The organism is Leeuwenhoekiella polynyae, from assembly GCF_004104075.1.
GTDB lineage: Bacteria > Bacteroidota > Bacteroidia > Flavobacteriales > Flavobacteriaceae > Leeuwenhoekiella > Leeuwenhoekiella polynyae.
The window spans coordinates 1-44,655 of sequence record NZ_QOVK01000029.1 but is presented as its reverse complement, the minus strand read 5'-3'; the positions used below and the strand labels follow the sequence as shown (position 1 = coordinate 44,655).

Here is a 44,655-nt window from a genome sequence, read left to right as displayed (position 1 = left end):
GGCTACGTCGTTAAAGCTTGAGCCTCAAACTAAAATTCAAAAGATCATATGTGATGCTGACCTGGCTCATTTAGGCCAGATTTCCTTTAAAGAAAAAAATGCAAAACTTAGACAAGAGTGGATTTTGCTGGAGGCGTTAGATCCTACAGATCGAGAGTGGGTTCTTCTTAATATTGAATTCTTAGAAAGTCACAGCTATTTTACCCAGACAGCTAAAAAATTATTTTCGAAGCAAAAAAAGATCAATCTTGATGATTTGCACCAATTAAAAAATGAACTAAAAGCTAAATTATAAATACAATATTAGATTAAATAATTTGTGAAAAATCCTCTACCGTTATTTTATAAACTATTAATTCTAACTTTCAGGTGTTGCGGGATCTAAAAGATGTATGTCCTGCAGTTTTGGTAGAGTTGGGGTTTATAAAAGATATCCGTTAATACCTATAAAATGAATATCTTACCCCTAATTATAACGTGATCAACTGATGAAAACCTTAGTCTTTATTTTGAGCGTTGTGCTATTAACAGTAGTACCTTAAATCAGTACGGATAACGTGTATATCTGTAAGGGTAAAAGCAGTAAGAAATACCACTTGAAAAAGAAATGCAGAGGATTGAGTAACTGCTCTACGGATATCAGCGAAGTAAGCCTAGAAGCAGCTAAAAAGTTGGGACGCGGACTTTGTGGATGGGAGGATTAAAGGATTTCAAATTCGTTTATCCTCAACATTCTTATCAAAAGCAATCAGGTTGAACAACTCCCGCATCCTACTGCGTACACGCACTCCATATTTATCTTCTAATTCTGTAGCATTTAGATTGGTGGTGATGTGGGTTTTTATTTTGTGTTTTAAAAAGAGTTCATAGCGGTTACAAAGTATTTCCCCCATCACATTACAATCCTTACCATAATGCCGGCCGATGGCTTCGGTACCTAGATCATCAAAACAATAGAAATGGCCATCGCCGTGTTCCTGAATGACTTTATACCCAAGATGGTTAAAAGCAAAGGTGATGTTTCTACAGGGAATGACTTCATAGGGGCGTTGATGGGGAATCATGTATCTTATGAGCTTCATTAAGCTGGTTTTACCACAACCTACGGGACCCGAAAGAATCAATCCTTTTTTGGGGTCCAGATGCATCGCCTCGCAATTGGTTTTATCGGCAATAAAATAGTTACAAAGCTTAAACAGTAAAGGGTGATCTGATTCATAAATTTTAAAATGAGGTCCGAAAAGTAATTTCCCTTTAGCATCCAGATACACGAGCATTTTCTGAAAATCATAGATCATTTTCTTGCCTTGCATCCTGCCTAATGGGTAGGTGATGCCACCTTCAATAATTTCACAAGGGTTCGCCATAATTCTTAGAATTTGAAACCTTCAACGGATCGTCAAAAGAGCGCTTGGTGCTTCTTTTTTTTCTTTCATCAGCTTTTTTGCTATTCAGCATCCAATGCTTAGCGATAGCTTCCCAATCTTTAATTTCCTCCCCATTGCTGGCTAGCCAATCGTTTTGGTCGTAATGCAATAAAAAAGCTGCAGCTTCCTGCTCTGGGAAATTTTTAGATTTAAAAAATTGAAAGACCTCCTTGGCATGTTTAGGTTTGTTTTTTAATGTTTTATATAACGATTCACTGCTTGGTGCATAACTAAGCTACCGGTTTGTGTAGTAGTTTGTGCACTACCCGGTGCAGAAGTTGGTGCAAAAATGAACATCTTGATTTCGCTCCCTTTAAACGGATTATGGGAAGGGGTGTATTTAAGATACTTCCACTTATGCAAATCATTCATGCATTTTTGGTACGTGCGATTAGAACCTATCTTAGACATCCTGCAGAGTTCTTCCCGGTTGACATAAAACTGTGGAGCGAATCTGCTCACATTCCAAAACTGAAAGGCAGCCATATACAAGCTGATATGCGAGGTGTTCAAACGATTGTCTGAATACACCTTTTGAAAGACGGTATTGAGGTGTTTGATATAATTCATACAAAACTATTAATGGATGCGGTTATCTTCCATTACTTGTTGGATTTCCTGAGCATCGTAGTAGATGATACCACCTACTTTAGTAAAAGGAAGGGTACCATTAATGCGTAGGTTTTGTAGGGTTCCCGGACTCACCTGAAGCCATTCCATAACTTCGGAGGATTTGAGGTATTTCTTGGGTTTGGCCTCAGCCTGGATCTGAAGCAGTTTTTTTAAGTCTTCAAGCAATTCTAACTTGAACTCATAGAGGTCGTCTGTGGTAATCAGTGTTGCTGGCATAATACAGTGTTTTAAATAGAAAGGGGCTATCGAGGTTCGTTCATTTTAGTTGATAGCCCCTATCTGGGTTTGACTTTCGTTCTACGAATTTGATGGGTTTTAATTGGAATTATTCACAAGAGCTTTCGTAGTGGGAGAAAATTTAACAGGCTTCAAAAAACATACAGGTTGATGTGTTTTGCGTGCTTTTGATCCCGTAAGAAGGCCGGATTTAATAGGTAATAAACCCTAGCACGTGTAGCAGCTTGTTTTCGTAGTTACGAAGAGGTGGGATTTTTATTGGCGCCGCCAAAGGGTATAAAACCCCGTCCCGATAGCTCGGGATGCCTCGAAATTAAAAACTTGTTTCCAACCTATGACTCACAGCTTGACCCGAGCTCGTTTAATAGATGCTATTCGTCGTCTTTATTCATCTTGGCTTCTAGAGCCACGATTAAGGCTTCAAGGTATTTGGCTCGGGTACTTTTTCGGGCTTTGATCTCTGAGTAGGTTTTGTAGTTGTTATCCAATTTGATATTAAAGAAGTCTTCAAATGCGTGTGTGATCGTGCTGATCTCTGCGGTACCGTGATTTAAATCACCTGCAGCAAACAGGGCATAGATCAATTCAACCAAAGCGGTTTTAGAACCCGACCATAATAGAATGGGGTGTTTATGAGTGGAAAACGTTTCAACAGTACCGGGTTTCAAAGATTCTATGGCTTCCCGGATGTAGTGGATCAGGCGGTACATCGCTTGTATTTTAGCCCAAAGCATATCGTGCGAACTCGAAAACTCCGGATACTGGTAGTAATTTATTGTAGGGGTAAAGGGGAAGTTTTTACGATGATTGCGGGTAAACAGCTGATGATCCATATACGAATGCCCCTGTTCCATATACTGTACAAAATCATTGTTCCGGTAAAAGAACTTATTGATTTTACGCAGTTCCTTTTCAAAAAAATGAATCTGAAAACGCTTTCCGGCTTTCGGTTTTCTGGATTCGCAAGAACGCATTTCCGAGAAGTAAATCAGGTAACTCATCGGGCATGGTTTGATGTTTTTAAAAAAGTTGATCTCTTCGGGGACGGTTTCAAAGTCTTCCTGTTCTACGATTTCTTTCAACTTAGAAAGTGAATCGTTAGCGATCTCTATCCCGGCATTGGCTTTTTTAAGGGGATCCATCAGCTCCAGGACCTGCGTATGGAGCAGCTGGTGAAAATGTTGTATTTCGGTGGTAAACATCACGTTATTAACTAGGCGGGTTAATAAATAATGAGGGAGTAGAACTTTCAACTGGGGTAGTGGATTAGTTGGCAATCAATCACGTCTTACTTGAATGGCTCCTTGCATTTAGTTGCTGGTTCTCATCATTTCTAAGTGTTCTAATAAAAAATTATCGTCGGTCTGCACAAAGGCTTGTTTGGGAATAACTGTAGCCCCTAGTTTTCGCTTTTCAAAATTCGCACTAATCCCAAAATCGATCTGTTTCATATTCAGCTTCCGGGCTCTTAGGATGGTTTGGTACAACAACTGTCTATAGGTTTGAAACTCTTCCAGATATTGGTAATCCATACCTATGAGACTGGGAACATACGTACCTGAATAATTTTTATAGCAAAACATCACACCTAATAGGCAGTCCTCAGCTTTGGACGTGAGGACTAGGAATTCCCATTTGGAATGCATACGCATCTCTTCAAATACCTCAAAGGGATAGGTGAAGGTGTTTAAATTGCAAAAATCGGGCATAGTATACCACCTTCGCCGGGTTAAAGTGAACCACCCAAATCGGGTCAAAGTGAGCCGCCTTCGCCGGGCCAAAGTGAACCACTAAAAAGTCGATTCTATTTGTAAAAAGTCAAATGTCTTTTTTTGCTAAAAAGACGATGGCCAATAAACAAATAGATATGCGAAAAGTAAAACAGATATTCAAGCTCTACAGCGAGGGCGTAAGCAAGCGGCAGATAAGTTCAAGGTTAGGTCTGTCACGCAATACCATTAGCAAATACATTGCTTTTTTCAAGCGCTACCAGCTTACAGATTATGAGGTGTCTTCAATGACTCTGGAAGAGCTGCATAAACTATTCAAATCAGATCAAAAACCCAAAAGCGAGCAGCTATTAACATTAGAAAAGTACTTCCCTTATTTTGATAAGGAACTACGTAAAACAGGGGTTACCAGACAACTTCTTTGGCAGGAATATTACGCGAAACATCCTGATGGCTTTAAGATATCACAGTTCAAATATTGGTATAACGAATGGACTAAAGAAGTCTCACCTGTTATGCACTTTACCCATAAAGCGGGTGATAAACTCTTTATTGATTACACAGGCAAGAAACTTACCATTGTAGACCGTCATACGGGAGAGTTACAAAATCTAGAAGTGTTTGTATGTGTACTGGGCAGTAGCCAATATACCTATGTAGAAGCCAGTGCGAGCCAGAAGAAGGAAGATTTTATACAGAGCGTAGAGAACGCACTCTGGTTTTATGGTGGTGTACCGCAGGCTTTAGTGCCTGACAACCTCAGGTCGGCAGTTACCCAAAGCAGTCGTTACGAACCCAAAGTCAACGAAACTTTTGCTGACTTTGCCGAGTACTACGAAACTGCCGTATTGCCCACCAGAGCGTATAAACCCAGAGATAAAGCGATAGTTGAGAATGCCGTACGTATTATTTATACACGGGTTTTTGCCCCATTACGTCATCAAACCTTCCATAGCATACCCGAGATCAATGTGGCCATAGCCGCGCTGTTGGAAACCCATAATAAAATGTCATTTAGGGGAAGGGAGTACTCCCGGTATTCTTTGTTCGAAGAAGTAGAAAAGCAAGAGTTAAAGCCCCTGCCTTCAAAAAGGTACGAGGTCAAATCCTACGCAAATGGAACGGTACATAAGAACAGCCATATCTACTTTAGTAAAGATAAACACTATTACAGCGTACCCTATAGACATATAGGAAAGCGGATTAAGATCATCTACTCTGACAGCCTGGTCGAAATATTCTATAAACTTGAACGATTAGCAGCGCACCCTAGGGAAAGGAAGAAATATGCCTACACCACCATTAAGGAGCACATGCCCTCGCACCACCGCTTTATAAGCGAATGGAGCAGCGAAAAGTTCATTGCCTGGGCTGAGCATATTGGTATGAACTGTAAAGAATATATAATTAAGATACTTGACAAGAAACAACATCCCGAGCAATCCTATAAATCTTGTCTGGGTGTTTTACACCTGACTAAAAAAGTAGGTAATGCACGGTTGGAAAATGCCTGTAAAAGAGCCTTAGACTACGGGGCATACAATTATAATATTATCGAACGCATTCTTAAAAATGGATGGGACTCTTTAGATGAGGATACCGAATCAGAAATAGACATACCCAATCACCCTAACATCAGGGGCGGTCATTATTACAAATAAAACAGAAACATTAAAACTACACAGATGAATACACAAACATTAGAACAGATGAAACAACTAAGGCTGCACGGAATGCTCAGAGCCTTCAATACCAGCCTGTCCTCCCAGAGTATCGACTACACCAATGACGAGCTGATCGCTTACCTGATACAATCGGAGTGGGACGACAGGCACAACCGTAAGATAGAGCGTTTAACCAGATCGGCCAGGTTTAGGTATAGCGCCCTAATGGAGAACATTGATTATGACCCATCCAGGAAGATCAATAAAAACCAGATACAGCGTTTTGCCAACTGTGATTTTGTAGCGCAGAATGATAACATACTCATTACAGGAAGCACGGGCGCAGGCAAGAGCTATATGGCATCAGCCATCGGCCATCAGGCTTGTTCCTTAGGGTACAAGGTACTGTACTTCAACACTACTAAACTATTTACGATGCTCAAAACATCAAAAGCAGATGGCTCTTATGCCAGGCAAATTGATAGAATTGAAAAGCAAGATCTGCTTATTCTTGACGACTTCGGTCTTAAAGGTCTGGACAACATAAACAGACACTCTTTTATGGAGATAATCGAAGACAGACACGGAAAAAAGTCAACTATAATCGCCTCTCAATTACCTGTCGAGGCCTGGCACGACATTATAGGAGAGCAAACCATTGCCGATGCTATTTTAGACCGTCTGGTACACACCGCCCATAGGATCGATATCAAAGGAGAATCTATGAGAAAAAAACTGAAAAATAAAGAGTAAATTTAACAACAAAGGAATCGACTTCCAGTACTTAGTTTGCTATGCTCACTTTCATCCGGCGAACGTGGTTCACTTTGACCGGCTCATCCAGCTTCTGTTCAGCTTGTAACTTTTTAAAAGTAGTAAGATTTGACGTTTGCATCAGTAATCCTCCAATTTCACCATCACGATACCATGGCTTGACTTGCCACCTCAGGTAAAATGGGTTTCCATTCCTATCAAAAAACTCATCTTCCTCAGCCTGATGAGTTTCGCCTTGAAGACATTTTTTATGAATCTCCTTCCAGCGATTGGGAATCTCAAATAGATCGTAATGATTCTTTCCCTCAATATCTTCAGGCAGATTATAGTCAATTATCCATTCTTTAGAAGCTGCAAGATAATTAAGGTCTGTATCAAACATTGCTATTGCACCAGGGGCTTGATCAATAAACGTTCGCTTTATTTCTGCATCAACCTTAGCTTTTGTAATTTCTTTATGATAACCAGTCATCCATTCTGGCATACCGTTCTTCCAGCTTACAACCTGTCCCTGATCTCTGATCCAAACATAACTTCCATCCTTATGTAGCATGCGGACTTCACTTTCATAAAATTTACTTTTTCCTTTAATGTGATCATCAAGTAATTTTTGAGATTTCTGAAAATCTTCAGGATGGCAAAGCTCCTCCCAGAGTTTTTCTGAATGAGTTATCTCATTAGAATTATAGCCTAAAACCTTGGCCCATTCTTCGCTAAAAATCACTTCTTTGGTTATAATATTCCATTCCCAAAGTCCAATAGCGGTTCCTTTGATAATGTGTGCGTAGCGCTGTTCATTCATTATTTTATAGTTGTTTACATAGCAAAAGCAAAATAGAAAAAAGGGCTCATAATTTTTGATTATGAATGTTAAGCTCTTAAAATAATATTCACATATTATAAATTTTATTAAAAATCATAAAAATTCATACAAGTGAAATTTTCAACAATATAAGGTAGAGTTGAGTTACTATAGGTTGACTTTAAAATAAGGGATTGGAAGCAGATGAATCTTTTTTGATCATACAGTTATTAGTTTTCTTGCTACCTGTGTATTTAATTTATCTTATTAAGAGTCACTATTAACAATCTAAGATTCATAATAACCAGTTTAAAGTAATCATTAATGGACTTTTATATATAGTCACCTAATTTATTGTTAGGATTATATCCGTTAAAATGGAATTATTCCATATTTTTGAAATATGGAACGATCTATTTTACATCTCGATCTGGACACTTTTTTTGTATCAGTAGAACGACTTTTAAGTCCGGAATTACTCAAAAAACCAGTACTAGTAGGGGGAACCGGGGGAAGGGGTGTGGTTGCCGCTTGTAGTTATGAGACACGCAAGTTTGGAGTGCATTCCGGGATGTCCATGAAATTAGCACGTCAGCTGTGTCCCGAAGCGATCTGTATTAAAGGCAACTCGAGCACCTATATGAAGTACTCAGATCTGATTACTGAGATCATCAATGAGTCGGTTCCCATCTTTGAGAAAACCAGTGTTGATGAGTTTTACGTAGACCTGACCGGGATGGACCGTTTTTTTGGTAATTATGCTTTTGCGACAGAGCTGCGCCAGCGTATTATAAAAGAATCTGGCCTTCCCATATCCTTCGGACTTTCTCCAAATAAGACCGTGAGTAAAGTGGCTACCGGTGAGGCCAAACCCAATAACCAAATGCGGGTAGACGCGGGATTTGAAAAGCTTTTTTTAGCCCCCCTATCCATTCGCAAAATTCCCAGTGTTGGGAAGGTTACCGGTCAGAAACTGATTGCTATGGGCGTTGAACGTATTAAAACCATACAGCAAATGCCTGTAGAGATGCTTATAGCGGTTCTGGGTAAAAATGGTCAAAAGATATGGCAAAGAGCCCAAGGTATTGATGATAGCCTGGTTAAGCCCTATTCGGAGCGTAAATCTATCTCTAGTGAAAGAACATTCAATCTAGATACCATAGATGTGGTTAGGCTTAAAAATACGATTACGACTATGGTTGATACCTTGTGTTTCCAACTGCGACAAGCCAATAAAATGATCGGTTGTGTCTCGATTAAAATTCGGTATTCTGATTTTCAGACCCATACCAAACAGTGTAAGATTCCGTATACCAGCGCAGAGCATATTATCCTCCCGGTAGTAGAAGTGCTTTTTAAGTCACTCTATCAGCGGCGTATTCTGGTACGCCTTATCGGGATTCACTTCAGTGATATCGTTTCAGGTCATTACCAGATCGATCTGTTTGATGATAATGAAAAGGAACTTAACCTGTATAAAGCTATGGATCATTTGAGAAAGCGCTTTGGTGCCTCCAGTGTGATGCGGGCTTCTACATTAGACGTAAAGACCATTCGTTCTGCTCACAATCCTTTTGATGGCAGTCCGCCGCTACTGTTGGCACATCGTAAAGCATAATCTGTAAAACTAAATTCCCCAAACGGTGTATCTCAATTGCCATACTTACTTTTCCCTGCGCTACGGCACGTTCTCAGAAACGGAGCTCATCAACCTTGCCCTGATAAATAACGTAAAACACCTAGCCTTAACCGATATCAATTCGACCAGTGCTGCCATGCAGTTTATTAGGGAAGCAGGTGAAACAGGACTTCACGTGACGGTAGGAGTTGATGTACGCAATATGCCAAAGCAGCTTTACATTCTATTGGCTAAAACGAACATCGGTTTTCAGAAGCTCAATAGCTTTCTGAGTGCACATTTACACCAAAAAAAGGAGTTTCCTTTGACTGCCCCGCCTCTGAAAGACTGTTTTGTGATCTATCCCTTTGAACAGGCATTGTTTTTAGATAAGGAATCTTTTGCTGAGTATGAATACATCGGCATTTCGATAAGGGATTTAAATCGACTTCCGTTTAATAAACTCAAACAACTTAAAGATCGCCTGATTATACTACAGCCCGTTACGTTTCGAAGTAAAAAAGATTTTAATGCACACCGCTTACTGCGAGCCATAGATCTAAATGTTTTATTGAGCCAGTTACCTCAGGAACAGGAAGGCGACCTAGAGCATCAGATGCTGCATCTAAACGAATTGGAGAAAGCTTTTAAAGAATATCCCCATATAATTGAAAATACGCAAAAGTTGATTACTGCTTGCAAAGTGCGTTTTAAATATGGTACTGAACGCGAGAACCAGAATCAGCAAACGTATTTGGGCAGCGTACTAGAGGATAAAGCATATTTGAGAGCCTTATGTATCGAACGCTTAAGCAGTCGCTATCCACAGCTTAATGAAGTGATTACAGAGCGTCTGGAACGGGAGCTTAAGGCCATACAGGACTTAGGGTTTACGGGGTATTTCTTGATCAATTATGATATTGTAAGCTATGCACGATCTAAAGACTATCCCTATATAGGCAGGGGATCGGGGGCTAATAGTTTGGTGGCGTATATTCTGGGGATCACCAATGTAGATCCCATTGAACTGGATCTTTATTTTGAGCGGTTTATCAACGTCTACCGCAGTTCACCTCCAGACTTTGATATTGACTTTTCGTGGAAGGACCGTGATGATGTGACCCGATATATCTTTGAGCGTTTTCCTAATTGTGCCTTAATGGGTACTTATGTAACCTTTCAATACAAAGCGGTGGTGAGGGAGTTGAGTAAGGTTTTTGGTATTCCAAAACACGAGACTGATGCCTTTTTAAAAGGAGATACTAAGGGGAACAAAAATTATGAAACGTACCTTCAACTGGTTCAAAAATATGGAGAATTGATTCACGGTTTTCCCAATTACCTTTCAGTGCATTCTGGTGGAATTCTCATTACCCACAAACCAGTTCATTATTACGGGGGAACCTTTTTGCCCCCTAAAGGTTTTGCTACGGTACAGTTTGATATGAATATCGCGGAAGCGGTAGGCATCTATAAGTTTGATATCCTGGCGCAGCGGGGACTCTCTAAAATCAAGGATGCTTTAGCTCTTATCGCTCAAAATCAGCCGGAGGCTAAGGTTCTTGATATAGATCAAGTCTATCAGTTTAAGAAGGATACACAACTCAATAATCTTTTAGCAACTGGTGATTGTATGGGTGTGTTTTATGTGGAAAGTCCGGCGATGCGCGGACTTATGACCAAGCTACGGACTCATAGTTATATCGGTCTGGTGGCAGCTAGCTCCATCATACGTCCCGGGGTGGGGAATGGTGGTATGAAAGAAGAGTTTATCAAACGCGAGCGTTTCCCCGAAACCAGAACAGAAGCCCATCCGGTATTAGCCGAAATCCTGCACGAAACCCATGGCATTATGGTCTATCAGGAAGACGTGCTGAAGGTTGCGCACTATTTTGCGGGTTTAAGCCTGGCTGAAGCTGATGTGCTGCGACGGGGAATGAGTGGTAAAGGCCGGTCAAAGACGCAGTTTGCGGAATTAGAAGATAAATTTTTAAAGAACTGCAGGGGGAAAGGCTATCCGGAAGCCGTTATTCAAAGCGTTTGGGATCAGATAAAAGCTTTTGCCGGCTATGCTTTCGCAAAGGGGCATTCTGCTTCTTACGCAGTAGAAAGCTACCAGAGCTTGTATTTAAAACACTACTTTCCGCTTGAATTTATGACCGCAGTACTCAACAATGGGGGTGGTTTTTATCGGGTTGAAGATTATTTAAATGAAATTCGTAAATGTGGCGGTCAGCTCGAACTTCCCTGCATCAATACCAGTGATCATCCCAATCGCATCATCGGAACCAAGATTTATTTAGGCCTAGGGATGATTAAGGACTTAGAAGTGCGTGGGATAGAAAAACTGCTTACCCAGCGCCAGTTGTATGGGAGGTTTACCGATCTGGAAAATTTTGTGGAACGGGTTCCCTTAGGTCTGGAACAGCTGGTGCTGCTGATACGCATCGGGGCCTTGCGCTTTACGGGAAAGGACAAAAAGGAACTGCTTTGGAAAGCCCACCTGATGACAAAACCTAAAACCTCCTATGATGCTCCTAGGTTGTTCAGTGCAAAACCTGTTGCGTATCGGTTACCCGATTTTAAATCAACAGGTATCGAAGATGCCTACGACGAGATTGAACTCTTAGAATTTCCCCTGTGTTCGCGTTTTGACTTATTGGAAGCTGAACTTCCTAAAAGTATATTGGTACGCCAACTCAAGAATCATATCGGTCAAACGATAAGTATCTGCGGAGTGATGGTCACGGCAAAACGGGTTCCGCTCGATGGGGGACGAACCATGTTTTTTGGTACTTTTTTGGATCGGGAAGGTGTTTTCTTTGATACGGTACATTTCCCCGATTCGGTAGCCCATTCGTTTATGAGTGGTAAAGAAGTCTATCAGGTCATCGGTAAAATGACTCAGGATTATGAATTTTGCAGCATCATCGTAGATCGGATGATTCGGCTTCCCAGAAAGACAGATCCGAGGTTTTCTGATGCAATTGATTTTAAGAGAGTGGTGGGGTAAAAAAGTATTTCAAATTATCATCAAGCTTTACCTAAATAAATTTCTCAAAGTGCCTTCGGGTTGGGTTAAGTGTTTAGCTGACTTAAAAGAAGTTTAAAATATGTAGCCTATGCAAATAAGCAAAGAGGGAGAGTTATCTATTTTTTAGTTGATTAAAATTTAGTATAAAACCAGAAGAGAATACTTTTACTCTAGAATAGAAGTATCAAAGTATTTAAATTAGTTCTTTAATAAAAAACTAGCAGCATAATCACTCAATTTAAAGTCCCGTTTTTTTTTGCAAGTCCACCCTCCTTGATGTGATTATGGACTTTTATAAACGAATTTGCTACAGATAAACCGGAACTAAAGTTCCGGTTATCCCAGAAAAATTAAGAGGATAATGGGTATATTTATCGGGATATAACGAGTTACCTACAATAGAAGAAAAACAGAACAGAATGACAAAATTTAGAGTTTTAACAATAATGATTTTCGCAACTATTCTGATCAGTTGCAACTCTGAAAAATCGAAAAACAATCTCGAGAAGGAGAACATAAATCAAACCGAAATAGGATTGGATACTCTTACGAAACACTTAAAACCATTCAAATCAGAATTACCAACAATTGGACTTTTGATGTATAACGGAGTTTTACAAAGTGAAGTAATTGCAACTTCAGATGTTTTTGCAAAACCAAATGAAAACGGAAAACAAATTTTTAACGTAATCACAATTGCAGAAACTGAAAATCCAATCACAACCGAAGAAGGAATGCATTTCGTTCCCGATTATACTTTTAAGAATTGCCCCAAATTAACAGCTCTTTTTGTACCAAGTGCTTATGATATGTACGCACAAGTTCACAACGAAAATATCGTAAACTTCATTAAAGATAAAAATAAAGAAACTGATTATGTTGTGAGTAATTGTGCTGGAGCTCAGTTAATCGGAAAATCTGGAATCGCAGATGGACATAAAATCGTCACTTGGATTGGTGGTGGAGTACAGCTACAAAAAGACTATCCGAATTTAAAAGTACAGAATGATAGTTTGATAACTTTTGTTGAGGACGGAAAATTTCTTTCCTCAAATGGAAATCTGGCAAGTTATATTTCGGCATTGAATTTAGTAGAAAAAATGACCAGTCCTGAGCATAGAAAATTTGTAGAAAGTTATCTGTATCTTGACCGTCTTCAAAATTGGAAATCTAAGTAGTTCTAATCGGGGAAGCCAACAAGTGATGGTATAACATGATGCCTGCAGTATCAAAAGAATAAAAAATGAAAAACATTGTTGATAATCAGGAGCTTGAATTAGTCTATAAAAAAGGAAATGGAGCTTGGACATACCATATCGTCATACCAAATACAGCTGATATAGATGGAACTTGGGGTTCGCTAAAAGTTTCTGGATTGCTTGATGATTACGAGTTGAAAGAAATGAATTTGGCACCAAGGAAGGAAGAAGATAAAATGATTTCAATAAACGAAGAAATCAGAGATGCAATCGGTAAAAGTGGTGGTGATTTAGTTACCGTTACTTTATACCTGCATACACACGACAGAATTGATACTAATTCTGAAATTCTCAAATGTTTTGATGATGCAGGCGTACTGGATTCTTTCAAATCAATGAATGAAGATGAACAAGATGAAATTATAACTGATATCACTTCAAAAAGAACAGAGGTTAAACAAATTGAGCAAATAAATCACTATATCAATCAGTTGCTTAATCAAAACAACTAAACGGGTGATGCCGAAGAAGAATCTTGAAAAAATTATTGAATACTATGTAGAGTATCAGTATTTGCTGAAACCGGTAACGAACAGGATAACAAGGGATTGAGCAGTATGGATTTCAAAAGTTTTGGTTCAGTTATGCTTTCCGCAATGACACATACAAAGCGGGTAGCGAAAGCCAATAACGCTATATACAAGAAAAAACACAACATCAAAGGAAGTAATCGCTTTGATAAATAACGAATTATCAGAAATGGTAAGACCTGTTGTCTGCGATCCCGCTATTTTGTAACTAATAGTAGAAATTTCTTTAATACTGTAATTCATATCGTATCAAAAGTGTTGATATCCGTAAATTTTGAGTAAATATGGTTATATTTTATGTTGATGTAAGTGGACGGTTATTGTAAAAGAAGATCCAGCAATAAAATAACATTTTAAAAATAAAATAGATAATGTTTACGGTAGAACAAATTGAAGTAGCGCATAGTAAAATAAAATCAGGAGCTGGATTTCCTAATACCTAAAAGATATTAAGGAAATTGGAGTTACCGCTTTTGAAACTTGGGTTTTTGACAGTCATACAAATTATTTTGGCATTAATGATTTTCAAGTAAAATCCAAACCCAAATATGATAATTTGAAAATTGCTTTAAATAGTGACAAAGATAAATTCAGTCAATATTTAAAAATTCACCAACAAGGAGAAACAGACTATTTTACGTTCTGTAAGCATTGCGCTGAAACAGGAATTGAAAAATGGATTGTCGATCTTGATAAGATGACTTGTAGCTATTATGATACAGCTAAAAATGAAATATTAATTGAAAATATACCTACTGTTTAAAAACAACAACGCTTCTGATCTAGCCAGTATTTTTACTAGTGGCGCGTAAGGAAGCAAAAACCAAAACTTAAAAACTCTTAATACTTTGGAGAGCTACTCTTAATTAGTATGTAATTAGGATTTGAATGTCAAGCTACCTATAAAGCAATAAGTTTCATAAGATCTTCTTTATAAACGCTACCTATTGGAATGTGAGTGTTGTTTGTCAAATAAATTTTATTTCCTACAAGCTTTAAATTTTTGGAAATTTTTATGCCATAAGTATGTTGTCTTTTAAGAATCATAAAACAAATGTATAATGTCTCTCGTTTTTTGATGAAATCAAATCTATAAACACCTTTATTTTAACGTTAAACCGGTTTATTTTACTAGTTTGGTGTTGGGGGTATTCTTCGGTCGTTTAAAGAGATTAGTTGTAGATGTTCCTACAAAACACTTCTTTATGGGAATACTCCAAATTCACTAAATGGATAACGATCAGGTTTAATTTAAGCTATAATTTTCTGAATGAAGTTAAATACTTTCAATTCACTTAAAAGTAGAAATTACAGACTCTATTTTATAGGTCAAGCTACCTCTCTTATAGGTACTTGGATGCAAAAGACAGCCGTAAGCTGGGTGGTTTATACGATTACCCAATCAAAAGTGATGTTGGGTATTTCTGTTTTTGCAACACTTTTTCCCACTGCTGTTTTTTCATTATTAGGAGGTGCCGTTGCAGATCGTTATAATAGATATAAAGTGCTATTAATTACCCAAATACTTGCTATGCTTCAGGCAGTATTACTTACTTTGTCATTAGTTTTTTTTGATAAAAGTGCAGTCTGGATAATTATTGGTTTGAGTCTGATACTAGGTATAATCAATGGTTTTGACTCCCCTGCCAGACAGTCTTTAATCCGAGAATTAGTGGTAAATAAAGCAGACTTATCTAATGCTTTAGCTTTAAATTCTTCCATGGTGAATCTATCTAAACTAGTGGGACCCACTTTAGCCGGTTTTATATTAGAACGTTTTGGAAATCAAGTGTGTTTCGGAATCAACGCGGCAAGTTTTAGTATAGTTATAGGATGCTTAATGATTATGAAACTAAAAGCCTATCAACCTGTTATAAAAAAAGACAAAAATTTGATCTTCGAATTTAAAGAAGCTTTTTTAAATATATCTCAAAATAAAACAATTAGCTCTGTTATCATTTTTACAGGTTTAATAGGTTTTTTTGTGTTACCCTTTACGACCCTAACACCAGTTTTTGCCCAAGATATTTTTTTAGGAAATGCTACTACATTAGGTTATATAGATGGTAGCATAGGTTTAGGTGCTTTTACAGGTGCTATTTATTTAGCATCGCTATCAGCAGGAACAGACCTAAGAAAAACCTTACTATTCAATACGTTTATTTTTGGGGTAGGGCTTATTGTATTTTCATATTTAAACGCTCTTATTCCTGCGCTAATTTTTCTTTGTATCGGAGCATTTGGTATGATGTCGGTACGTACCGTTAGTAATACTATAATTCAATTGAATGTAGAAGAAGCATTGAGAGGGAGGGTTATAAGCCTTTTTTTAATGACGCTTACCGCCACGATACCTTTAGGAAGTCTTATTGTAAGTTACTGTTCTACCCATTATGGAGCGCAGAGAACGGTAAGAATTGAAGGGATAATTGCTGTTATAATTTCTCTTTTATATCTAAGGTATCTTAAAAAAGAACGAATAAAAGAAGAAGAATTAAATACGTTAAAAAATACCACAAACCCTGCAGCTGTCTAGATTGAAAATAGCTGCCACCTTAATTTTTATGAAGTTTTCCTTTTAATTTTTGAAGGATTGAGACCGAAGTATTTTTTGAACGTAGAAGAGAAGTGAGTTAAACTTTGATAACCTAGCATATTAGAAATTTCATTGATTGAAAATTTTTCAAGTAACAGATGGAATTACTACATTAGACTGGACAGAGAGTTGAGTGAATATTATTTCTAAACGAAATAGTACACCTTAGAGTTTAAAGAGAAAACAGTAGAATTAAGTTATGCCAAAGTCAGCGTAGCTGAGGTTTGTGAGGATCTGGATATTCTATCTCCTGCTTTTTACTTTTGGCGTAAAGAGAAAAAGAATTAGGTCAGAAATAGTTTTTCCAAATTTTGTTTGATGGAATTTTATTAATAATTAACTTTAAAACTTACGAGGCTTTAAACTGCTTCAAATAGTTCTATACAAATTGTGAGTTAATCGTGAGTTCGAAAAAAGAACTTTGTGTCAAGACATATAAAGACTGGGGTTGTTCGATGTTAATAGCGTTCTGCCACCCCGACGAAATAGGTATTTAACATATATTGTTTAATATCTAAATCTATGAAAACCAGTAAAATACATTTTTACTGGTTTTTTTATGTCCAATTGTAGGCATATTTAATGGTGCCTTATTTTTTAGGAAAGAATTTTTAGGTATTGCCAGATCTAAAAGATGTCTATCCGGCAGTTTAGGGAAAATACGGATCTCAAGAACTGGAAAGGAAAACTTAAGTAATAAATACTATTTTTGAAAAATTCCTAATCCATAATGCGTATAGAAGCTCCTAAACGATTTGATAGAATTATAGCTATTCTCATTCAACTACAGTCTAAACGGATCATTAAAGCCCAAGAATTAGCAGATCGTTTCGATGTAAGTCTTCGTACTATTTATCGTGATATTCGAACACTGGAAGCTTCAGGAGTTCCCATTTCAAGTGAGGCCGGTATAGGCTATTCTATTGTAGAAGGATATCGCTTACCGCCAATTATGTTCACACGGGAAGAGGCCGGGAGTTTTGTTGCTGCTGAGAAACTTATGCAGAAGTTTACAGACAAAGGACTGGGTGCTTATTTTGAATCAGCTATGTTCAAATTGAAATCTGTAATGAAAGGTGAAGATAAGGACTGGGTAAATGCGATTGAATCTCAAATACTTATAGAGCCTCAAGAAGCATTATTTAACAAAGATGTACCTAATGCTTTAGAAATTCTTTTTGAGAGTATAGCAGAAAAAAAACAAGTGCATTTGGCATATTTAGCTCAGGATACGGAAACGCCTACCCATCGATCAATTGAACCTGTCGGTTTGTTTCACGAAACTAATTTTTGGTACATCATGGCCTACTGTCATTTACGAAAGGATTACAGACAATTTCGAACAGACAGGATTAAACGCATTCAACGTACAGAAGTTTTGTTCAGTAAAGTACACGAATCATTAAATAATTATTTGAAAAGCACTAATGAAAAGTCTGCAGTTCAGGTTCGTATTTTGGTAGAAAAGAGTATTGTAAAGTATATCCAAAGTGGACTAAGGTATTACGGTTTGATATCAAAAAAAGATAGGGGAACACAAACGGAGATGACGTTCATGACGCGTAATATTGAGGATGGTTTTGCCAGATGGTATATGACATTTGGTGATTATGCAGAGATTATAGAACCTGAGGATTTAAAACATCGAGTTAAAGCGTTGTCAAAAAAAATAGCAGATAAGCTTTAATTAATTCCCTATTTATAGAGTGAAAGAAAACATAAGGGATGCAATGTTTTATATATAGAACATTGCATCCTTTATGTTTAAGTTTTATGAATTTAGTGTAATTCTTCACATAAATACCCTAAGGAATGTAAGCTATCCAGCACTGCTGTGGCTCTCAAATGCTGAGTTTCAATCCTTAAAATATTGTCACAATCTTCCAGATCAAAATTCCATAGATCTGTAGGAGGTGTCAATGCATTTAAAACAGGACGTAGCTTGTTGATATCCAGTTCCTCGTTTACAGATGTTTTAAAGACGAGTACGTTTTTCATAGTTATAAGCACCTAACGTTCCCAAAAAAATGGAGGTTCAATTCCGAGATCTCTTAAATATACATAACCTTGTCCGCGATGGTGTATTTCATTATCTATAAAATAAAGTATAGAAGAAATGACAGTCCCTTCATATTGTCCAAAAGTTTTAATAGTGTTATGAAAGCTGTCCGGAGTGATTTGGTTGTAGTAGGTATTGATTTCCTCTGTAGCTTGATCCCAAAGCTTCAGCACTAGATTTTTTTGATCTTTATGATCAATATGCTCGTTTAATGCTTGAGTTTCTTTGGTGACAATTTCTTTCAAACCCGGCCCTGCAATAGCCAAAAGTTCAAGGGTCATCTCAGCAAAAGTTCGCATACCGCCTATGCTGTGATTGAAAAACTCCTTTTCTGGAAATGCCTCTATGACCCTACGGGTTAGACTACGGTGACCTTGCCAGTGTTTCAGTAACTCTGCTGGTGTAATTACTTCTTGAATAGCTGTTTTAGATTCATTTTTACTCATGATAGATGATTTAAATAGTTGTTTATTAGTATTTAAACCAAAAGTAAATTGGAAGGGTGACAACAGTTTGTCAGTAGTAAAATCTATTTAAAATTTTGGTTGAGATTTATAACGGGCATTGTGTTTTCTGTGATGCTATCATAATACCGATTGGGTAAAATTATTTTCAATAAAGTAAGAAAAGGTACAAGAAAAAGGGATTTGTATGAGAAGCTGAACTTGAGAAACGTGGAAAAAAATGGGTAGAACAATTTATAATGGTAATTACTGGGTACCGTTGATTAAATGAATTTAAATAGTTACCAAAGACATAAAAAAAATAGAAACCCAATAGCCACGACTTTCGGTTAGGTGGTAGTTAACGGCAAGATGAGAAAAGGTTTAGAAAAATTTCTTAGTGACCTAATGAAGCATATTATTTTTAATACAAAACCTTATTATAAAGCTTCCAATAGCATTAGCATCTCAGTCGCCAACAGGTTCATTCAAACAAAACTTGTAAATGAAATTCAGAAGCCTTTAGCGAATTTCTTATCGATTTACTCTTCAATAATTTTCTTCCGATGGCCAGCACCCCAGTCACTCAAAGTTCTTAATACATCTTTTAATGTATCACTATATGGCGATGCCTCGTAAATGATGCTTACGGGGGTAGTAGGAAATACATTTCTTACTACCAGTTTGTTTTGTTCTAAATGCCTGAGCTCTTGAGCTAGTATTTTAGGAGAAATACCTTCCAGATCTTTCATAATCTGATTAAACCGTTTTGGAGAGTTGATTAAACTCAACACGATGGGCAATTTCCATTTGCCATTCAAAACATACAAAGCATCTATTACACTTCTCAAATTGCTTGAGCATTCCTCTTTTGTAATTGATGCTGTTTCTTTAGTTTTTATCATGTTACAAAGATACTAACTTACCTAAAGGGAACCGCTTTCCTTTAGGTAACTCCTATCTTTTGCATAGTTATTCAGATTAGTTTTGTGTTTTTAAAGTCTAATAAAATACAAAATGAACTCAAAGAGAATATTACAAATCAACTCCAGTATCATGGGAGAAAAGTCATACAGCAAAAGGTTAGGAACTGCTATAGTTGAAAAAATAAAGGAAAAATATCCTAACAGTATACTTGAACAATTGGATGTAGTGGAACGTAATATCCCACACCTAACACCAGAAATTTTAAATGCAATGTTTACTCCAGAAGAGGAGCATACCGATGAAATTAGGCAAGCTCTTCAATTGTCAGATAAACTATTGAAACAATTATTTGATTGTGATATACTGGTAATAGGCGCGCCACTTATCAACCGGACCATTCATTCTTCTCTTAAAGCTTGGATAGATCATATAACACGTCGAGGAATTACATTTGGTTATAATTCAGATGGAATTCCTATTGGTTTCGTATCCGGTAAAAAAGTGTATGTTGCGATGAGTTCAGGAGGTATTTATACAGATGAACAAGGCAAAGAGCATGATTTTGTAGCACCTTACCTAAAATCATTCTTAGGATTCTTAGGGATGACAGATTTTACCGTGTTTAGAGCTGAAGGCCTACACGTACCTATTATACAAGATACAGCATTAGAAAAGGGAATTAATAGTATTGTAATTGATTGAAAGACATACTCCTGCATGTTATCTGTTTAAGCCATGATCATTCATGGCTTTTTTGTTTCCAATACGTACTATCAAAAGCGTTAATGTCCTATTCCGTGAACTTAGATTTTAATAGTTACTTTTTCACCAGCTTTGACCCGTTTATTAATAAGTTCAACTCCATTTAGATAAATTTTAGTGTCAATTTTATCTTCTATCAACTCCAGGTCAATTGAAACGGCTTTTTCACCAATATATAGATTTTTGAGACTTAATCTGGATAGATCATCGTTTAGTTGAGGTGTAATACTAAAAGAATTGAATTCAGTTTGTTCAAATGACAATATACCTTCAATAATTAATCTGCAATACAAAGCACTCTCTGCGGAAAGGTGTTTCATATTATTCTCAGGAAAAGCTTCTATAGGGTAGGGTACGTGATCTCCTAATAGTCTTTTATTTGAGTAATCAACTAACTTGTGGAGAGACTGGTCAAATAATCCAGCTTTAAAGGTTCCTCTTAAGGCGTATAAAGTTCCTCTGTCCCAAAAAACCTCAGGCTCTGTTGAGTTGGGATCTAGTTCCACTAAAACCCCATTTGCTGTCCAAAGTTTTTCGAGAAGTGCATTGGCGGTTGCTTCCGCTCTTTTTTCGATTCCCATAACCAGTGGTAAACAGATCCAATGTCTGAGATGCGTATTTCCTTTAAAATAACGATAGGTATTTAAGCCTTCTATGTTATCACCAAAATACTCCTCGATGGCATGAGCCATTTCAACACTGCGCTTTAAATACTGAGTAGATAAATCATGGAAACCAAGATCTTTAGCAAGATATGAGGCATTGAGTAATCCTCCATAATACAAAGAATTTGTCGAAAGGTTTGCTTCGCCTGTAGATATTCTTCCTTCCATCTCATCTGTCTCTGATAAAACGACTCCTTCTATATTCCTATTATTATGGCAATAGTTCAGGCTCCACTCAATTAACGGCCATATTTTTTTTGCAAATTTTTTATCGGCATTTCGCAATAAGAACTGGGACGCTCCGTATGCGATCATAGCGGCATCTCCTCTGTCTTTTCCACAGGAGGGCAGTTCTCCATCAATTTCAAATGAGTAACATATTGGAGAAGAATCTTCAGGAATATTTTTTAAGAACATGATATAGGCATTTTTTGCAGCTTCAATACCCGTTTCATAACCTAAAAAAGGAAAGAAAGGACCGCTGTATTCTGCCTGATCATTTGCCCAAATACCTATATAATAATTACCTCCTCCCGGTGAGTGTACCAGTCCCATCTCTGATTCAAAAATACTTTCAGAAGCACGTATTTTTGAAAAATAAAAAAGTTGATCTATTACAGGATTTGACGTTTCTAAAACAAGATTTTCTTCAATTTTTTGGAGAAATTGATTGCGTTCCTTTTCAATTTCTTTGTATTTAAAGCCTTTTATAGGTTCTTGATCAATAGCTGCAGAAAAATAAAGCGTGAAAGTATAGGATGAATGAGGGAGCAGGCTAATTGCGCTATCAGCATCATTATAAACATGACTGGTGTAGTTTCCTTTGTATCCTCTGAGTTGATCAAGCGTGTATGTCTTGCCAATTTGTAATTCTTTTGTTGTGTCACTTGTATTTACTAATTCCCAATTTTCCACAAATACTCTTTGATTCATGGATGGAAATAAAGTTCTTTTAAGAATTACCTCCTGTACCGGAGTATGGTAAAAAGTGATTTTACCATTAATTTCTACAGAATCAACTTTTTTGAATACCAAATTAGAACCACCCGCTGTAACTGTTGGTTCACTTTCATCTGCGTAGATTTTCTTATAATACGCCCGGTATTTTCTCCAATCCTCCTCAATAGTTCTTAATTGCGGATATATAATTTCACGCTTTAGACTGAGTTCTTTATCCTCATTAACATCATAATAAATTATTGCGGAAACCTTTTTTCCAGACATCTCAATGTTATCTCCATGTGGATAGGAATTTGTTTTGTTTACATTCCACACAATGCTTTTTGAAGAAGAAATGTCCCAATAATTGTCATTTTTTTGGGCTTGAGCTTTTAGAAAATAGAAGTTTAAAAGTAGGAGTATTAATAAGCTTGTCTTCTTTTTTAGCATTGTTCAATAATTTTGGATTCAGAAAATATTATTTTTTTAAAAGATTTTAGCGGAAGAAAGAACTTTAATTCTTAAAAATAAGCTTTTATAGTTGACACATATCTTATTTTGAAAGCAAGAATTAAATTTTATACATCGCTATGAAAGTAACTTCTCTGTTGCCCCTTGTCTCATCATATTTGTTATTAGCCAATAATTCTTTACGAATAGTCACAGCCTTTGTTGCTCGCATTCCGATTTATACTTTTGATTTTCTAAGAAAAATAATTTTATAATAGAATCAATATTAAAAACTAAACGAAATACTTGCTAAAACTTGCGAAGGGCGCAAGATATAGCTGTTTTGGGTAATAAAATATTCACTGCTGGAAGCGTTGATAAAGTTTTTGGTATTTAAAATATTACTCCACATAAGGTTCAAATCAATCTTCTTTTTGGTGAATGTATATTGATAACTCAAGTTCAAAAAGTAGTTGTTGTCCGAATTTGAAAGTGAGTTTTTATAATATTCACCACCTATACTCACATATTGATTTTCCCAAGGATACAAATATAGATCTGCATTGTGCTGCTGGGTGTTTATTTGTTGCAGCGTTGTCACTTCTAAACTGGATTTAAATAAGGAGTAAGTGCTGTTATACAAGAGACTCAACCATTTTAAAATTTCAGATTCCAGGCTAGTGTGTAGATTATAAGATTCATTTTTAGTTGCTGTTAATTGATCATTGAGCAGTTGGTCTTTTTGTGTTTGTGTATATGAAGTAGTTACTTTAGCCGAGGTGTTTATGTTACTAATGTATTTACTGGCTTCAAGATTGTAGCGTTGGGTATGCATAGTATTATCTCTTAAAATCGCTTCTAAAATAGTAGCTCCATTAGCAGCGATCTGATTGCTGTAGAGTAAATTATTTGTTGTGTGTCCTAAGGAATATGAACCTTTAATAAACAAACGCTTCACCGGGTTTCTGTAATTAAGCGAAGCGGAATAATTCTGAACAACACTTTCAGAAATTGGCGTGTTGTAGCGCTGTATATTTCGATAATTGGTAAGCAAATAACCGGCATGTAAACGCTGTATTTTTCCGAAGTTATAATTTAAACTCCCAGAGATAGAGGCTTCCCAATAGGCAGAAAGTTTACGTCTTAAGTAAAGATTAGGTTCAAAGACAAAAGCGTTGAGGTTTTGTGAATTTTCACCTTTCAGTTTAAAATTTTTATAAGCCAGCGGAGTATTCAATCTCAAACTCCAAGTTTCATTTTTGTTTTTATAACTCAGCTTATGATCTAAGTATATTTCATTAGAATAAAATCGCGTTCTATTCTTAAAATCTTTACCTAGAGGTTTTGGGTTTTCCTCTAAATAAATGTCACTATTCAAAGTTTCTTCTTGGAAAGCAAAACCTAATTTTGAAGTACTTGTAAAATTCCCCAAAGCTTTAGTCATACCGGCAGAATTGTCGGTGAACCATTTTTGGGACTGAAGTGTTTGTTGAGTTTTTGAATAAGCGTCTCCATCGTTTAAAAGCTCTTCAAACTGGCCGGGAACAACGTATAGATCTTGATTAGAATGGGTGTAGCCGGTATTCGAATTAAACGTGATGAGTTGCTTTCCAAAAGTTTTGAGTATCGTGAGCTGGTTTTTAAAACCACTGAACAGGTTGCTGAGATTCTGATTTATTTTTGCCTTTTCGCGGTGTAAATTTCCTATTTTGGAGTCCCAAAAGCCATTGAATTCCAGTTGATTTTTTAGATAATTCTTTTTTGCGTTTTGTTCTAAAGTAAGTTTTCCCTGCAGGGTTTTTGTAAAGATTCGGTTTTGTGTTTTTTCGAGAATAGTAATGGTGTCTGTAGGTGTAAAAATCTGCGTATTTACAGATCCCACTTGTTGCTGGTAATCGTTGAGATACGAAGCGTTTACTTTGAGATCCAGATCGTTTTTAAGGCGCTGAATGGCATTGGCTGAAGCCAGGTGCACGTTATTATCTAGCCAGCGCTGCTGTGAAAAGGGTGGAGTAGCAGGGTTTAGAATAGATAGCCAATCATTTTTTTCAATATCATACGTATTACCCGCGAGATTCAGCGAAAAATCACTGATTTGACTCGATACATTTTTTCCCGTGTTGTTGCTTTGATAGCTTGCGATTACCTGTCGTTTTTTAGTGAAAAGCATCGGGGTGAGATTGGTCTCCCAAAGTAGCGGAGCTGCGCCTAACCCAAGCTTTGCGGTTCCGCTTAGGGTAACGTCATTTTTTAGTTTAATATTGAGCGAGGCGCGCTCAGAAAATTCCAGACTGTCTAAAACCCGTATCGGCTGGTGGTTTTCGAGGATTTCAACTTTTGAAACTGCATCTGCAGCAAGGTTTTCATTGGCCAGGCTGTAGCGACCTTCAAGCAAATCAAGCCCTTCTATATAATATTTTTGAATGGGTTTGCCCTGATAGTGAATTTGCCCGCCCGGTTTAATTTCGATACCCGGCATTTTACGCAACACATCGGCAATCACGCGATCGTTTTTGTCTTTAAAAGCTTCCACTGAAAAGCTAAGCGTGTCTCCCCGACGTTGAATGAGTTCGGATTTGACTACTACTTCTTTAAGTTCTTCAGAAGAGGGCAGGAGCTGAATAGCTATGTTTTGGGTCTTATTTTGAAGAGTTCTTGTGACTGTTTGTAAACCTATGTAAGATGCTTTTAAAATGACTTTTTCTTCTTGAGTATTGAGTTTAATCTGAAAACTTCCATCTGATTTAGAAATCGCATAAGCAAGAATTGAAGAAATCGAATCTCTGCTAATCGTGATCGTTGCACCGCTTAAAGCCTGATTTTTTTCATCAAACACTGTTCCACTAATCGTGGTTTGGGCAAAGCCCGAGAATGTGCAAAGCCAAATCAATAAAAAAAAGAGATTAAGGTTTTTTTTCAAAGGATTTAAGTTCTATAGGATTATTCTCAGCTTCTAACATTTTAGCAAACGACTCTCTATACTTTTGATGGACCTCGGCACTAATGGTTATGTTTTCAGGAATGCCGCCTCCATAACCCATAGGGTCACTTCGGTATCGGTACCAGGTTTTCTCCAAATCTTCACGAGTTGTCTCCGCATATTGCTTCAGATTTAATTGGTAGTTGATTTTGGGTGAAAGCTTTTCTAAACCTACAAATTCAAAATTCCAATAGTTTTGGGAGTCTGATATTTCAAGAATTAATCCCGGAAGCCCATTAAATTTATAAGGGCCGTCTGCAATAGGGATTTCAGTAGTAAACCAGGCTGTGTATTTTCGGCCGGCAAAAGCAGTGGTAGCTTTTTGTACGCTGAATCCTTCAATAGTTTTGGTGTCTTGTTCTATTTTCCAATTGAATTGATGTTTAGATTCTTCATAGACAAAGCGGTCGTCTCCTTCAGGAAATTTCAGCAGATACAATAAACTGTCCTGATCGCGTTGCTTGATAATTTCATAATGAAAATTAGTTGTCGCACTGCGCGCAGTATGGCCGGAGTTACCTTCACGTACAATAGGATTGGCAAGGATTTTTGCACGGCTTAAATACTTGGAAAAGTCTTCACCTAAGTAAAGAATCATCAATTCAGACTTTCGCGAATCTGCATCAGTAGAATCGAGCTGAAAGCTCAATTTATAAGTTACTTTATATTCTAGTTTTCCTTTGAGTTTGTTTTGGCTGAAACCCAATGATGAAATTAGAAAAGTGATAAGGAAAAAGGAATAAGTATAGAGACGCATATTAGACCGTTTTTTAATAATAAATTGAATTAAGGATTACTGTTTAGATATTCACTTACAAAATCTTTTAAATTAGTTCCTGTTTTATCCAAAGCAATAATTTTACCTTCAGCATTTACCAAAATATTTCTAGGTAATTGTTTGATTTGAAAATCATTGATGATATAAGATTTTACTCCTTTTAGATCAGAAATGTTTTTCCACGTTATGTTGTCTATTTTTGAAGCTTTTTCCCACTTATTTTGGTTTGTGTCTAACGAGAAGCTTATAATTTGAAATTCGCTTTTAGCGTAATTTTTGTTTAAAACGCTTAGTGCTGTATTTTCTTTTCTACAGGGACCACACCAACTTGCCCAAAAATCAATAAGAGTGAGTTTTGAATTTAAATTTGCTGATGAATATTCTTGGTAATTTCCTGAAAGTGTATTGCCTTTCAATACTGCAAATCGAGAACCTAAAATGGTTGATGAATTTGCAGTGTTATTTGATAAATTGGTTTTTGAGTCTTCTAAACGAGACTTAAGCGTTCTACCCCAATAACTAGTTCTTACATTTTGTGAAAGTGCTTTAAAATAGGGAAAATAGTGCTCGCCAAAATCAGGTGCTCCCGTAATAATATATGGCGTAGCATAGTTGTCAGGATGCTCTGTAGCTAATTTTTTAAAAGCTTGGGTGATATTAAATTCTATTGCATCTATTTGCCGGTCAAGTTCTTTCTTAGATATTTTACCTACCTCAAAGAGACTAAGTGTGTTTCTCTTTTTTAAATACAGTTCATTTTGTTCATCGTAAAAGTTTCTCCAGACTTGATAGTAGGACGATTTAGTTTCAATTTTAAACCATTTATCATCAAAATATTTTTGCTCATCTTCTAGCACCAAATCCACATTGTATGAACTATTTCTATCAACCAGAATTTTGACAGATTTAGACTTTCCAGCATTTTGAATTTGCAGCATGCTATTTATGGGTTCGTCAATTGTATATTCTAGAAAGAAAGAAGCATCATTAATTTTAACAGGAATCGTTTTTTCTATTTCACCCCTGATGCTTAAGTTGATCTCTAAATTCTCTTTATTTTCAGGGTCTATTATTTTGCCTTGTATTTTAAACTGACTGAAGCTTATAATGGGTATTAAAATTATAAAGAGGAGGTAAGAGGTTTTCATTTTATATATATATTAGAATCCATTATAGCATTATTTTAAAGTAGTTTTTTTTGAGTTGTTTCTACAAGCATTACTTTTCCGTTTCTATTTATCTAATACTTGAGTGTATCTATTTCTTATATAGTTATTTATCGAAAATCACTTTTAGAAAAAAGTTTTAAATACAGCATTGATTTTTAGAGTTATATCACTTTTTTTAATATTCATATGAAGCTTTTAGAATGAATAAAACTGAAACTTCTTTTGAAATAAAAACTAAATCCATAGTTAAAACTAATGAATTAGTTTGTAATAAGCTCAATGGGATTGTTCTTTTTAGATTTTGAGTTGGAAAGATCGCGTTTTGCTTGAGTCTTACTTAATGAAGAATTTGCAAAGTCAAGCTTTACACCGGCCGCTTCCAAAGCAGAAATAGGATCCTCATCAAAGTTTTCTTTTATCTGAAGCAAGTCTGATTTTGCGATGGTTTTGTAGGTATTTAAATTAAGAAAAGGAGCAACCGGCTTACTGAATTTCTGAAAGCCACTTAGTGTAAAATGATAGTGATCTTGATCATCATAGATCTCCAAAATAAGACCAGGTAATCCTGTAAATTTATAAGGCCCGTCACTAAAAGGAATTTCAGCAGTAAACCAGGCAGTATAGTTTCTTCCAGCAAATTCAATTTCTGCTTTTTGAGTTGTGTAGCTTAAAATTTCTTTAGTCTCTGCTTTAATTTGCCAGTCTCGCATTTCTAGATCTTCCGTGTATTTGAATTTATCTTTAAAAATCTTTTCGGCGTAGACCAGTTTGTTTTTAGGTTTTGATTTAAAGATTACATAATTGAATTCTGTTTTGGGAATCATCGATCGCACGCGACTAAATTCTGCCATACTTCGGTTTTTTCGATCTAACGTGGAAAACAGAGAATCTTTCAACTGTTGGCTAAGGCTCAAATAGCGAGATTGATTGGTGCTGAGGTATAGCAGTACCGGTTCTGATTTTATAGACTCAGAATCTGTAGAGTCTATTTTAAATTGAAGTTCGTAGGTAGCTTTATAGGTATATGCGACTTGTTGAAGGTCCTGAGCATAAATGGATGACCAAGCTATCAGTAGTAATATTGTAAAGAAAAAATGTTTCATCTAATCCAGCTCTAAAAAATTATTCAGTGATGGCATACCACTCTTGCCATATTTTGCATAATGATCGCGTTTGGCTTTTCCTTGCAGTCCTATATGCACAGTTCTGCCACCTTTACCTACCCAATTATTAATAAAGCCTATAGGGTCGTTATAATATTCTTTTTGTAGTTCTAGAAGTTCTTTTTTAGGACTTTGCTGAAAGGATTTAGGTGGTATTTGTGAAACAGGAAAGAACGATGTTTTTTCAAGCCCAACAATTGAGAACTTATAATCCTTGTCTGTGCTCGATATTTCGAGAATGAGCCCTGGTAAGCCTGAAAATTTATAAGGGCCTTCTGGTATTGCAATTTCAGTTGAAAACCAGGCTTCGTAATACCTACCGGCAAAATGTGCTGTAGCTTTTTGAGCAGAATAACCTAAGATGGTTTTGGTCTCCTGATTTATTTGCCAATCAAAACTAGAAATTTCAGAATAATAGTAATTATCAGTCGCTATTTTCAAGCAATGAAAAACTTCAGATTCTAGCGGCCTTTTATAAAGTCTGTAACTGAAATCTGTTTTAGCAGCAGCTGAAGCTTTTTTGTAGGCTGTACTTCCTATGTCGCCTATTCCAAACTTACCGCGCATAGAATCTTTTAAAATCCTCCCATAGCTCAGAAACAGGGAACTCTTGCTGTTAGTATAGAGCAACATACGCTCTTTTTTGATTTGATTTAAATCGGTTGTATCTGGTTTATAAGTGAGTTCGTAGGTGATTTTGTAATTGTTCGCATTTTGACTATATCTGGGTAGAATTAGAATTATAAAGCTGAAATACAGTATGACTTTCATAAAACAATAATTGATGAACGATCAATATATGAAATAATAAACTGCAAATTTAGTTTTAAAACTGTTTTCATAGTTTATTTATCGTGCTAAGTCGAGTAATAACTATCCGATTTATACCATATTTCCAATTAAGAAATTTTGGACTTGATCCTTTTTCAGCACCGAATACAGCACTTTTTATATGATATTAATTGATTTCAAATGAAATTGTATAAAATTAAAAAAGCCCGTAAACATAGTGTTTACGGGCTTTTAGTAGAATTTGATCAATTCTAAGCGGAGAAAGAGGCTCTATCACCTATATATCCATAAAATTTGATTAACTCTCAAAACCCCTTTAAATAGGGGGTTTTTTAGTATGTAGTTTTTTAAACTATCATAAAATATCACTTGATAGTATAAAAATTGGGTGTAATTTTGGGTGTAAATATGGACTGATGATTCAAATAAAAAGAAACTTAATTTTTTCATTAGAAAAGAGAAAGAAGGATGGAAAGCTAATAACTGATAATATTCCAATTCGCTTAAGAGTAAACTTCGAGGGTTCGAGAGTAGACATTCAAACCGGTTATCGAATAGATATATCTAAATGGAATAAGGAGAAAGAAGAAGTTAAAAATGGTTCGTTTAATAAATTAGGACAAAGTTCTTCCTCAATAAACTCGCGTTTACTGGAGTTGAAGGTAGCTATTCAAGATTTATTCGGGGATTATGAGCGATTAGATCAGATACCTACAAAGGAAGAAGTAAAACAGGTTGCTAAAAGTTTAAAGACTAAGGGGAAAGTTGAGCCAAAGGTTCAAATAACGAATTCATTGATGGATGTATTTGATGAGTTTGTTAAAGAGAATGGTCGTTTGAATAATTGGAGTACAGCTACATTTACTAAGTTTTCTGCAGTACAAAAGCATCTAAACAATTTTAACCCCGAATTATCCTTTGATGATTTAGATGAAAGTGGTTTGACCGATTATCTAATTCATTTGCGGAAAGTAGGGAAGATGAAAAATAGTACTATTAAAAAGCAATTAGGCTTTTTAAAATGGTTTCTCAGATGGAGTTTCGAAAAGCATTATCATTCAAATGATGCCTACCAAGCATTTAGACCAAAAATTAAGGATTCTAACAAAACAGTGATTTTTCTTACTGAAGAAGAAAAAGCAAAGATCATTAAATATGAAATCCCAAGTACTAAAAACTATTTGGAAAGAGTTCGTGATGTTCTACTGTTCACTTGCTATACAGGTCTCAGATATTCTGATGTATATAATTTAAAAAGAAGTGATGTAAAGCCTGGGCATATTGAAGTTACTACCGTTAAAACATCAGATAGCTTAATTATTGAGTTTAATAAACATAGTAAGGCAATAATTGAAAAGTACGCGCATATTCCCTATGAAGATGATAAAGCCCTTCCGGTTATCTCTAACCAAAAAATGAATGATTATATCAAAGAGTTGGCTGAATTAGCTGAAATAAATACTCCAGTTCGATTGACACACTACACGGGCAATAAGCGAACAGATGAAGTACTACCTAAGTATGAGTTATTAGGGACACATGTTGGACGTAGGACATTTATCTGTAGTGCTCTATCAATAGGTATTCCTGTTCAAGTTGTTATGAAATGGACTGGCCATTCTGATTATAAAGCAATGAAACCTTATATAGATGTTGCTGATAAGACAAAGAAAAGTGCAATGGAAAAATTTAATGAGTTATGAAGACTGATGAAAATATAAATGCAAATCACATTGATGGTAATATTTTAGCTCTAGTCACAATTTTTCGAGATATAAATAATCATTGGATTAGAGAAATTAATATAGAAGGAGATTGCTTTGACTATGATTCTCAAGATATTTATCGTCACGTCTTAAATGAAATATTTATTAAAGTAGAGTTGGTTGAAAAGATAAATCCACAAGTCCAGAAAGAAGATAGATCTATATTACTCGAAGATTTAATAAAAGCTGTAGATAATAACATTAAGCTTTTTACCAACCATAAAGACCTATTTCAAGATTTACCAAGACAAAAATTGTTGATAAAGGAGTTTAGAGAAAGAAAATACTCAAAAAGTACTAAGGATGATAAATCTCTTTATGATGTCTTTACCAGATTAAAGGAAACTCAGAATCGAAAGTTTTATTTCAATTCGGAACTTTATGAATCGATAGGTTTTCTAGAGCATAATTTCCATGAAGAGATTCATTATTATGCTCTGGATTTAAAAAGACAAATTGCAGGCAATTTTTTGGAGGAAAGTAAATACGATCGAAATTATTTGATGATACACGATAATTTATTTTTCAATATGGGGGTAGTTTATTTAATACATAAAAATTACTCAGGAATTCTATTTGAAACAATCTCTGAAATAGAATTATATAATGTACTTAATCTACAGAATACCGTTCAATACCTTAAAATAAAGAACAATGAAAAAGGATTTTATCTTATTTCTAAATTAAAAAGCTTGATTCAAAATGACCTTCAAGAAGTTTGGCTAGGAGGAATTCTAAAAGAAATTGGAAAATCAAAAAAATACTATAACAGTAAATATCGAACGGTAGTTGGCAGTAACGCAACAGATGATCAACAACATTTTGTGGAAGTGCTTGATACAATCTTTAAAGAGAATATTAAACAATTAGTTTCTTAAAGATTTATAGGATCTCAAAACCACCTCAAATCCACGCTTTTAAATGAAAGAACTTTTATATTATTGATAATAAGAACTTTAAATGTAAATGTAAATTCAATTTCCACTTAGTTTCCACTCTCTAGTACTTCTAAATTTACCTTGTTCGAACATCAACAACCGCAGTACACGGTTCAGTTTTAAACAAGAAATTTAGAAAATATGAATTTAGAAGCATTAAAAGAAAAACCCATATTTCAGATGACCGGAGAAGAATTTTTATTTCTTCAAAGGAATATAGATAAAGAGCCTCAAGAGGCTAAAGAAACCCTTTCTGATAATGTGTCAAAAAAATATGTTTACGGAATACGAGGTATAGCTAAACTAATAGGAGGAAGTATATCTTCAGCAAATAGACTCAAAAAATCTGGAGTTATTGATGAAGCTATTATCCAGAATGGACGTAAGATCATAGTAGACTCTGAACTTGCACTAGAACTTATTAAAAATTCAAAATAGAAAAGCATCGTGTTGTCGCACGATGCTTTTTAAGTTTTAATAGTTAAATCTTCTAACCTAACCGTATTAAACAAATATACGGTTTTTCTAAAAAATTATAATAATGGAAAATCGAAAACCTTCCTATTATGCCATATTAACAGCTCCTGTACGATATGATAAAAGATTGACCCCGAACGCCAAAATTTTATATGCAGAGATCACTTCACTTACTAATCAATTAGGTTTTTGTTATGCGAGTAACAGATACTTTGAAGATCTATATAAAGTATCCACCCAATCAATAAACTCATGGCTTAAACAGCTTCAAGAGTTTGGGTACATTCAGCGGCATTTATACCGGGATGAGGGTACTAAAGAAATCTTGAATAGGTATATAACTATTTCTGAAGAGCCTATAAAAGAAAACTTGAATAGGCCTATACAAGATTTCTTTAAGGATAATACTAAACAGTTAATACAAAAATCTAATAATTTAAAAAAAGAAAAAAAGGAAAAAGAAAAAATGTTTAATGCTAATCCTAGGAAAAAATGAGGCATTTGTTAAACAAAGAAAAAGAAAGTGAAATCAACAAAAAAAAATATTCAATGTCTACAGATCAATTCAAAGAGATTTTCTGGAAAGAAGGAAAAGAATATTTCGCAAGAGGTGACCGAAATTTCATTGTTGATAGCGAGAATAAGGGCTTTTTAGACCTTATTTGCAACTATTTCGCCAATGATCCGCTATTTGAAAAAAAATGCAAAGGAGAGCTTAGAAAAGGGCTTCTAATATATGGTCCCTGCGGTACAGGAAAGAGTTCAATTTTTGATATAGTCCAAATCATTAGTAAGAAATACAATTTAAAAAATTTATGGTTTTCTAATATATCTGTACACGATTTAGTTACGCAGTATAGTCTGGAAGGAGAATACCTGGTGGAAAGATATAGAAAGGGAAAAGTTCATTTTGACGATTTGGGAACTGAAAGAATAGCCAATTCCTGGGGTGTTAAGGAGAAACTTATGAGCAGAATAATTGAGCTGCGATATAATCAATTTAAACAAAAGGGAACTAAAACATTTATCACGACAAATCTTACCATAAAGGACTTAAATAAGTTTTACGGTAATGGTTTCGATGATAGTAGAAATCGGTTTGCAGACAGGCTTTATGAAATGTTCAACTTTATTCCTTTAGATGGTAATTCAAGGCGGTTTTGAGAGTATCGAAGATAGCAAGTTGAACAGGGGCAGAGCCCCTATTTTCAACTTGCTCTGCGAGGCTTAAACCTTGCTGAGACTGAGTTCAGCACATATAGTTAGATTATATCAATTTATATAAATACTATATTTTAATATGTAACTGTTTGATTATTAATGTTTAAAATTATAGAAATGGCAAAAAAAAGTATTTTAATATCAGCCTATCACCATAAAGAACTTACTAAACTATCGGAAGTTTACAATCTGAAATATTACGAATTGGTAGAGGAAATGATTGGTTATTTTAAGAAAACCGGAATCAATCCAAAAGAATCAAAAAATGAAAATCCTTCAAGAGCACTGAAAGAGTTAGACAAAAGAATGGTTTCTTTTTTGAAGGTTCAAGAACGTGATATTTTAAAACCACTACGTCAAGAAGTTTACGAGTATTCGAAAGACCAAAAACAAGAGATTAAAGAGTTGCATACCAAACTGATCAAAGCGTTAAATACAATAAACCAGAATGAAAAGTTACGGGCAGATAATTTACTGGAGGAGATACAAAAACAACGCAAAATTACTTTTGCTATAGCCCAGTTGATTGATGCTAAAAACAAATCAGGCATATTATCTAAGATTAATACCCTTTTTGACTGATGCCTATAAGTAAACCACATAGTACACTTGGAACAAAAAATACAGGAAGTTGTGCAACATTGACCAATTATTTAGATAAAGAAAATAGAGAGCTGGAAACGCTGATCAACAACAAGAATAACCTTAATGCAATTGGAGTTTTTCAAAGCAGGAAGCAGGACTTTTTCAATCATTCTAGAGTAGACATAAGTGCCATTGAGGTCATAGACAGTATAGATAACAACATTAAAAAACTAGGAAAAACGGATGCCAAGTATTTTGCTCCAACTATTAGTTTTAGTCAAACCGAGTTGCAGCATATTATTTCTTTAGCTAGTAAAAGAAAGGAAATTAATAGCGTATGGCAACTCACTTCAAACGAGTACGACAAGTACAACAAGCTTTTAAAAGACTATGTTAAAAAAGTAATGGATAACTATGCTGTGAACTTCAACAGGCAGGATAAAGGCTTAAAAACTGGAAAAGATTTACTCTATTTTGCCAAAATTGAGCATTTCCGAAAATTTAGGGGAACAGATGACGAGGTGAAAAAAGGAATATTCAAAACTGGAGATTATAAACCTGGACTCAATTCTCACGCGCATATTGTTGTAAGCCGGAAGGATAGAACCCAGCGCTTGAAGTTAACCCCTACAACGAAAGAGCGATCAACGCAACGTAGTATAGGAGGTAACTCTTATCAAGTGGGATTTGATAGAATGAAGTGGATTACTAATAATGAAAAATCCTTTGATGATTTTTTTCAATATCGACGGACAGAGCTGGAGAAATTTCAAAACCAATATATCTTAAAAAATGGATCTCCAAAAGAGAAAGATGAATTGGCTCAAAAGATTAAGCGTGCATACAAAGATCGAGAGAACAATTTAAAACTAGAAAGGTCATCTAAAGTCAGGAATTTAGGTAGGTAATAATGAAATACTATCACGATATGCTAATCCAGCATTATAGCAAAATAGTATAGCGATATAAGTGTAATGAGCTTTTGTGGTAATGATTTAAAATAACTTTATAAGATTGGCTTTTTAGCACATTATCATATTATGGTAATAGGTTTTTTTATCCTTTTTTAACGAATGCATTAAGTTATAAAAAGTATGATTTGGGATTTTAAATTGCTAAGTTTGTTTTGAAACAAAATAATTATATAAGAGAAAAATCAATTAAATTTTAAAATATAAAGCGTTTAGCTTTTGATTTGGATTCAGAAAATCGCCAGTTTTTTATTTCCTCCATTATCAAAGTTAAGACGCCCACGCTCTGCGTGGGCTGTTCTTATTTGGAGGAAAGGGTGTCTGGCGATACCTCTGAAGCCGATAAGTTCAGTTCCACGCTTTTTTTATGCTCAATTATGAAACAAAAAGAAATAGTTATCGATAGGGAAACAAGCCCTGATGCAGAGGAGTTGATTACAGCTTTATTTGCAGTCAAAAGAGTAAATGGAATAGAAGGATTTATTCTTTCTTATGATGAGTTTTCAAACAAGTATAAAGGGACATATGCCTTTCAAGAATTTTTGTCTTCCTTATATCATCTTGTTTACACCATTGATAAATGTGATGTATGTTTTAAGTCTTTTGACGTAACGATTTACGACCTAGAGCATTTTGATGACTATGCTAATGCGAGATACAAGTTATGCGATAGATGTAAGTTTTTACACAATGGCCCTTTTCGAGAATTAGGTATGAGGCTCGATGGAGATATTGCTTATTAATTAAACCATATAAATTCAAATTATGAGAATCAATAAACGAATAAGATTAGTAAGCCTTCTGACAGTGTTAACAATTGTATCCTGTTCAGACAATGCATCTAATTTGGAAGGTACGTATGTGAGAGAAATTCCATTGAAAAATCCAGATACGATGATAGTAACTCATATTAAAAATAATCTTTATCAGATTGAGGCAAGGCAATGGAAAAATGGACTAAAAAAATCCAAGAGTACCACCGGTACTTTAGACAAGGATAAGATATATTTTGAAAATGGAAAAGCTATTGAATTGACAGAAAACAATGAATTTCTGGTAAAGAAGTTTAAGTATATCAAAATTGATTAGACCCTTGGAGAATCATCTTAAATATAAAAATTACAAAGGTTCCATTCATTATAGTTCTGCTGATGGGGTTTGGTATGGGAAAATTCTTGAGATAAATGACCTAGTTAGTTATGAGGCAGAGCTTAAAGAAAATTTAAAAAAGGTTTTTGTTGAAGCTGTTGAGGATTATCTTCGGAATAAGTAGTTGAAAATAAGGCTAGTTATTATTCAGTTATTTATATAACTTGTATCAAGTCAAAAAGGTGTAATTATGGCTAAGAAGAAATTTGATGCTTCATTCTTTATGAATTTAGAGGATATTGAGGAGCTGGATAAATTTGATGACAATTCAAATATCGAGGATTTAACGAATGCAGTTATGGACGTTTTCAAAACACCTATTCTATTAAGAACTATGGCAGCGCTAATTGAAAAAGATGCAGATATTTCATTAAAGAATATGATGGCCAAAGAGATTAATTATCGAATTATGCAAATTTTAAATTAGGAAGATTCATCCGGTCATAAGTTAATAAGCTAATCTCACCTACTAACAGTTCGGATGGATAAATTGCATTATCCGTTTGACATTCCTAACTTTCTTTAGGGTACAACTTTTTAAGTTAAACATTCTGTTACTGTATAAAGTCAGGTAATAGCCTGACTTTATACAGTAATTAGTAAGGTTATTACCTAACTTTAATTTTATTTTGTCAGGTAATAACCTTACTTTTGGTTTTGCAAATATTATGTAATACTCTTCGTTATGGATAAAAAGAAGCTACAACTAGAACAATTAGAACGTAAACTGAAGGCATTCCATACGGCTAGTAATATGCCTGTTCCGCCAACGGGTTGGATTAAAGCTATACGGCTTTCATTAGGGATATCTCTACAGCAATTAGCAGATAAATTGACCATTACAAAACAAAGTGTAAGGGAGATAGAGATTAGGGAAAAAGAAGGGAGCATTACTTTAAAAAGTTTAAAAGAGACTGCAAATGCCCTCGATATGCAACTGGTCTATGCCTTAGTGCCTAAAGATGGTACATTAGATGATTTAATAGAACGTAAGGCCAAGGAACTCGCTTTAAAGATAGTTTCTAGAACATCTAATACAATGAGGTTAGAAGATCAAGAAAACTCAAAAGAACGTCTTAAAAAGGCCTTAGCAGAGCGGAAAGCCATTATTAAAAAAGAAATGCCTAAAACCTTATGGGATTAGATTTAGAATACATTGATGGTCAGACTCCTATTGATGAAGAAGAAAAAGAAGGTTTGCGTATTGAAACCATTTCAACAAAAGAAGAACTGGACGAATTTGAACAATTGAATATTGAAGAGGCGTTGCAATGGGTTTTTGGTAAAAAGTTCAAAGCTAATCAAGTCTTTACAGAGAAGTTTATCTGTGATTTACATAAACGAATGTATGGCAATGTTTGGGCTTGGGCTGGCCAGTTCCGAAAAACCGATAAAAACATAGGAATAGATAAACATCAAATTCCTATGCATCTCAAGATGCTTTGCGATGATGCTCTGTTTTGGGTGGAATACGAAACCTATTTACCAGAAGAATTAGCCATACGTTTTAAGCACCGTTTGGTAAGCATACATTGTTTTCCCAATGGTAATGGTCGCCATAGCCGACTAATGGCAGACATTATAATTGAAAAACTTTTTGGTGAAGAGCCTTTTTCCTGGGGAGCCGGTAATCTTTCTAAAGCTAATGATACCCGTGCTTCTTATCTAAAAGCGGTGAAGCAAGCTGACCTTAATGAATATAAAGCTTTATTAGAGTTTTGTCGTTCATAAATGTAGATGTTTTGAGACAATTATATTCTTAGTTAGACCAAAACTCTATTCTATTTGGGTTTATTTTCAAATCTGAAATACGTTCTAAATTAAAGGTTCTTTCTTCTTCACGCATATAACAATAACCAAAAACGCATACTGAATTATATTGCCCCATTATTTTAAATCCTTTGGGCTTGATAGTTCTAAGACTTTGAACACCTCCTTCAAATTGTTGTGATTTGTGGTAATTGAATTTTACATTAACATCAAAATCTACAGCTAATTGTATATACCCTTTTATAGTTTCTAAATCACTTGATTTGATACTTGTTTCTTTGGTTGTATAGCGTTTTTCTAATGCAATCGTATATTGCTTTTTTAATGTTTGAGCATCTGTATTAGTAGGGTTTTCTTTTAACTCTATATTTATATGATGAAGTGCTTTGTAAAAGTGTCTTGATTTAAAATAGGCTTGGGATAACCAATAATTTACAGAATTACTATTTGGTTTTAGTTTATTAAATGCTAACCAATTTTCTACTGCTTTATTGTAATCTTCTAAATCAAACTGTACACTACCGCACCAATAATAAGCGTATGCGTTTGAATTATCTTTGACAATAGACTTTTCGTAATTTGTTAATGCTTTATTTAAATCTGATTTTTGCTCATAAGAACGCCCTAAACAATAATACGAATTTGAGTTGCCTTCTTGTAACGATAAATACTTTTCAAAATACTCAATGGCTAATGCGAACTCTTCTTTTTTATAATATTCATCTGCTAAAACTTCAAAATCATTGTATGTTATTTTTCTTGTGTAATTACAATAATGACTGTTATTACAAGCATAGAAATAGCCGAACTTACCATTTCTTTCAATTAATTTGCCATTATCACACCAATCGCATTGAAGAGTTGTTATCTTTTCATTTGCTTCAATTTCATCAATAAACTTTGATGTATAATCATTGTTTACTAAAAAAGAAACGTGCTTTTTAGCTCTTGTCATTGCTACATAAAACAATCTTCTTTCTTCACCATTGGGAAACTGGTCAGCTTTAGATAGTAAAAAATTTAATAAAGGGTCGTCAGATATTTCTGAAGGGAATCCATAAGTGCCAGAGCTACAATTTGTAATAATCACATAATCATCTTCAAGACCTTTTGATCTATGAGCTGTCAAAAACCTTATTTTAAGATTTGGAAACTCATTACATATATATTCATATTGATTACTTAAGTTATTATATTTTTCGATAAGGAAGTTACCATTAAAGAAATTTTTTCGCTCAAAATCATAGCGACCTAAAAGTAATACTGAAGCATCATTTTTCTCGCTTTTTTCGGCAATATTAACTAATGCACTTCTTAAAGCTAAATGTAGATTTTTACTCTTTCTGTCTGGGTCTGAATGTTTAAAAATAGAGTACGGTACTTCTTCTGACTTATGATGACTTTTTAGTTTTTTTGATATTTGATTTGGATTCTTTAGAATAAAATTACTTGATAGGTCGATAAGTTGATTATCAAACCTATAAGTATATTCAATAAATGACGTTTGAGTTACTCTACTATAATCTTTGACTGTAGAGAATTTGAAATTTTCTTCAAAGTTTGTAAATAAGCCAATATCGCTACCTGCGAAGCGGTATATTGATTGCCAATCATCACCAACACAAAAAAGTTTTGTGTTTGGTTTTTGGTCTAATAATGATTTTATTAATTGAAACCTTGCTTTGGAAATATCTTGATATTCATCAATAATAATGTAATCGTATGGTGACTGATATAAATTGTCTTGTATTACATCTGTAGCGTTATTTATCATATCGCTAAAATCAATTTCTTCTTCCTCTGAAAGGTATTCTTGATACGAATGATATATTGGGTCAAATAATTCTAAAAACTTAATAGCACGGTCATTATCTTCTTTTAATGCCCTCTTTTGTAGGTTTGATATAGCTTCATTATTTGATTTTAATAAGACTAAAAATGTATCTAATAATTGAGTGAAATCGCTAATATCTTTAAAAGCATTTTCTTTTAAATATAGCCATAGTTTATCGTTTGATATAGGATTAAAAACTACACCAACATCTTCTAAGTTCTTTTGTAGCTCTGATAGTAAAATCCCTTTTTTCTGTTGCCAAGAATATGATTCTACTAAGGTTGTTGAATTATTGTTATGTTCTTGACGTTTCCATTCAATGCCTTCATTATAAACCTCTTTTGCAGACTTTCCATCTTTACCATTAAACCAATCAGGTACATTCCAATTTTCATCAACTCCAAAATGCTCTATATAGACATTGTAATCAGGTAAGTAAAAATCTGGTTTGTATTGACCAAATTGTTTGCTGGCTGTTTTGTATTGGTATTTTTCTTCATACTCGTAATTAATACCATTCCTGAATAAAAAGTTAGCTATAAAAACTTCTTCTTGACTCTTTAAACGTTCTCTGTAGCGTATTACTTGACCATTACCCCGTCTTTTTTCAACCATTTTGTAACCTTCTAACTTTTGCTCATTTAGATAGTTGTTATGTTCAGCATCCGTCTCAAATTCTGCTATATCCTTGTAAGGTTTTAAATAGTAGGAAATAAAATCAATTAGTAAATTATAATACTTTTCACTCTCTTTAGCGTGGTCTATAAAAGAAGATATGCGTTCTAAATGTGATTTGCCATTTGCTTCATATATTGATGGCTTTAAGTTATTTACCTGTGATATTATATCTAACCCTAACTTATTAAAGGTTTTAACAGGTATGTCAATATTCATTTTATTATAAATCCTATCTCGCATTTCATCCGCTGCTTTACGAGTGAATGATATTAATAAAATAGACTGAGGATTAATATTTTGAATAGTTGTTAGATACTTTACTTTTCCTGCAATTGTTGTAGTTTTTCCTGAACCTGCACCAGCAATCACTAATTGGTTATCTTCATCTATGATTACTGCTTTACGTTGCTGTGTATCGAGCGATTTACCTTCTACATCACTTAATAAATTATCCGTATTTTTTATCTCAGATTCAATAAAATTTTCATTGCGAGAAGTTAAGATAGACTCAATTCTTTCATAAGTGTATTTGAAGGAGTTTATCTTTTTTATAGAGGTTTCAAAGTTAGGTAAGTGTTTGTATTCCTTAGACTTTATTGAATTGTAATAATGTGCAGTCTCTTTCTTGAAATTAAATATTTCGAAGTTTGATATGTGTTTTGGTTGAGATTTAAACTTTTCAAACAACTCATTAAATTCAGCAATTTTGACTAAAAATGGATTTAATTCCTTTCGTTGTCTATCGTGTAATTGTGCAAGTTCTTCAAGACGTTTTTTTTCTTCTGCGATACGCAGTAGCTCTTCTTCCCTTTTTAGGCGAAGACTTTTTCTATACTTAAACACAACAAATAAAGCAATACCTCCCAGTATCACTAAAATTAATGAATATTTCATTTATAAAAATAATTTGGTACTAAGTGAAACATCTTATTTTTCCGCGAATATACCCTTAACAATTAACCTCCTTTTACAGATTTCCTCATTAATAACTTTTTGATTACTTGTAGCTTTAATGACCCTTTAAATCTAAGGATTATTTATTTTTAAAGACTTAATAACACTTTATACCCTTTAATGGCATTATTTCAAGCATCGGTGCTCAATAAATACCTCAAAGCACTAGACGATAAAACGATCAGCAAAGCCTATAAGGCATTTTCGGCCTATTTTCTCAATCCGGTAATCCAGGAGAACATTCGCAAATCAAAAGAAGAGCAGTTTCAGGCAACCTTCTTACACGAGCTTTTTGTAAATATTCTGGGATATACTTTAAATCCCAATCCCGACTACGATTTAACGACCGAGTTTAAGAATGAGAAAAACAACCGCAAAGCAGATGGAGCTATTTTAAAAAATGCGATCGCTACCGGCGTTATCGAATTAAAAGGGACAAATACTAAAGATCTGGAGAGCATACGCCGCCAGGCGTTTGATTACAAAGCCAATCAAAAGGGCTGCGTGTATGTCATCACGTCTAACTTTGAGAAACTGCGGTTTTACATCAACGACGCAACCGAATTTGAAGAGTTTAACTTGTTTGAACTTACTCAAGAGCGTTTTGTACTTCTGTATTTGTGCTTGCAGCGCGAGAACCTGATAAGTGACTTGCCGCTCAAAATCAAAGAAGCTTCTATTGCAGAAGAGGAAGCAATTACAAAAAACTTTTACAAAGACTATTCAGTATTTAAACGGGAGCTTTTTCGTGATCTGGTAAAGCGCAATGTGAAGCGTATTAAGACCAACCGGCAAGAGCAGCTTGATGCCGCAACCACTGCCGAACTTACCGAAGAAGAGCGCGCAGAACGCAACCGCCTTGACAAGAATGTAAAACTTACCCTATTTAAAAAGTCGCAGAAACTCATAGACCGTTTTCTGTTTATTTTCTTTGCAGAAGACCGCGGACTCTTACCGCCTAATTCTACACTTAAGATTCTAGATGAGTTTGAAGAGCTGAAAGCAATGGATGCTCATGTACCGCTGTACGACCGCTTTAAATTGTATTTTAATTATCTGGATCAGGGAAGGAAAGGCACCGACAGGCACGCTGAAATTTACGCCTATAATGGTGGTCTCTTTAAACCCGATTCTATATTAGATCAGCTCAATATAGACGATGCCTTGCTGTTATCGCATACGCGGAAACTTGCCAACTACGATTTTGAAAGTCAGGTAGATGTGAATATTCTAGGGCATATTTTTGAAAATTCGCTCAATGAGATTGAAAGCGTAAATGCCGAAATAGAAGGTGATACCTTTGACAAGCAAACCAGTAAACGCAAGAAAGACGGCGTTTTTTATACGCCGAAATACATCACCAAATATATTGTTGAAAACACGGTAGGTAAACTCTGCGAAGAGAAAAAAGCCGAACTGGGTTTTGAAGAAGCTGAGTATTTTAAAAGCCGAAAAGGGCGTAACAAAGACACGCTTAAAAAGCTTGTAGACATTCTGGACACGTACCGAGACTGGCTGCTGCAAATTACCATTTGCGATCCAGCCTGTGGCTCAGGGGCGTTTTTAAACCAGGCGCTAGACTTTTTGATCAAAGAGCACCGCTATATTGACGAACTCAAGGCCAAAGTACTGGGTGGCGGGCTCGTCTTTGCAGATATTGAGAACACCATTTTAGAAAACAACATTTATGGTGTAGACCTTAACGAAGAATCTGTAGAGATTGCCAAACTCTCCCTGTGGCTGCGTACCGCCCAACCCCGCCGAAAGCTGAATGACCTTAGCAGCAACATCAAATGTGGTAACAGTCTTATAGACAGCAAAGCCGTTGCCGGTGATAAAGCTTTTAAATGGGAACTGGAGTTTCCTCAGATTTTTGAAAAAGGTGGTTTTGATGTAGTGATTGGAAATCCACCTTATGTGAAAAGACAGAATCTTTCAAATAATTCAGAGGTTGAATATTTGGAAAAAAAATATCAAAGCGCAACTTATAACTTTGACTTATACCTTCTATTTATAGAGCGAGCGGTAGATTTTATAAGTATAAATGGTATTATTTCATATATAAATCCTTCAAAATTTACGAGTACTAAAACAGGAGAAGGTGTAAGAAAATTTATAATGAATAACTGTAAATTAGTTAGCTACGTAGATTTCAAAGATTATCAGGTGTTCGAAGATGCAACAACATATTGCTGCATTTTAACCCTTAAAAAAGGGCAATATGAAAATACGGATTATAGAACTGTGAATTTAGAAGATCAAAAAAACATAGATTCTTATAAAAGCGAAAAAATATCAATTCAAAATTCTGCAAGTGGTCTTGGTTGGTATTTTGGAAGTACAGTATCAATAAAGGGACAATTGAAAATCAAGGACATTTCTGATACGATAACGGGAATCGAATCAGGGGCAGACAGTATTTATATATTAGATGAAAAAGATGAAAATTTCAATTTATTTAAATTTTCAGATAGCCAAATAGTTCATCCAATTATTAAGGGGGCTAATGTTCAAAGAAATTATTTCGAAGCAAATAAATATTTTGGATTAGTCCCATATGATTTAGAGGGTAATCTAATTCAAAAAGAGAAATTTGAAAATACTTATCCTTTGCTGTGGAACTATTTAATTAAGCATAGAAATATCCTAGAGAATAGAGAAAAGGGCAAAATGAAAAGCGAAAAATGGTATGCTTATGTTTATCCTAAAAATTTGAATAAGTATGATAATGATCGAATTATTTGGACAGATATTTCTATTAAACTGCAAAAATCGGGCATAGTATACCACCTTCGCCGGGTTAAAGTGAACCACCCAAATCGGGTCAAAGTGAGCCGCCTTCGCCGGGCCAAAGTGAACCACTAAAAAGTCGATTCTATTT

Annotated in this window: 43 protein-coding genes and 2 pseudogenes; 26 read left to right on the top strand and 19 right to left on the bottom strand. The window is 35.1% G+C overall.

What is annotated here, in order from left to right; translation table 11 throughout:
• A pseudogene (locus DSM02_RS20445) lies at positions 1-295 on the top strand (HD domain-containing protein); the annotation flags it as partial.
• A gap of 415 nt (positions 296-710) precedes the next feature.
• Here the strand turns inward: DSM02_RS20445 and DSM02_RS18920 are convergent.
• The 6 genes from DSM02_RS18920 to DSM02_RS18895 all read right to left on the bottom strand — a co-directional run bounded on the left by DSM02_RS18920 (position 711) and on the right by DSM02_RS18895 (position 4,006).
• Positions 711-1,367, bottom strand: a complete 657-nt coding sequence (locus DSM02_RS18920; RefSeq protein WP_128767052.1) for an ATPase — start codon at positions 1,365-1,367, stop codon at positions 711-713.
• Positions 1,351-1,536 carry a hypothetical protein gene (locus DSM02_RS18915; RefSeq protein ID WP_128767051.1) on the bottom strand — a complete coding sequence of 62 codons (186 nt, stop codon included), beginning with the start codon at positions 1,534-1,536 and terminating at the stop codon, positions 1,351-1,353. The genes DSM02_RS18920 and DSM02_RS18915 overlap by 17 nt, the downstream gene beginning before the upstream one ends.
• Before the next feature lie 83 nt (positions 1,537-1,619).
• On the bottom strand, positions 1,620-1,997 hold the full coding sequence (locus tag DSM02_RS18910) for a hypothetical protein (RefSeq protein ID WP_128767050.1): 378 nt from the start codon (positions 1,995-1,997) through the stop codon (positions 1,620-1,622).
• Positions 1,998-2,006: 9 nt separating this feature from the next.
• Positions 2,007-2,276 (bottom strand): helix-turn-helix domain-containing protein, encoded by a 270-nt coding sequence (locus DSM02_RS18905; protein ID WP_128767049.1) that lies wholly within the window; start codon positions 2,274-2,276, stop codon positions 2,007-2,009.
• Between the two features lie 392 nt (positions 2,277-2,668).
• Positions 2,669-3,499, bottom strand: a complete 831-nt coding sequence (locus tag DSM02_RS18900) for an RteC domain-containing protein (protein WP_164918342.1) — start codon at positions 3,497-3,499, stop codon at positions 2,669-2,671.
• Positions 3,500-3,607: 108 nt separating this feature from the next.
• Entirely contained in the window at positions 3,608-4,006 is a 399-nt protein-coding gene (locus tag DSM02_RS18895; RefSeq protein WP_128767047.1) for a GNAT family N-acetyltransferase, read from the bottom strand.
• 158 nt (positions 4,007-4,164) lie between these two features.
• Here DSM02_RS18895 and istA point away from each other — a divergent pair, with 158 nt between their 5' ends.
• Together istA and istB are read left to right on the top strand one after the other, a co-directional pair.
• Positions 4,165-5,688: an IS21 family transposase gene (istA, locus tag DSM02_RS18890; RefSeq protein ID WP_240674108.1), complete on the top strand. Its 1,524-nt coding sequence runs from the start codon at positions 4,165-4,167 to the stop codon at positions 5,686-5,688.
• Between the two features lie 24 nt (positions 5,689-5,712).
• On the top strand, positions 5,713-6,444 hold the full coding sequence (gene istB / locus DSM02_RS18885) for an IS21-like element helper ATPase IstB (RefSeq protein ID WP_128767046.1): 732 nt from the start codon (positions 5,713-5,715) through the stop codon (positions 6,442-6,444).
• 31 nt (positions 6,445-6,475) lie between these two features.
• Here the strand turns inward: istB and DSM02_RS18880 are convergent, their stop codons facing one another.
• The gene (locus tag DSM02_RS18880; RefSeq protein WP_128767045.1) at positions 6,476-7,267 is read right to left on the bottom strand and encodes a PAS domain-containing protein; all 792 of its coding nucleotides are present in this window, start codon (positions 7,265-7,267) and stop codon (positions 6,476-6,478) included.
• 403 nt (positions 7,268-7,670) lie between these two features.
• Between DSM02_RS18880 and dinB the strand changes: the two genes are divergently transcribed.
• The 6 genes from dinB to DSM02_RS18850 all read left to right on the top strand — a co-directional run bounded on the left by dinB (position 7,671) and on the right by DSM02_RS18850 (position 16,244).
• Positions 7,671-8,885 carry a DNA polymerase IV gene (gene dinB / locus DSM02_RS18875; protein WP_128767044.1) on the top strand — a complete coding sequence of 405 codons (1,215 nt, stop codon included), beginning with the start codon at positions 7,671-7,673 and terminating at the stop codon, positions 8,883-8,885.
• Positions 8,886-8,910: 25 nt separating this feature from the next.
• Positions 8,911-11,898: a DNA polymerase III subunit alpha gene (locus tag DSM02_RS18870; RefSeq protein ID WP_128767043.1), complete on the top strand. Its 2,988-nt coding sequence runs from the start codon at positions 8,911-8,913 to the stop codon at positions 11,896-11,898.
• A 440-nt stretch (positions 11,899-12,338) separates the two neighbouring features.
• Positions 12,339-13,097, top strand: a complete 759-nt coding sequence (locus DSM02_RS18865) for a DJ-1/PfpI family protein (protein ID WP_128767042.1) — start codon at positions 12,339-12,341, stop codon at positions 13,095-13,097.
• A 65-nt stretch (positions 13,098-13,162) separates the two neighbouring features.
• Positions 13,163-13,630: a DUF1905 domain-containing protein gene (locus DSM02_RS18860; RefSeq protein ID WP_128767041.1), complete on the top strand. Its 468-nt coding sequence runs from the start codon at positions 13,163-13,165 to the stop codon at positions 13,628-13,630.
• A 526-nt stretch (positions 13,631-14,156) separates the two neighbouring features.
• Positions 14,157-14,471: a DUF1398 domain-containing protein gene (locus DSM02_RS18855; RefSeq protein ID WP_317128266.1), complete on the top strand. Its 315-nt coding sequence runs from the start codon at positions 14,157-14,159 to the stop codon at positions 14,469-14,471.
• A 507-nt stretch (positions 14,472-14,978) separates the two neighbouring features.
• A complete protein-coding gene (locus tag DSM02_RS18850) occupies positions 14,979-16,244 on the top strand; it encodes an MFS transporter (RefSeq protein WP_128767040.1) in 1,266 nt (421 codons plus the stop codon).
• Positions 16,245-16,270: 26 nt separating this feature from the next.
• On the opposite strand, the gene DSM02_RS20840 is transcribed toward DSM02_RS18850, so the two are convergent.
• Positions 16,271-16,402 (bottom strand): helix-turn-helix domain-containing protein, encoded by a 132-nt coding sequence (locus tag DSM02_RS20840; RefSeq protein ID WP_382403019.1) that lies wholly within the window; start codon positions 16,400-16,402, stop codon positions 16,271-16,273.
• 61 nt (positions 16,403-16,463) lie between these two features.
• On the opposite strand from DSM02_RS20840, the pseudogene DSM02_RS18840 reads away from it, so the two are divergent.
• Both DSM02_RS18840 and DSM02_RS18835 read left to right on the top strand, forming a co-directional pair.
• Positions 16,464-16,589: pseudogene (locus DSM02_RS18840) on the top strand (transposase); the annotation flags it as partial.
• 445 nt (positions 16,590-17,034) lie between these two features.
• Positions 17,035-17,991 (top strand): helix-turn-helix transcriptional regulator, encoded by a 957-nt coding sequence (locus tag DSM02_RS18835; protein ID WP_128767038.1) that lies wholly within the window; start codon positions 17,035-17,037, stop codon positions 17,989-17,991.
• Between the two features lie 92 nt (positions 17,992-18,083).
• Here DSM02_RS18835 and DSM02_RS18830 read toward each other — a convergent pair whose 3' ends face one another.
• From DSM02_RS18830 to DSM02_RS18820, 3 genes are all read right to left on the bottom strand, one after another.
• A complete protein-coding gene (locus tag DSM02_RS18830) occupies positions 18,084-18,302 on the bottom strand; it encodes a hypothetical protein (protein WP_128767037.1) in 219 nt (72 codons plus the stop codon).
• 12 nt (positions 18,303-18,314) lie between these two features.
• On the bottom strand, positions 18,315-18,809 hold the full coding sequence (locus DSM02_RS18825; protein WP_128767036.1) for a DinB family protein: 495 nt from the start codon (positions 18,807-18,809) through the stop codon (positions 18,315-18,317).
• Between the two features lie 539 nt (positions 18,810-19,348).
• A complete protein-coding gene (locus DSM02_RS18820; protein WP_240674107.1) occupies positions 19,349-19,657 on the bottom strand; it encodes a winged helix-turn-helix transcriptional regulator in 309 nt (102 codons plus the stop codon).
• 166 nt (positions 19,658-19,823) lie between these two features.
• Between DSM02_RS18820 and DSM02_RS18815 the strand changes: the two genes are divergently transcribed.
• The gene (locus DSM02_RS18815) at positions 19,824-20,435 is read left to right on the top strand and encodes an FMN-dependent NADH-azoreductase (RefSeq protein ID WP_128767034.1); all 612 of its coding nucleotides are present in this window, start codon (positions 19,824-19,826) and stop codon (positions 20,433-20,435) included.
• A gap of 101 nt (positions 20,436-20,536) precedes the next feature.
• Here the strand turns inward: DSM02_RS18815 and DSM02_RS18810 are convergent, their stop codons facing one another.
• The 7 genes from DSM02_RS18810 to DSM02_RS18780 all read right to left on the bottom strand — a co-directional run bounded on the left by DSM02_RS18810 (position 20,537) and on the right by DSM02_RS18780 (position 29,410).
• Positions 20,537-22,549: a six-hairpin glycosidase-like protein gene (locus tag DSM02_RS18810; protein WP_205875178.1), complete on the bottom strand. Its 2,013-nt coding sequence runs from the start codon at positions 22,547-22,549 to the stop codon at positions 20,537-20,539.
• Between the two features lie 121 nt (positions 22,550-22,670).
• Positions 22,671-22,781 carry an Atu4866 domain-containing protein gene (locus DSM02_RS20835; RefSeq protein ID WP_128767033.1) on the bottom strand — a complete coding sequence of 37 codons (111 nt, stop codon included), beginning with the start codon at positions 22,779-22,781 and terminating at the stop codon, positions 22,671-22,673.
• A 54-nt stretch (positions 22,782-22,835) separates the two neighbouring features.
• Positions 22,836-25,469, bottom strand: a complete 2,634-nt coding sequence (locus DSM02_RS18800; RefSeq protein WP_240674106.1) for a carboxypeptidase-like regulatory domain-containing protein — start codon at positions 25,467-25,469, stop codon at positions 22,836-22,838.
• Complete coding sequence (locus DSM02_RS18795; protein ID WP_128767032.1) at positions 25,453-26,286, bottom strand: GLPGLI family protein; 834 nt, start codon at positions 26,284-26,286, stop codon at positions 25,453-25,455. Before DSM02_RS18795 ends, DSM02_RS18800 begins: the two co-directional genes overlap by 17 nt.
• 29 nt (positions 26,287-26,315) lie before the next feature.
• Positions 26,316-27,455: a TlpA family protein disulfide reductase gene (locus tag DSM02_RS18790; RefSeq protein WP_128767031.1), complete on the bottom strand. Its 1,140-nt coding sequence runs from the start codon at positions 27,453-27,455 to the stop codon at positions 26,316-26,318.
• A 281-nt stretch (positions 27,456-27,736) separates the two neighbouring features.
• A complete protein-coding gene (locus tag DSM02_RS18785; protein WP_128767030.1) occupies positions 27,737-28,579 on the bottom strand; it encodes a GLPGLI family protein in 843 nt (280 codons plus the stop codon).
• Positions 28,580-29,410 (bottom strand): GLPGLI family protein, encoded by an 831-nt coding sequence (locus tag DSM02_RS18780; RefSeq protein ID WP_128767029.1) that lies wholly within the window; start codon positions 29,408-29,410, stop codon positions 28,580-28,582.
• Between the two features lie 437 nt (positions 29,411-29,847).
• Between DSM02_RS18780 and DSM02_RS18775 the strand changes: the two genes are divergently transcribed.
• The 13 genes from DSM02_RS18775 to DSM02_RS18715 all read left to right on the top strand — a co-directional run bounded on the left by DSM02_RS18775 (position 29,848) and on the right by DSM02_RS18715 (position 38,269).
• The gene (locus DSM02_RS18775) at positions 29,848-31,134 is read left to right on the top strand and encodes a site-specific integrase (RefSeq protein ID WP_449405358.1); all 1,287 of its coding nucleotides are present in this window, start codon (positions 29,848-29,850) and stop codon (positions 31,132-31,134) included.
• Positions 31,131-32,075 (top strand): hypothetical protein, encoded by a 945-nt coding sequence (locus DSM02_RS18770; RefSeq protein ID WP_128767028.1) that lies wholly within the window; start codon positions 31,131-31,133, stop codon positions 32,073-32,075. Before DSM02_RS18775 ends, DSM02_RS18770 begins: the two co-directional genes overlap by 4 nt.
• 201 nt (positions 32,076-32,276) lie before the next feature.
• Positions 32,277-32,573, top strand: a complete 297-nt coding sequence (locus tag DSM02_RS18765; RefSeq protein ID WP_128767027.1) for a DUF3853 family protein — start codon at positions 32,277-32,279, stop codon at positions 32,571-32,573.
• Between the two features lie 103 nt (positions 32,574-32,676).
• Positions 32,677-33,108 carry a helix-turn-helix domain-containing protein gene (locus DSM02_RS18760; RefSeq protein ID WP_128767026.1) on the top strand — a complete coding sequence of 144 codons (432 nt, stop codon included), beginning with the start codon at positions 32,677-32,679 and terminating at the stop codon, positions 33,106-33,108.
• A 5-nt stretch (positions 33,109-33,113) separates the two neighbouring features.
• Positions 33,114-33,776: a P-loop NTPase family protein gene (locus DSM02_RS18755; protein WP_128767025.1), complete on the top strand. Its 663-nt coding sequence runs from the start codon at positions 33,114-33,116 to the stop codon at positions 33,774-33,776.
• 174 nt (positions 33,777-33,950) lie between these two features.
• A complete protein-coding gene (locus DSM02_RS18750; protein ID WP_128767024.1) occupies positions 33,951-34,415 on the top strand; it encodes a BfmA/BtgA family mobilization protein in 465 nt (154 codons plus the stop codon).
• Positions 34,415-35,326, top strand: a complete 912-nt coding sequence (locus tag DSM02_RS18745; protein ID WP_128767023.1) for a DUF5712 family protein — start codon at positions 34,415-34,417, stop codon at positions 35,324-35,326. Before DSM02_RS18750 ends, DSM02_RS18745 begins: the two co-directional genes overlap by 1 nt.
• Positions 35,327-35,613: 287 nt before the next feature.
• Positions 35,614-36,132 (top strand): hypothetical protein, encoded by a 519-nt coding sequence (locus DSM02_RS18740; protein ID WP_128767022.1) that lies wholly within the window; start codon positions 35,614-35,616, stop codon positions 36,130-36,132.
• 22 nt (positions 36,133-36,154) lie between these two features.
• Positions 36,155-36,478, top strand: a complete 324-nt coding sequence (locus tag DSM02_RS18735) for a hypothetical protein (protein ID WP_128767021.1) — start codon at positions 36,155-36,157, stop codon at positions 36,476-36,478.
• A 4-nt stretch (positions 36,479-36,482) separates the two neighbouring features.
• On the top strand, positions 36,483-36,662 hold the full coding sequence (locus DSM02_RS18730) for a DNA repair protein (protein ID WP_128767020.1): 180 nt from the start codon (positions 36,483-36,485) through the stop codon (positions 36,660-36,662).
• Between the two features lie 66 nt (positions 36,663-36,728).
• Complete coding sequence (locus DSM02_RS18725) at positions 36,729-36,965, top strand: hypothetical protein (RefSeq protein ID WP_128767019.1); 237 nt, start codon at positions 36,729-36,731, stop codon at positions 36,963-36,965.
• Positions 36,966-37,223: 258 nt separating this feature from the next.
• Positions 37,224-37,682 (top strand): mobile mystery protein A, encoded by a 459-nt coding sequence (locus DSM02_RS18720; protein ID WP_128767018.1) that lies wholly within the window; start codon positions 37,224-37,226, stop codon positions 37,680-37,682.
• Complete coding sequence (locus DSM02_RS18715) at positions 37,673-38,269, top strand: mobile mystery protein B (RefSeq protein WP_128767017.1); 597 nt, start codon at positions 37,673-37,675, stop codon at positions 38,267-38,269. Before DSM02_RS18720 ends, DSM02_RS18715 begins: the two co-directional genes overlap by 10 nt.
• A 28-nt stretch (positions 38,270-38,297) precedes the next feature.
• Here the strand turns inward: DSM02_RS18715 and DSM02_RS18710 are convergent, their stop codons facing one another.
• Positions 38,298-41,714, bottom strand: coding sequence for a UvrD-helicase domain-containing protein (locus DSM02_RS18710; protein WP_128767016.1), 3,417 nt, complete (start codon positions 41,712-41,714; stop codon positions 38,298-38,300).
• Between the two features lie 180 nt (positions 41,715-41,894).
• Here DSM02_RS18710 and DSM02_RS18705 point away from each other — a divergent pair, with 180 nt between their 5' ends.
• A complete protein-coding gene (locus DSM02_RS18705) occupies positions 41,895-44,639 on the top strand; it encodes an Eco57I restriction-modification methylase domain-containing protein (protein WP_128767015.1) in 2,745 nt (914 codons plus the stop codon).
• Positions 44,640-44,655 lie beyond the last annotated feature (16 nt).

Excerpts from the sequence above, each read along its gene's own strand:
- DSM02_RS18880 (WP_128767045.1), bottom strand. The coding sequence starts at position 7,267 with ATGAATGAACAGCGCTACGCACACATTATCAAAGGAACCGCTATTGGA.
- DSM02_RS18920 (WP_128767052.1), bottom strand. The coding sequence starts at position 1,367 with ATGGCGAACCCTTGTGAAATTATTGAAGGTGGCATCACCTACCCATTA.
- DSM02_RS18810 (WP_205875178.1), bottom strand. The coding sequence starts at position 22,549 with ATGCTAAAAAAGAAGACAAGCTTATTAATACTCCTACTTTTAAACTTC.
- DSM02_RS18895 (WP_128767047.1), bottom strand. The coding sequence starts at position 4,006 with ATGCCCGATTTTTGCAATTTAAACACCTTCACCTATCCCTTTGAGGTA.
- dinB (WP_128767044.1), top strand. The coding sequence starts at position 7,671 with ATGGAACGATCTATTTTACATCTCGATCTGGACACTTTTTTTGTATCA.
- istA (WP_240674108.1), top strand. The coding sequence starts at position 4,165 with ATGCGAAAAGTAAAACAGATATTCAAGCTCTACAGCGAGGGCGTAAGC.
- DSM02_RS18725 (WP_128767019.1), top strand. The coding sequence starts at position 36,729 with ATGGCTAAGAAGAAATTTGATGCTTCATTCTTTATGAATTTAGAGGAT.
- DSM02_RS18710 (WP_128767016.1), bottom strand. The coding sequence starts at position 41,714 with ATGAAATATTCATTAATTTTAGTGATACTGGGAGGTATTGCTTTATTT.
- DSM02_RS18775 (WP_449405358.1), top strand. The coding sequence starts at position 29,848 with ATGATTCAAATAAAAAGAAACTTAATTTTTTCATTAGAAAAGAGAAAG.
- DSM02_RS18745 (WP_128767023.1), top strand. The coding sequence starts at position 34,415 with ATGCCTATAAGTAAACCACATAGTACACTTGGAACAAAAAATACAGGA.
- DSM02_RS18835 (WP_128767038.1), top strand. The coding sequence starts at position 17,035 with ATGCGTATAGAAGCTCCTAAACGATTTGATAGAATTATAGCTATTCTC.
- DSM02_RS18900 (WP_164918342.1), bottom strand. The coding sequence starts at position 3,499 with ATGTTTACCACCGAAATACAACATTTTCACCAGCTGCTCCATACGCAG.
- istB (WP_128767046.1), top strand. The coding sequence starts at position 5,713 with ATGAATACACAAACATTAGAACAGATGAAACAACTAAGGCTGCACGGA.
- DSM02_RS20835 (WP_128767033.1), bottom strand. The coding sequence starts at position 22,781 with ATGCGAGCAACAAAGGCTGTGACTATTCGTAAAGAATTATTGGCTAAT.
- DSM02_RS18790 (WP_128767031.1), bottom strand. The coding sequence starts at position 27,455 with ATGAAAACCTCTTACCTCCTCTTTATAATTTTAATACCCATTATAAGC.
- DSM02_RS18765 (WP_128767027.1), top strand. The coding sequence starts at position 32,277 with ATGAATTTAGAAGCATTAAAAGAAAAACCCATATTTCAGATGACCGGA.
- DSM02_RS18750 (WP_128767024.1), top strand. The coding sequence starts at position 33,951 with ATGGCAAAAAAAAGTATTTTAATATCAGCCTATCACCATAAAGAACTT.
- DSM02_RS18815 (WP_128767034.1), top strand. The coding sequence starts at position 19,824 with ATGAACTCAAAGAGAATATTACAAATCAACTCCAGTATCATGGGAGAA.
- DSM02_RS18770 (WP_128767028.1), top strand. The coding sequence starts at position 31,131 with ATGAAGACTGATGAAAATATAAATGCAAATCACATTGATGGTAATATT.
- DSM02_RS18780 (WP_128767029.1), bottom strand. The coding sequence starts at position 29,410 with ATGAAAGTCATACTGTATTTCAGCTTTATAATTCTAATTCTACCCAGA.
- DSM02_RS18825 (WP_128767036.1), bottom strand. The coding sequence starts at position 18,809 with ATGAGTAAAAATGAATCTAAAACAGCTATTCAAGAAGTAATTACACCA.
- DSM02_RS18735 (WP_128767021.1), top strand. The coding sequence starts at position 36,155 with ATGAGAATCAATAAACGAATAAGATTAGTAAGCCTTCTGACAGTGTTA.
- DSM02_RS18860 (WP_128767041.1), top strand. The coding sequence starts at position 13,163 with ATGAAAAACATTGTTGATAATCAGGAGCTTGAATTAGTCTATAAAAAA.
- DSM02_RS18850 (WP_128767040.1), top strand. The coding sequence starts at position 14,979 with ATGAAGTTAAATACTTTCAATTCACTTAAAAGTAGAAATTACAGACTC.
- DSM02_RS18795 (WP_128767032.1), bottom strand. The coding sequence starts at position 26,286 with ATGCGTCTCTATACTTATTCCTTTTTCCTTATCACTTTTCTAATTTCA.
- DSM02_RS18720 (WP_128767018.1), top strand. The coding sequence starts at position 37,224 with ATGGATAAAAAGAAGCTACAACTAGAACAATTAGAACGTAAACTGAAG.
- DSM02_RS18865 (WP_128767042.1), top strand. The coding sequence starts at position 12,339 with ATGACAAAATTTAGAGTTTTAACAATAATGATTTTCGCAACTATTCTG.
- DSM02_RS18705 (WP_128767015.1), top strand. The coding sequence starts at position 41,895 with ATGGCATTATTTCAAGCATCGGTGCTCAATAAATACCTCAAAGCACTA.
- DSM02_RS18760 (WP_128767026.1), top strand. The coding sequence starts at position 32,677 with ATGGAAAATCGAAAACCTTCCTATTATGCCATATTAACAGCTCCTGTA.
- DSM02_RS18905 (WP_128767049.1), bottom strand. The coding sequence starts at position 2,276 with ATGCCAGCAACACTGATTACCACAGACGACCTCTATGAGTTCAAGTTA.
- DSM02_RS18785 (WP_128767030.1), bottom strand. The coding sequence starts at position 28,579 with ATGAAACATTTTTTCTTTACAATATTACTACTGATAGCTTGGTCATCC.
- DSM02_RS18830 (WP_128767037.1), bottom strand. The coding sequence starts at position 18,302 with ATGAAAAACGTACTCGTCTTTAAAACATCTGTAAACGAGGAACTGGAT.
- DSM02_RS18910 (WP_128767050.1), bottom strand. The coding sequence starts at position 1,997 with ATGAATTATATCAAACACCTCAATACCGTCTTTCAAAAGGTGTATTCA.
- DSM02_RS18715 (WP_128767017.1), top strand. The coding sequence starts at position 37,673 with ATGGGATTAGATTTAGAATACATTGATGGTCAGACTCCTATTGATGAA.